Genomic DNA, 57,671 nt, shown 5'->3' with positions numbered 1-57,671 from the left:
CGGCGCTGCACGCCGGCGTCGCCGCGATCGCCGCCGCCTGGGGCACCCCGGAGCAGGACGACGTCCTGGGCGCGATCTGGCCGACCCTGCCGAAGATCTCCGTCGACTACGCGGTGATGGAGGGCGCGGCCACGGCGGGTCGGGTCGCGACGGTGCCGGGCGACTTCGGCTGGAACGACGTTGGTGACTTCCACACCCTGGGCGACGTGCTGCCAACCGACGACGCCGGCAACGTGGTGCTCGGCACGGAGGCCAAGCCGGGCGTGCTGCTGCGGGACACCAGCAACCTCGTGGTAGTGCCGCAGTCGGGTCGGTTGGTGGCCGTCCTCGGCCTGCACGACCTGATCGTGGTGGACACCCCGGACGCGGTGCTGGTCTGCCCGCGCGACCGGGCGCAGGACGTCAAGACCCTGGTCGACGAGCTCAAGGAGCGAGGCGAAGAGGGCTACGTCTGAGGGCGGCCAGGGCGGGTGCGACCAGTTGGACGGTCCCGCCGGCCAGCGGCTCAGGCAGCTGATCCGGTGGGAACCAGCCCAGCTCCTCGGCCTCGTCGCTGACCTGCTCCACCGCCGAGGGCGGGGCGATCACCGCGAACCGGACGTCGTGGTGCGCCGAGCCGCCCTGACACTGCACCTGGTGCACGTCCACGTCGATCGGCACCGGGTCGATGCGCAGGCCGGCGATCCCGGACTCCTCGGTGGCCTCGCGGAGCGCGGCGCCGACCACTGTCTGGTCGGTCGGCTCGCAGTGCCCGCCGAGCTGCACCCAACGCCCGAACTTGACGTGCAGGCAGAGCAGCACCCGGGAGCCGGTGGAGTCCAGCACCAACGCGCTGGCGGTGACGTGCCCCGGGCGGTGCTGCCGGCTCATCGCGACCGGGCCGGCGGCGAGCAGCGCGAGGGTCCGGTCCCGCGCGCTGGCAGCCTCCGGGCTGGTGGGCTGCCAGCCCTCCAGCAACGCGGTGGCGTCGGCGTGCAGCGCCTTGTACGTCTCGGGGTCGGTCGTCGGGGCAGTCGGGCCGGTAATCACGGTGTCGGGCACCCCGCCACTGTACGAGCGTGTGCTCCGTACGCTGGCTCGGTGACCCTGCGACTCGTCGAATTCGTGGTGGCCGGTAACGAGGCCAGCGATCTGCTGCCGGTGCATTCGGCGGCGCTGCTGCGGGCGTACGGTGCCCGGCGAGGCTTCTGGACGGTGCTGGACGAGGGGCCGGTGGAGCGTTGCCTCGCGCTGCTGCTGGAGCGCGACGACGGGGAGTGGACGGCCCTGCACGTGCTGGCGGATGCCGGTGTGGAGAACGGGCGGACCGAGGACGGTGAGGCGCTCGCCCACCACGACGGCTGGGTGTACGTCTTCGGCTCCCACTTCGGCTCGAAGGCTGGCCCGCTGCGACCTCGGCGCGCCTTCGTGGCCCGGTTCCGCGAGGACGACGCGGCGGCCGGACCGGTGCCGGTGCACGTGGTGCGCAACTCGTTTCGCCTGCACCGGGCGGTGAACGATGCTCTCGCCGCGTCGCCGTTGACCCTCCTGCCGCCCGGGGAGCGGGTGCGGGAGCGGTTCATCGTGGAGACGCTGGCCCGGGGGACCGTCCGGGAGAAGAGCTGGGTGAGCCGGTTGGCCCCGGACGACCTGCCGTTGAACGTGGAGGCGGCGGCGTTCACCCCGGCCGGGACGGTGCTGCTCGGGCTGCGTTTTCCGGTCACCGACGCCGGTGAGCCGATCCTGGTCGAGGTGGCCGGTGTGCCGGGCATGTTCGCCGCCGAGCGGGCGTGGCCGCGGGCGTTGGGCGCGTACGTGTTGACCGCTGTCACTCCGCCGGGGCAGCTGACCGGCTTCCGCGCGATCACCCCGACGGCGGACGGCGGGTACGCGGCCGTGATCGGCTCGATCGACGCGCTGGGCAAGGGGTCGGTCCTGCTCGACGACCATCCCGGTGGGGGTGAGGTCACCTCCCGGCACGTCCGCTTCCGGCTCACCGGTGGCGAGGCGGGCGACGGGCGGCGGCTCGTCGGGGAGCAGGTGGCGGACCTGGCCCCGTTCCACCACGTCGAGGGGGTGGCGGAGCTGGACGGACGGTCGTTCTACGTCACGGATGAGGACCGTCGGGTCGCGCTCTGGGTCGGCTGAGCCGGCGGGGGAGCGGGATGACCGGACGGCACCTCCGCGGAGCAAGGGCCGCAGACCCTCGTGGTGCCGTCCGATCACCGGGGCCTCCCCGGTCCCGGTGCCCCGGCAGCACGAGCGTCAAGGACGCGCGGCGCCGTGTTCGGGCATGGGAAGCATGCCGAACCGGCCCCGGAGGCGTCGAGGTTTTTCAGTCCAGGCTTAAAGATGGAGATTACTGCCGGCCAGGTAGAGTCGAACGGTCATCCGGCATCCCCCTGCCGGCGACACAGGAGCGCTCCATGCTGAAGATCCACTTTTCTGGGGAGGACATCCTCCGGACCCGGGTGGCGCCGGCGGCGGACCCGGTCTGGGAGCTGATCCTCAGCCTGCACGTGCTGCGCGGCCGCACCCGCGATCCGCTGACGGCCAACTGGCGGCGCAGCGTCGCCCGGGATCTGCGCCAGGACTCCGCCTCCGAGCAGCTCCGCCTGCTCTTCGCGTTGAACCCGCCGCGTGGCTACTTCCCCGACTTCCTCACCCCGTACGCCAGCGTGGAGGGCTTCGAGGCCGGTCTGGACGCGCTCCGCCGTACCCCCACCGAGTTGCTGCACCGGGACCTGAGCGTGCTGGCCGCCGAGAATCAGCTGCCCTCCTCGGCGGCCGCGCTCGCTCGGGGTGAGGTGTCGGCGCTGCACCACCTGGCCGAGTCGATGGAGCAGTACCGGTCGCTGGCGATCAGCCCGTACTGGAGCCGGATCCAGGCCGCGGTTGCGGCGGACCGCACGCGGCGGGCGCGGGCGCTGCTCGACGGCGGCGTCGAGGGCCTGCTCACCAGCCTCCGGCCGGCGATGCGCTGGGAGAGCGGGGTGCTGGAGGTCCGCAGCTACCCGCACAGCCGGGAGCTGCACCTGGACGGCCGTGGGCTGCTGCTGGTGCCGTCGTTCTTCTGCGCGGCCACCCCTGTCGCACTGCTCGACCCGGCGCTGCCACCGGTGCTGGTCTACCCGGTGGACCGGCTGGGCGCGCTGGTCTCCGCCGACGCCAGCGCCGCGTCCGGTGCCGCACCCGAATCACTCGCCGCGCTGCTGGGCCGCACCAGGGCAGCGGTGTTGCAGGCCACCGACGAGGGCTGCACCACCGGCGAGGTCGCCCGCCAGCTCAACATCTCACCGGCGGCGGCGAGCCAGCACGCCACGGTGCTGCGCAACGCTGGTCTGCTGGTCAGCCACCGCGAACGCAACAGCGTGCTGCACACGCTGACCCCGCTGGGCCGGGCCATGCTGGACGCGTGACCCGGCCGTTCGCACAGGCCGAGGGCGGCGCTACAGGGCGAGAGCGGCGCTCGCCGGGCTGCCGGGCGGTGGCGGCAACAGGGTCGACCCGACGCCCTGGGCGGCCAGGGCGACACGCAGCCGGTGCAGGTCGGCGCCGAAGCGGACCAGACCCATGGGCTCGACGGGCGTCGGGGCCGAGCCGAGCAGCAGGTCGGCGCCGTCCGGCCACCCGGGCATCTCGGCGACCAGACCGGCGCGTACCTCGGCCTCGTCGACCACTGTGAAGACCGTGCCGGGGGCGACCACCCCGGCGACCGCGTCGATCGCCCGTCGCACCGCGGTCAGGTCTGCCGGTGTCGGGCCGGGACCGTCGGTCAGGGTGGCGGCGTCGGAGAGCCCGGCGGCGTGGGCCTCCCCGGTACCGAGCGAGAACAGGTCCTGTGCCGCGTCGCGGATCAGCGCCCGCGCGCCACCGGCGTCGTCCGCGTTGGTGGCCGGCAGGTAGCCCCGCACCACCGCGACGGGCACCTGATCGCACTTGCCCTTGATCAGTTCGCCGGCACCCGCCAACTCGTCCACCACGGCCATCTGGGTCAACTGCAACTCGTTGCCGTACGGGTCGACCTCGCCCCGGTGGTCGCGGATGGCCGGCATCCCGGCCACCCCGAGCGCCACGTCGGTGAGCCCGTTGCGCCAGGGCCGGCCCATCGTGTCGCTGATGATCACGGCCAGGTCCAGGTCGTATCGCTCCCGCAGCGCGTCCCGCAGAGCCCGCGCCGAGGCGTCCGGGTCGACCGGCAGCAGCACCAGTTGGGTCTTGTCCACGTTCGACGCGTCGATCCCGGCCGAGGCCATGACGAAGCCGTGGTGGGTCTGCACGATCCGGGTCGCCCCCCGGCTGGCGACCACCCGGGCGGTCTCACCGGCCAGGACCTCGTCCCGGGCGGCCAGCCGTTCCGGTCCGTCCGCCGGCACGTCGACGAGCCGCCCCTCCGCCTTGGAAACGATTTTGCTGGTCACCACCAGTACGTCGCCGTTGCGCAGCCACGGCGCGGCGGTCGCGATCATCGCGGCCAGGTCGTCACCTTCGGTCACGTGGCCGATGCCGAGCACCGGCAGAATCTCGAGCCTCACGTCAACTCCACCGCGGCGCGGACCATGGCCGCCGTCGCCGCCTCGTCGGTCATCCGCAGCGGCACCGCGCGGACCGTCACCTCGGGCACCGCAGTGCCCGCGTCCTCCTCGGCCACCAGCCAACCGTCGAGCAGGCCACCGCTCGCCCGGCCGGCGTAGAGCCGACCCACCCCCGCCGCGCTGCACTCCACACCGAGCACGGCCAGGCAACGGTCGGCCATCCCCCGCACCGGCGCGCCGCCGATGATCGGGGAGACACCCACCACCGGCGCCGGGCCGTCCGCCACCGCCGCACGCAGACCCGGTACGGCCAGCACCGGCGCGACGCTCACCACCGGGTTGCTCGGCGCGATCAGCACCAGGTCGGCCGAGGCGATCGCGTCCAGCACCCCGGGGGCCGGCTTCGCCGTCTCCGCGCCGACGAACACGAAACGGTGCGTGAGGATGTCGGCGCGGTACCGCACCCACCACTCCTGGAAGTGGATCGCCCGCTGACCCTGGTCGTCCTCCACCACGGCATGGGTCTCCAGGCGGTCGTCCGTCGCCGGCAACAGGCGTACGCCCGGCTCCCAGCGGCTGGCCAGCGCCTCGGTGACCGCGCTCAACGGGTAACCGCCGTTGAGCATGGTGCTGCGGACCAGGTGGGTGGCGATGTCCTTGTCGCCGAGGCCGAACCAGGTCGGCTCCGCCCCGTACGCGGCCAACTCCTGTTTGACCGTCCAGCTCTCGCCGACCCGACCCCAGCCCCGTTCCGGGTCGGCGCCCCCGCCGAGGGTGTACATGACGCTGTCCAGGTCGGGGCAGATCTTCAACCCGTGTAACCACAGGTCGTCGCCGACGTTGACAACGGCGGTCACCTCCGCGCCGACGTGACGGGCGTACGCCCGGACCCCGAGCAGGAACCGGGCGCCGCCGATGCCGCCGGCCAGAACCACGATGCGCATGTCAACCATCCTCGCGCACGTGACGCCTCCGATCCGTCGGTGGTCCCAGAGCAGTGATTCAAGATTGATTTCCTGACTGCGAGTGGCTACAAATGGGCGTAATGAGTAGCCTTTATCGGATCGGGGAGTTCGCCACCCGGGTGGGTGGCCGACTACGCCGTTACGAGGAGCAGCTCACGTCGGTGGACCTGACCGAGGGTCCGACGTGAAGACGACCCGGATCGCCTACTCACACCGGCTCAACGCTGGCAAGTACGCCGCGCTCGTTGAGCAGGCTCGGCTGCTGGGGCGGGTGCCCTCCGAGGTGTGGCAGCGCTACGCCTCGGTCGGCGGTGCTGCGCTCACCGACCGGCAGGTCCGCGACCGCTGGCTGGCCGACGGCACACACGGCCAGTTCGGGGTGCTGGCCAACGCGTGGAAGGAGACCGTCCGCGACGTCCTGCGACGACATGGTGATCCCGACATCACCCTGCACACCCCGCACCGCGTGGTGAGGCAGATCGTGCAGGCGCGGGCCGATCGCCACCGGAGCAGACTGCCGCTCCCGGACTCCAGCCCGGACCGCCGGGCGGAGAGCGAATCATCCGAAGCGCTCAGAAATGAGCGATGACAAGGAAGCAGACTAGGCTCACTTGCGCCCTGTCCGTTGATGCCCCGAGGGGGAGCTCGTGACCAGCCCCGCCGAGCCCGCGTCCGCCGACGCGACGCGGGCCCGCCAGCTGACCAAGCCGCTACGGGAGCTCGCCGCGCTCGCGCTGCTTGGCGCCAACGCCGTGTTCCTCTTCGTGGGCCTGCTCCGGCTCATCGCCCCGAACGACTACAGCTCCTTCACCGACCGCGCGGGCAGCGCCTTCTACGCGTTCGTCGGGGTGGAGGCGGTGGGCCTCCCACTGCTGGCGGTGCTGCTGGCCACGCACATCTCGCCGGTGTTGGCGAAGGCGAAGCTGATCACGCAGGCAGCTGTCATCGAGTACGCGGTCAGCGCCCTGTTCGGCACGCTGACCATGCTGATCTGGACGGTGGGCCGGCTGGCCGAGGCCGAGGTGCTGGACGCCCTGCTCGGTGTGCTCACCCGGTTCGCCTGGATGGTGATCTTCGCGATCGCCGCCTGGGTGGTCTACACCATCTGGCGCGCCCACTACTACGTGCCGCGGCCCAAGCCGCAGCCGGGCGTTTACGGCCAGCCCCAGCCGGGCTGGCCGCAGCAGCAGGGCGGTTGGCCGGCCCCAGGGCAGCCCGGTGGCCAGCCGCAGGGTGGATGGCCCGCTCCCGGCCAGCCCGGCGGCGGCTACCCGCAGGCCGGTCAGCCTGGTGGTTACCCGCAGGCGGGCCAGTACGGCCAGCAGTCGCCGCCGTTCCAGCCCCCGCAGTCGGCCCCGCCGTTCCCGCAGTCCGCGCCGCCGCACCCGCAGTCGGCCCCGCCGTTTTCGCAGTCCGCGCCGCCGTTCCAGGCACCGCAGTCCGCGCCGCCGGCGAACCCCGCTCCCCAGTCGGCGCCGCCGTCCCCGGCCGCGGCACCGCCCACCGCGCCGCCGTTCGGGCAGCCGCCGTCGGCCGACCCCACTCAGGCCATCCCGCGCCAGTCCGCCGACCCGACCGAGGTCATCTCCCACCCCGCCGACACGGACACCGACCGCACCCAACACATCAAGCCCAACGACCACCCCGACCAGCCCCGCTGAGTCCGCCTGCGTCGGCTACGCCGATAGGGGCGCGGGTGGGAGCCCGCAGGGTAGATCTTGGACACTTTTCGTTCCGCGCTGACGGAAACTGTCCAAGATTGCCAGCTGCGGGGGTGTGAACGGCCGGGGTCGCGGCGCGGGACCACACGACTTCATGACCGACGAGACCGGGTGGTGGACGGACGGACGTTGCGTCCGACGCCAGGGGGTTGAACCCCTCTCCTCGTGGGAGGCGCTGAGTGCCGTTTCCCACGGTGCGGGCTGGGACTGGTTGGGTGGCGTCGGGCTGCGCATAGGGTGAGTGGATGGTTGATCGCACCCACTCCGGCCCGAGCGATGCGAGCGTGCGGCGGGCCCTGGGCCGGGCCGCGAACGGGCGGGCGCTGGATGTCGACGAGGCGACAGCGCTGCTGTCCGCTCGTGGCGACGCGCTCGACGAGCTGCTCCGGCTCGCCGGGGGAACCCGCGACGCCGGGCTGCGGGACGCCGGGCGGCCGGGTGTGGTCACGTACTCCAAGAAGGTCTTCATTCCGCTGACCCGGCTCTGCCGGGACCGCTGCCACTACTGCACCTTCGCGACAGTGCCGCACCGGCTGCCGGCGCCGTTCCTGGACCGCGACGAGGTCCTCGCAATCGCCCGGGCCGGTGCCGCCCAGGGCTGCAAGGAGGCGCTGTTCACCCTGGGTGACCGGCCGGAGGAACGCTGGCCGGCGGCCCGGACCTGGCTGGACGAACGCGGTTACGACTCGACACTGGACTACCTGCGCGCCTGTGCGGTGGCGGTGCTGGAGGAGACCGGCCTGCTGCCGCACCTCAACCCCGGGGTGCTGTCCTGGTCGGAGCTGCAACGGCTCAAGCCGGTCGCGCCGAGCATGGGCATGATGCTGGAGACGACAGCTACCCGGCTCTGGTCCGAGCCGGGTGGCCCGCACTTCGGCTCACCGGACAAGGAGCCGGCGGTCCGGTTGCGGGTGCTCGAGGACGCGGGGCGGGTCGGAGTGCCGTTCACCACCGGCATCCTGATCGGCATCGGGGAGACCCCGGCGGAGCGGGTGGACGCGCTCTTCGCGATCCGCCGTGCGCACCGGGAGTACGGGCACCTCCAGGAGGTGATCGTGCAGAACTTCCGCGCCAAGCCGGACACGGCGATGCGCGGCATGCCCGACGCGGAGCTGCACGACCTGGCCGCCACGGTGGCGGTGGCCCGACTGCTGCTCGGCCCGAAGGCCCGCATCCAGGCCCCGCCGAACCTCATCGCCGGCGAGTACGACCTGCTGCTGCGCGCCGGCATCGACGACTGGGGTGGCGTCTCCCCGCTCACCCCCGACCACGTCAACCCGGAGCGTCCCTGGCCGCAGATCGAGGAGTTGGCCCGGCACACCGAGCTGGCCGGGTTCACGCTGCGGGAGCGGCTGACCATCTACCCGGAGTACGTGCGGGCGGGCGATCCGTGGCTCGACCCGCGGCTGCTGCCGCACGTGACCGCCCTCGCCGACCCGGCGACCGGCATGGCTGTCGAGTCGGCGATGCCGCAGGGCCGACCGTGGCAGGAGCCGGAGGAGACGTTCGGCGGGCGCACCGACCTGCACGCCACCATCGACACCACCGGCCGCACCGACGACCGGCGCGGCGACTTCGACAGCGTCTACGGCGACTGGTCCGAGGTCGCCGGCAAGGTCACTCCCGAGGCCGCGGCGCGGCGAGCGGGCGTACCCCCGTCGTCGACCGGCAGTGGCGCGGACCGTGACGTGGCGGCCGGCCTGCGCCTCGCCGCCGACGACCCGGCGGCGCTGCTCGACCCCGGGCACACCGACGCCGCCCTGGCGCTGTTCGGCGCGGACGGGCAGGCGCTCGACGAGTTGTGCCGCCTCGCCGACGACGTGCGCCGGGCGGCTGTCGGTGACGACGTAACCTACGTGGTCAACCGCAACATCAACTTCAGCAACGTCTGCTACGTGGGCTGCCGGTTCTGTGCGTTCGCGCAGCGTGAGCGGGACGCCGACGCGTACCGGCTCTCCGTCGAGCAGGTAGCGGACCGGGCCGAGCAGGCGTGGGCGGCCGGTGCCAGCGAGGTGTGCCTCCAGGGCGGCATCGACCCGAAAATGCCGGTCACCGGGTACGCCGACATCGTGCGCGCGATCAAGGCCCGGGTGCCCGAGATGCACGTACACGCGTTCTCTCCCATGGAGATCGTCACCGCCGCCGCGAAGGCCGGGGTGCCGGTCCGCGAGTGGCTGCTCCAGCTGCGCGAGGCCGGGCTGGACACCATCCCGGGCACCGCCGCCGAGATCCTCGACGACGACGTGCGCTGGGTGCTGACCAAGGGCAAGCTCCCGGCCGCCGCCTGGGTCGAGGTGGTCAGCACCGCCCACGAGCTGGGCATCCGGTCCAGCTCCACGATGATGTACGGCCACGTCGACCACCCCGGGCAGTGGCTGGCGCACTTCCGGGTGCTGGCCGGGGTGCAGGACCGCACCGGCGGGTTCACCGAGTTCGTGGCGCTGCCGTTCGTGCACACGAATGCTCCGATCTATCTGGCGGGTATCGCCCGACCCGGCCCGACCTGGCGGGAGAACCGGGTGGTGCACGCCATGTCCCGGCTGCTGCTGCACGGCCGGATCGACAACATCCAGTGCTCCTGGGTGAAGCTCGGCGACGAGGGCACTGTCGCGATGCTCCAGGGGGGCTGCAACGACCTCGGCGGCACGCTGATGGAGGAGACGATCTCCCGGATGGCCGGCTCCGACAACGGTTCGGCGCGTACCGAGGAGCAGTTGCGGGCCATCGCGAAGGCCGCCGGTCGTCCGGCGCGCAAGCGGTCGACTGCGTACGGTCACGCCCGGCCCTGACGTCGAACCTTTCCCCGCCACCGGCCGTACCACGCGATGCCGGTGGCGGTCGCGGCGAGGACCGCCGCCGGTGTCCCTCAGGGGCCCGGCGGCGTCGCGAGACGGCACCGGACCCGTCCGTCTCCGCGGGCGCGCTCGCGCCACCGCCGGAAAGGTTGCCCATGACCAGTGATCAGCGGAAGCGGCAGTGGCCGCGACTGACCCGCCGGCAGACGTTGACCGCCGCGGCCAGCGCCACCCTCGGCGCCGCCGCGCTCACAGTGCCGGGCCTGTCGGCCGCGCAGAACGCCCCCGGCGCGGCCGGACGAGCCGACGAACCGATCGTCGTGCACCTGCGTGACGCCGAGTCCGGAACGATGGACGTCTTCGTCGGTGAGACGCGCATCGAGGTACGCGACCGCGGCCTGGCGGACCGGCTGCGGCGCGCCGCCCGGCGCTGACCCGACCATCCGCCCCGCCATCCTGTCCCCGCCCAGTGAGGTTGGTCCGTCATGTCTTCCCACCGCGAGGCCCCGGAGATAGCCAAGGATCCGGTCGCCGACAGCTCCGACCTGTACGCGTTCGTCAGCCCCGACAAACGCGACACGGTCACGTTGATCGCCAACTACGTGCCGTTGCAGCTCCCCTCCGGGGGCCCGAACTTCTTCGAGTTCGGCGACGACGTGCGGTACGAGATCCATATCGACAACGACGGCGACGGTCGTCCGGATGTCACCTACCGGTTCGAATTCACCACCGAGATCACCAACCCGAACAGTTTTCTCTACAACACGGGTCCGATCGACTCACTTGACAGCAAGAACTGGAACCGGCGGCAGTTCTACAGCCTGACCCGGGTGGCCGACGGCCGCGAACACCGGCTGGCGCACAAGCTGCAGTGCCCGCCGTGCAACGTCGGCCCGCTGTCCACCCCGAAGTACGCAGACCTGGTGCGGCAGGCCACCTACTCGCTCTCCACGGGGGAGCGGGTCTTCGCCGGGCAGCGCGCCGACGGGTTCTTCGTCGACCTCGGGGCGATCTTCGACCTCGGCACGCTGCGACCGTTCCAGCAACTGCACGTCGCCGGGAAGAAGATCTTCGAGGCCGAGGGCGAGCCGGTGAACGCCACCGACCGGATGAACGTGCACAGCATCGCGGTGCAGGTGCCGCTGGAGCGGGTGCGTCGGCGCGCCAACCGGTACGGTGCCGCGGATCGGGCGTCGGTGATCGGGGTGTGGACGTCCGCGTCGCGTCGGCAGGTGCGGGTGCTCGGCGAGCGGGGTGGGGCGGACACCAGCACCGGCCCGTTCACCCAGGTCTCGCGTTTGGGCAATCCTCTGTTCAACGAGGTCATCGTGCCGATGTCCAAGAAGGACCTGTGGAACTCGCTGCCGCCGTCGGAGGACAAGCGGTTCGCCCAGTTCGTCGAGCAGCCGGAGCTGGCCGCGTTGCTGCCGGCGCTCTACCCGGACGTCTTCCCCAACCTGGACAAGCTCACCAAGGCGAAGAAGGCCCGAGCCGACCTGGTGGCGATCCTGCTCACCGGCGTGCCGGCCGGGCTGATCGACGGCTTCACCAACACCACCGGCGACGTGCAGGCCGACATGCTGCGACTGAACACGGCGATCCCACCGACCAGGCGACCGGACCGGTTCGGGGTGCTCGGCGGCGACCTGGCCGGGTTCCCGAACGGGCGGCGGGTCGGCGACGACGTGGTCAGCATCGCGTTGCGGGCCATCGCCGGGGTCACCGTCCCGCTGGTGGACAAGACGTTCCAACCGGACGCGGCGGCCGCCGCGGTCACCCCGGGGCTGAGCGCCGCCGACGTGACCGCGCCGTTCCTCGGAAACTTCCCCTACCTGGGTACGCCGTACGACGGGTTCAACAACCCGCCGGCGGGGTCCTGATCGGGGCGGGGGCGAGCGGATGCACGAGCACGCGTACGGGCCGTCGGAGACCGGGAGCGTCGTCCTCGATCTGGGCGGCGACACCGGTGCCCTGATCGTCTACACGGGTCGGGATCTGCACGGTCGGGAGATCGAGATCAGTCGCGACGACGAACGGCGGGTCCACTCGGCGGTGCGTGAGCGTCGGGTGCGGGACGGCTCGTTCCACAGTGCGGTCTATCCCGATCTGCCGAGCGGAATTTATACCGTCTGGTGGGACGACCGTACGCCCGCCGGCACGATTTCTGTCCATGGTGGAGAGATAGCCGAGTTTGCCTGGCCCAGCAGCGGTTTTGGGGCCGCTGGCTGACCTCGCCGCATCGGTTTCACCACCGCGCCCCGTCCACACTGTGGACGGGGCGCGAGTGCTGTCCGCAGCTCGACGGGCGGTCTGCGCCGCACCGCGTTAACCTGTCCCCCACCAAGATCAGCTTAGGGGTGGAGGTCTCTGGTGTCGTCCGGTCGACGACTCGTCGGAGAAGCGCCACGGCAGAAAAGTCGGGCAACTCGCCGGAGAGGGCGTTACTCGGCCGGGGTCTGAATCGATAGGGCAGGTTGCGAGGCTGGACGGCCCGAGTGGCCGACCGGGGGTGTCGGGAGGGCGACTCCATTATCAAGTTTGGCTTGACGGCGCACGCATTACACGCGTGTAATTTGAATGGGGTTGTTCGCACGGAACGCAACAAAACGGGACCGGACGGACAAGCACGCCTTTCGCGTGGGGGGTTGCAGCGGCGATGACGCCGGTGCGCGACAAGGAGGCATTTGATGGACGGCCAGCTTGAGGTGGCCGACCTGCTCGGAAACGCGCCGGAGTGGCAGGAGCGGGCGTTGTGCTCGCAAACCGACCCCGAGGCGTTCTTTCCCGAGAAGGGCGGCTCGACCCGCGAGGCGAAGCGGATCTGCTCGCGTTGCGAGGTCAAGACCGAGTGCCTCGAATACGCACTGGGTCACGACGAGCGGTTCGGCATCTGGGGTGGGCTCTCCGAGCGGGAGCGGCGCAAGTTGAAGCGGCGGGCCGCCTGAGCGGTGCGCGGGGGCACCTGCGTGGTGTGAGGTCGAGGCGCGGGGCGTCTCAGCAGTGGAAGAGTCGAGGCGCGGGCCGCTTCAGCGGTGTGAGGGTCGGGGCGGGGGCCGCCGGGGGGCGGCCTGAGGTCAGGGCGGCGGGGGCCGCCCGACTCTCCGTTCTCCGCGCGGTCGGCTCCGGGGTTCGGCTCAGGCGAGCTCGTCCGGGTCGACCCCGAGGAGGTTCGCCACCTGTTCGATGATCACGTCATGGACGAGATCGGCGAGGTCCTCACGGTCCATCGCCCGGAACTCCAGAGGCCGCCGGTACAGCACGATCCGCGGCGGCACCTCCTGCCGGCCCGGGCGGCCGGGCAGCAGCCGGGCCAACGGGACCTCGCCGTCCTCCAGCACGTCCGAGTCGTAGACGTTCAGGTCCGGCGGGACGTCCTCGACCGCGAACTCGACCCCGGCCAGTTCCTTGGCGAACCGACGCTCCAGCGTCTCGACGGTGTCCAGGACCAGGTCGTCGAAGACCTCGGCCTTGGTCCGCGCCAGCGGCACGGTGGCCGGCACCAGCCGCCCGCGCAGGCCGCGCCCGTGCCGGTCACGATGCGCACGCCGGCCGGAGCCGGGGCGGCGGTGTTCCGGGCTCGTCATGAGGCAAAGGGTAGCGCCCGCGTCGGGCTGGCCAACGGCAGCGCCGCTACCGTGGCGCGGCGCGCCCAGGACGGTCGACTGTGATCACCATGACGGGCGTGTCGCAACGCGAAGCGATGCGCCGGACCCGGTAATGGAGATACCCTGCCGCACGTGAGGTCACCACGGCGCTGCTCCCGTAACGGCTGCCCCCGGCAAGCGGTCGCCACATTGACCTATGTCTACAACGAGTCGACAGCGGTGGTGGGGCCGCTGGCGGCGTTCGCCGAGCCGCACACGTACGACCTCTGCGAGCCGCACGCCCGCAGCCTGACCGCGCCGCGGGGCTGGGACGTCGTCCGGCACGAGGGCGAGTTCGAGCCGCCGCCGCCCACCACGGACGACCTGGTCGCGCTGGCCGAAGCGGTCCGCGAAGCCGCCCGCCCGGCCCCCCGGCCCCCGGAGCCGGACCAGAACCGTCCCGAGAACCCCCACCAGACCGGCCGCCGAGGCCACCTCCGAGTAATCCCCCCCAACCACTAACTCGGAAGTAGACCTACTCCCTCCCGATTAGGGCCGCTTCGCGCAGCGGAGCAGCAGGGACTAACCCCGCGCCCCGCCCGGCAGCGCCCCCCACCCCTCCCCGACCCACCCCCCTTTCCGGCGTTGATCAAGAGGTTTCGGTCGTCATCCGGCGCATTCTTGACGCAAACCTCTTGATCAACACCAGTGGGTGGGTGGGTGGGTGGGGTTAGAGCTTGGTCCAGGCTTCGGTTAGGACTGCGCGGAGGGTTTGCTCGATCTCGTCGAAGTGTTGCTGCTCGGCGATCAGGGGTGGGGCCAGCTGGATGACGGGGTCGCCCCGGTCGTCGGCCCGGCAGTAGAGGCCCGCCTGGAACAGGGCGGTGGAGAGGAAGCCCCGCAGCAGACGCTCCGACTCGGCCTCGGTGAAGGTCTCCCGGGTGGTCTTGTCCTTTACCAGTTCGATCCCGTAGAAGTAGCCGTCGCCGCGGACGTCGCCGACGATCGGCAGGTCGTACAGCTTCTCCAGGGTGGCCCGGAAGGCGTCCTCGTTGGCGCGTACGTGCCCGACCAGGTCCTCGCGGGCGAACACCTCCAGGTTGGCCAGGGCCACCGCGCAGGAGACCGGGTGCCCGCCGAAGGTCACTCCGTGGGCGAACATGCCGGTCTCGGTGAGGAACGGTTCCATCAGCCGGTCGCTGGCGATCATCGCGCCGAGCGGGGCGTAGCCGGAGGTGATGCCCTTGGCGGTGGTGATGATGTCCGGCTGGTAGCCGTAGCGCACCGCGCCGAAGTACTCGCCCAACCGCCCCCACGAGCAGATCACCTCGTCCGAAACGAGCAGCACGTCGTACGCGTCGCAGATCTCCCGTACCCGCTCGAAGTAGCCGGGCGGGGGTGGGAAGCACCCGCCGGAGTTCTGCACCGGCTCCAGGAAGACGGCGGCGACCGTGTCCGGTCCCTCCCGCTCGATGGCCCGCCCGATCTCGTCGGCGGCCCAACGGCCGAACGCCTCGGCGTCGTCGCCGTGCTCGGGCGCCCGGTAGAAGTTCGTGTTCGGCACCTTGATCGCGCCTGGTACCAGTGGCTCGAAGTCGCTCTTGATGCCCGGCAGGCCGGTGATCGACAGGGCGCCCATGGAGGTGCCGTGGTAGGCGATGTACCGGCTGATCACCTTGTACTTGTTGGGCTTCCCGGTGCGCTTGAAGTAGGCGCGGGCCAGCTTCCACGCCGCCTCGACTGCCTCGGAGCCGCCGGTGGTGAAGAAGATCCGGTTGAGGTCACCCGGGGTGAGCGCGGCGATCCTCTCGGCCAGCTCGATGGCCTTCGGGTGCGCGTACGACCAGAGCGGGAAGTAGGCCAGCTCGCCGGCCTGCTTGGCGGCGGCCTCGGCCAGTTCGGTGCGGCCGTGGCCGGCGTTCACCACGAAGAGGCCGGCGAGCCCGTCCAGGTAGCGGCGACCCTGCGCGTCCCACACGTACGCACCCTCGCCGCGCACGATGGTCGGCACCTCACCGGCGGAGTAGCTCGCCATCCGGGTGAAGTGCATCCAGAGGTGGTCGGTGGCGTTGGCCATGTCAGCCCCATCGGTCGTCGGGCCGGGTCAGGGGTGAGGCCGGCCGCTCTGCCAACGGTTATCGCACAGCCTCAACCCCGGAAGCAAGTGTTATCGGCGGTATCACGGTCAGTTGGCGACGGATTTAGCGCAGAGGCGTCACAGATGCAACGGAATCCGTACCGCTGCTGGCCGGTTGATCGGCGGTCGGCAGGAGTCGGAGGTGTGCTGGTGGCTGCCTTTGGAGCTGAATCGTTTGCGACATCAGCTCCAAAGGGCCCGCCTGGTGGTAGCGCCTCCCTCGGCCTCCGGCTCGATCCACTCCGGCTCGCTGAAATCGCGGTGACCGCCCGGGGTTTAGACCGCGACATTGGTGAAGCCGAGTGGATCAAGCGCGGGGGTCGGGGTGGTGACGCGGGCCGGGGAGGTGCGGGTCGGGGTCGGGTGACACTGAGCCGGGGTGCGGGCCGGCTCGGGAAGCGCGGGCCTTGGGACGCTGGCGGGACAGTTCGGGGGCGGTCGGGGGGCGTCCTGGATGCGCGCCAACACGTCCCACCGCAACACGCCGGTAGGTCGCAGACACGGACACGCAGCGTGGCTATCGTCCGCCGCAACGTGCATCGAGCGGCGTCGCAGCCCGCCTGCTGGGGCGGTGAGAGCTACGGCACGGAGGAGCGGCGGGAGGGTCCGGTGGCGAACGAGGCGTTGCGGGTGGCGATGGCCGAGGCGGGGGAGACGGTCGAGTCGTTGGCCGAGAAGGTGCGCGTCGACCCGAAGACGGCGGCGCGGTGGCTCGCTTCGGGGCGCATCCCGCATCCGCGTACCCGGGTGGCGGTGGCTCAGGTCCTGCGCCGAGACGCGGCTGACCTTAGCCTGGGACGTAGGTGGGAGAGCGTCACCGGCGAGGCGTTCCCCCAACGCCGGTCGATCGAGCTGATCAGGGAAGTGGCCACGACATGGACATGACCGACGCCCGCTGGCGCACCGCGACCCGCAGCAGCAACAACGGTGGTGACTGCGTCGAGGTGGCCGACAACCTGCCCGGCCGGGTGCTGGTGCGCGACAGCAAGGACCGCGACGGCGGCACCCTGACCTTCGCGCCGACCGCCTGGGCGTCGTTCGTCGGCGCGGTGGGCACGGCCGGCGCGGTCCGGGCGGCAAGCCGCTGATCCACTCGGGATCTCGGAAGTCGGGGCATCAGGGCGGCCCGGACACCCCGACTTCCGGAAAGCCGAGTGGATCAAGAGGCGGCAAGCGCAAGCAAAGCCGAGTGGATCAAGAGCGGCGTCAGGCCGTACCCCAGGTGTAGGTCTGCTTGCGGAGCTTGAGATAGACGAACGCCTCGGTGGAGAGCACCCCGGGCACCGCGCGCAGCCGTTGCAGGATCTCCAGCAGGTGGTCGTCGTTGCGGCAGACCACCTCGGTGAGCAGGTCGAACGACCCGGCGGTGATCACCACGTAGTCGACCTCGTCCAACTCGGCCAGCCGGTCCGCGACCGCTTCCAGGTCGCCGTCGGTACGCAGGCCGATCATCGCCTGCCGGTTGAAGCCGAGCTGGAGCGGATCGGTCACCGCCACGATCTGCATCACGCCGGAGTCGAGCAGCCGCTGCACGCGCTGCCGGACCGCGGCCTCGGACAGTCCCACCGCCTTGCCGATCGTCGCGTACGGGCGGCGGCCGTCCTCTTGGAGCTGCTCGATGATCTGCTTGGCCACGTCATCCAGCAGAGCGTGATTGGCACCGTCACGGACAGCGACGCGTCGACCGCCATTGCTGTTCTCGTGCTGCCGGTTTGTCATTGCCCGCTCCCCATGTCCCGAATCATGATGTCGCGCGTGTATCACCGCGTAGTCTGGCGTATTTCGTCGTGCATCGCTATTCCCGCAACGGAATCCCTTGTAAGGGAGGTCACCTCATGTCAGGATCAGTCGTCCATGGCACTTGACCCTCCCGACATTCCCGCCGGCGTGCCTCCCCGTCCCGCCCGCCGACGATGACCCCCTAGGAGTCGTCATGCGTACTCCCCTCCGGCCCCTCTCCCGGCGTGGACTGCTCACCGGCACTCTCGGTTCGGCCGCCCTGCTCACCATGGGTGGCAGCCTCGCGGGCTGCGGCACCAAGGGCGCGCAGCAGACCGAAGCTGGCTGCGTCAGCGAGGACCTCTCCGGCACCGAGAAGAAACTCGCCTTCGCCAACTGGCCGCAGTACATGGACGTCGACGACACTGACGAGTCCAAGCGGCCGAGCCTCGACGAGTTCATCACGAAGACCGGCATTCAGGTGACCTACACCGAGGACATCAACGACAACAACGAGTTCTTCGGCAAGGTGCAGAACCAGCTCGCCGCCTGCCAGAGCACCGACCGGGACATCATCGTGCTGACCGACTGGATGGCGGCCCGGATGATCCGGCTCGGCTGGATCCAGAAGCTGGACCCGGCGAAGATCCCGAACGTGCAGGCCAACCTGCTTCCGTCGCTGCTCAACCGCCCCTTCGACACTGAAAACCGGATTTCCATTCCGTGGCAGTCCGGCCTCGCTGGCCTTGCCTACAACGGCAACGTCACCAGGGAACTGCGGACTGTCGACGAACTGCTCACCCGCCCCGACCTCAAGGGCAAGGTGACCGCGCTCAGCGAGATGCGCGACACCATGGGTCTGCTGCTCGGGTCGAACGGGCACGACCCGGCGAACTTCACCGCCGCCCAGTTCGACGACGCCCTCAACAAGCTCAAGAAGGCCGTCGACTCCGGGCAGATCCGCAAGTTCACCGGCAACGACTACGCCCCCGACCTGGCCAAGGGCGACATCGCCGCGTGCATCGGCTGGTCCGGCGACGTCATCCAACTGTCCGGCGAGGACGAGAAGGTGCGCTTCGTCGCGCCGGACTCCGGCGTGATGCTCTACAGCGACAACATGATGGTCCCCAACAAGGCCACCCACAAGGCCAACGCCGAAGCGTTGATCAACTACTACTACGAGCCGGCGGTCGCGGCGAAGCTCGCCGCGTACGTGAACTACATCTGCCCGGTCAAGGGCGCTCAGGCCGAGATGGAGAAGATCGACCCCGAGCTGGCCGCCAACCCGCTGATCTTCCCGGACGAGGCGCTGCTGTCGAAGTCCAAGGTGTTCATGGCCCTGGACGAGAAGCAGGAGAAGGAGTACGAGGGCAAGTTCCAACAGGTAATCGGGGCGTGACGAGGATGGCGCGCGAGACACCCGCGGGCGACCTGCGCCTGGCCGACCTCACCAAACGGTTCGGCGTCTTCACCGCTGTCGACGACCTGAGCCTGACCATCGAGCAGGGCTCGTTCTTCGCGCTGCTCGGCGCGTCCGGCTGCGGCAAGACCACCACGTTGCGGATGATCGCCGGCCTGGAGGAGCCGACCAGCGGCCAGGTGCTGCTCGGTGACCGGGACATCGCCCGGCTGCGGCCGTACAAGCGACCGGTCAACACCGTCTTCCAGAGCTACGCGCTCTTCCCGCACCTCACCATCTTCGAGAACGTCGCCTTCGGGCTGCGCCGACGCGGCATCCGCTCCGTCGACGACGAGGTCACCCGGATGCTCTCGCTCGTGCAGCTCGACGGCTACGGCAACCGCCGCCCCGCCCAGCTCTCCGGCGGTCAGCAGCAGCGGATCGCGCTGGCCCGCGCCCTGATCAACCGGCCGCAGGTGCTGTTGCTCGACGAGCCGCTGGGCGCCCTCGATTTGAAGCTGCGCCGGCAGATGCAGATCGAGCTGAAGCGCATCCAGACCGAGGTCGGCATCACCTTCGTCCACGTCACCCACGACCAGGAGGAGGCCATGACCATGGCCGACACCGTCGCGGTGATGAACGCCGGCCGGATCGAGCAGTTGGGTGCCCCGGCCGACATCTACGAGTTTCCCGCCACCGCCTTCGTGGCGAACTTCCTCGGCCAGTCCAATCTGCTCGCCGGCGAGGCCACCGGCGTCAGTGGCGGCGACGTCGCGGTGACGGCGCACGGCACGCGCCTCTCGGTGCCCGCCGGCCGCTCACGGGCCGACCACGGCCCGGTCCACCTGGGGGTACGCCCCGAGAAGCTGATACTGGTCGGCTCCGCCGACCAGGTGCCCGCCGGGCATCAGCACGTCACCGGGGTGGTCACCGACGCCTCCTACGTGGGAGTCAGCACGCAGTACCTGCTGCGCACCGGCTGGGGCACCGAGTTGTCGGTCTTCGCCGCCAACAGCGGGACGTCGACGCCGGTGGCGGTCGGCAGCGAGGCCGTGGCGTACTGGGATCCGCGGCACGCGTTCCTGCTGCCCCGCAACGCCGCCGACACCGACCGGACGTCGCCCGTGCTGGACGAGCCGGTGGGTGCGTCGTCGTGACCCTGCTGGGCCCCACCAGGGCGGGGCAGCCGCCGCCCGCGCCACCGGCAGCCCGATCCGGGCGGCGCCGACTCCTGCCGTACCTCCTGTTGTTGCCCGGTGCGGCCTGGCTGCTCATCTTCTTCGGTGTGCCGCTGGTGCAGTTGGCGGCGGCCAGCCTGTACGACCCCAGCGGATCGCTCTCCACCGGGTACGCGATGACCTGGGCGGTCGGCAACTACCCGGACGTGCTGCAGGCGTACTGGCCGCAGTTCCTGCGCTCGTTCGGCTACGCCGGGCTGGCCCTGGTGCTGGCGCTGCTGCTGGGCTACCCACTGGCGTACGCGATCGCGCAGAAGGCCGGCCGATGGAAGAACCTGCTGCTGGTGTGCGTCGTCGCGCCGATGTTCACCAGCTTCCTGGTCCGCACGCTGGCCTGGAAGACGATCCTGTCGGACAATGGCGCGCTCGTCGGTCTGCTGCGCGACGTGCACCTGCTCGGCCCGGACGGTCGGCTGCTGGCCACCCCGTTCGCGGTGGTGCTCGGCCTGACGTACAACTTCCTGCCGTTCCTGGTGCTGCCGCTGTACGCGAGCCTGGAGCGGCTGGACCCCCGGTTGCTGGAGGCGGCCACGGACCTGTACGCGAGCCCGGCGCAGGCGTTCCGTCGGGTGACGCTGCCGCTGTCCATGCCCGGTCTGGTCGCCGGCACGCTGCTCTTCTTCATCCCGGCCAGCGGCGACTACATCAACGCCGAACTGCTCGGCACCCCGAACGAATACATGATCGGCAACGTCATCGACTCGGCGTTCCTGGTCCGACTGGACTACCCGCAGGGCGCCGCGCTGTCGTTCCTGCTGATGGCGGCGATCCTCGCGGTGGTCTTCGGCTACCTCCGTCGAGCCGGCACGGAGGAGGTCCTGTGAGCGCGAGGAGTGCAGCGCAGCGGAGCCCCGCAGTCGCGAACGAAAGGCGGCTCTGATGAGACTTTCGCGCTGGTTGGCAGACCGCTGGGTGATGATCGTGGCGTTGCTGGTGCTCGGCTACCTGGCGCTCCCGATCCTGGTGGTGGCCGCGCTGTCGTTCAACCGGCCGTCGAGCCGGCTGTCGTACGACTTCAACGAGTTCACGATGGACAACTGGCGGCAGCCGTGCGCCACCTCGGACATGTGTGACGCGGTGGCCCGCAGCGTGCAGATCGGCTTTATCGCCACAGTGGTCGCCACAGTGCTCGGCACCCTGATGGCGTTCGCGCTGGTCCGGCACCGCTTCCGGGGCCGGTCCGGGATCAACGTGCTGATCTTCCTGCCGATGGCCACCCCGGAGCTGGTGATGGGCACGTCGTTGCTGGCCCTGTTCGTGTCCGCCGGGGTGCCGCAGGGTTTCTGGACCATCGTGATCGCGCACGTGATGTTCTGCGTGTCGTTCGTGGTGGTCACAGTGAAGGCGCGGCTCGCCGGGATGGACCGGCGGCTGGAGGAGGCCGCCATGGACCTCTACGCCAACGAGTGGCAGACCTTCCGCCGGATCACCCTGCCGCTGGTGCTGCCCGGCATCGTGGCCGCCGCGTTGCTGGCCTTCTCGCTGAGCTTCGACGACTTCATCATCACGAACTTCAACGCCGGCACCACAGTCACGTTCCCGATGTACGTCTGGGGCGCTGCCCAGCGTGGCATCCCACCGCAGGTCAACGTCATCGGCACGGCGATGTTCGCAGTCGCGCTGCTGCTCGTGGGGCTCAGCTCGCTGCGCGGTCGACGGGCCCGCCGCGCCAACCTGCTGGCCGGGCCGTCAAATCAACTGCGTCGGTCGCCATGACCTTCCCGGATGCGGGTCTTCCGACCGGCGTGCCGTCATGACGCTCCCGCATACCGGCCGGGCGTTGGCCGACGCGGCACCGGTGCCGTACTGGCTCGATCGCCCGGACCGCCCGGACCCGCTACCGCCACTGAGCGGCCGGCACTCCGCCGACCTGCTGGTGATCGGCGGCGGTTACAGCGGACTCTGGGCCGCGTTGTTGGCGAAACAGGCGGACCCGGACCGGGACGTGCTGCTCGTCGACGCCGGGACCTGCGGTTGGGCCGCGTCCGGACGCAACGGCGGGTTCTGCGCCGCATCGCTGACCCACGGCCTCGCCAACGGCGTCGACCGGTTCCCCGACGAGGTCGGCGAGTTGGAACGCCTCGGCCGGGAGAACCTGGACGCCATCGCCGCCACCGTCGCGACGTTCGACATCGACTGCGACTTCGAGCGCACCGGTGAGCTGGCCGTCGCCGTCGCGCCGTACCAACTCGACGGGCTGGCCGCCGACGCGGACCTGGCCCGCCGGTACGGCCACCGGGTGCGGTTGCTCGACCGGGACGAGGTGCGCGCCGAGGTGCACTCACCGACGTACCTGGGTGGGATGTTCGACGCCGGCCGGGTGGCCATGGTGGACCCGGCGAAGCTGGCCTGGGGGCTGCGCCGCGCCTGCCTCGACCTCGGCGTACGCGTGCACGAGCACACCCGGGTCACCGGACTGCGCGCCGACAACGCGGCGGTGCACGCCAGCACCCTGGGCACCGATCCCGCCGCTTACCCGGCCGACAGTGGCCGGGCCGACACCCGGGCCGCCGGCCAACCCGGCTCGATACGGGCGCGCCGGGTCGTGCTGGCCACCAACGCCTTCCCGCCGCTGCTGCGTCGGCTGCGGGCGTACCTGGTGCCGGTCTACGACCACGTGCTGATGACCGAGCCGCTCACCCCGGCCCAGCGCGACGCCATCGGTTGGCGCAACCGGCAGGGGCTCGCCGACACCGCCAACCAGTTCCACTACTACCGGATCACCACCGACGGGCGGATCCTCTTCGGCGGCTACGACGCCGTCTACCACTACGGCAACCGGGTCACACCCAAGTTGGAACAACGACCGGCCACCTTCACCACCCTCGCCCGCCACTTCTTCACCACGTTCCCGCAGCTCGCTGACGTGCGGTTCAGCCACCGCTGGGGTGGGGTCATCGACACCTGCACCCGGTTCTGCCCGTTCTTCGGCACCGCCTACGGCGGTCGGCTGGCGTACGCGGCCGGCTACACCGGCCTCGGCGTCGGAGCCACCCGCTTCGGCGCCCGGGTGCTGCTAGACCTGCTCGACGGCGGGGACACCCCGCTGACCCGGCTCGACCTGGTTCGCCGCAAGCCACTGCCGTTCCCGCCGGAACCCGTCCGCGCGGTCGGCATCAATCTCACCCGCTGGTCACTGGCCCGCGCCGACGCGCGTGAGGGTCGGCGCGACCTCTGGCTCCGTACTCTCGATCGTTTCGGTTTGGGGTTTGATTCCTGATGCGTGTCCTCCTCGTCGGCGCCGGTGGCGTCGGCTCCGCCGTCGTAGCCATCGCCGCCCGACGGACCTTCTTCGAGACCATGGTGGTCGCCGACCACGACCCCGTTCGCGCACAGCGGGCGGTCGCCGGGCACGGTGACCGGTTCGTCGCCGCCCAGGTGGACGCCGCCTCGGCCGACGCGGTCACCGCGCTGTGCCGGGAGCACCGGATCACGCACGTGCTGAACGCCGTCGACCCGCGGTTCGTCATGCCGATCTTCGACGGTGCGTTCGCGGCCGGCGCTGACTACCTGGACATGGCGATGTCCCTGTCGCACGTCGAGACCGGGGTGAAGCTCGGCGACGAACAGTTCGCGCTGGCCGACACCTGGTCGGCGGCCGGTCGGCTGGCGTTGTGCGGCATCGGCGTCGAGCCCGGCCTCTCCGACGTCTTCGCCCGGTACGCCGCCGACGAACTGTTCAGTGAGATCGACGAGATCGGGGTCCGGGACGGGGCGAACCTCACCGTCGACGGGTACGACTTCGCGCCCTCGTTCTCCATCTGGACCACGATCGAGGAGTGCCTCAACCCGCCGGTCGTCTGGGAGAGGGACCGGGGCTGGTTCACCACCGAACCGTTCTCCGAGCCGGAGGTCTTCCACTTCCCGGAGGGGATTGGGCCGGTCGAGTGCGTCAACGTCGAACACGAGGAGGTGCTGCTCATCCCGCGCTGGGTCAAGGCCCGGCGGGTCACCTTCAAGTACGGCCTCGGCGACGAGTTCATCGAGGTGCTCAAGACGCTGCACAAGCTCGGCCTGGACGCGGTCTCCCCGGTGCGGGTACGCGGCGTCGAGGTCTCCCCGCGTGACGTGGTTGCCGCGAGCCTGCCCGACCCGGCCACGCTCGGTGCCCGGATGCGCGGCAAGACCTGCGCCGGCACCTGGGTACGCGGCCTCGGCCCGGACGGGCAACCCCGCGAGGTCTACCTGTACCACGTGGTCGACAACGAGTGGTCGATGCGGGAGTACGGGCACCAGGCGGTGGTCTGGCAGACCGCCGTGAACCCGGTCGTCGCGTTGGAGTTGCTCGCCAGCGGCGCGTGGGCCGGTGTCGGGGTGCTCGGGCCGGAGGCGCTGCCCCCGATGCCGTTCCTCGACCTGCTGAACGGTTACGGGTCACCATGGGCGATGGAGGAGCGGTGAGCCTGCCCCGCTGACGGCATCGCGACAGTTCCGTCGCCGCCTCTCGACACCCGATCGGTCTCCGACGTGGACTGCGGGAACTGCGCCCCTTATCCCCGCGATCTTGCACTTTCTGTGGTCACTTATGACTCCTAACGGACATCTCGTCAACAGAAAGTGCAAGATCGTGGGGGTGGGGTGGGGGGTGGGGTGGGGATCGTGGGGGTGTCGCTAGCACTCTTGGGGGCGCTGTGGGGGTTGTCCACAGGGGAGTTGGTTTTCCACAGGTAGTTGTTGCGGGGCATTGTCGGGGGTTCCCGGTCGGTCAGCCTCCCTCCATGGCGACTCAGTTGTGGCGTACCGACGCCCTGATGCGGCGGCTCACCGTTGGACGGATACGGACTCGGCTCGACCGCGAGGAAATACTGCGTGTGCGCAGAGGGGTCTACGCCGACAAGCCCTGCGACGACGACGACGAACTGCGTGCCCTGATGCTCCGGCTGCCCGATGGAGCGGTGTTGGCGAGGCAGAGTGCCGCCCGCCGATACGGCTTCGGGGTGCTGCGCGACGATCTGATCCACATCCAGTTGCCCGCCGAGGTGCCGAAGCCCCGCCTGCCCGGGGTGGTCGTTCACCGCACGGTTCTTCCCGTTCGGCCGGTCTTCGTCGGAGGCCTGCCCTGCGTACCGGCGGCGCGGTGCGCAGTCGACCTTGCTCGCGCCGCTCGTCGGTTCGACGCACTCCCGGTGCTCGACGCCGCGCTGCGGTCGGGCTTGGTCACCCGGGATGACCTGCTTGCCGAGGTTGCGGCCCACAACGCATTGCGGGGTGTCCGCCAGGCCCGGCAACTCATACCGCTGGCAGACGGTAGGGCGGAGTGCCGACAGGAAAGCCAGTTGCGACTGATCCTGATCGACGGAGGCCTGCCCCCGCCGGAGCCGCAACTATGGGTGACCGACCGCCATGGCATCCCTCTGTACCGGCTCGATCTGGGCTACCGAGAACGCCGAATCGGCATCGAGTACGACGGACTGTCGCACCTGAACCGCGATCGAATCAGGCACGACCGTGAGCGGATCAACTGGCTGGCCGCCGCGGGATGGCGGATGCGCTACTTCACCGACCGCGACCTCTACCGCCGCCCCGAACACATCAAAGCCACCATCCGCGCCGCCCTCTCCTAACCACCCCCGTGCCGTGCCGTGCCGTGCCCGTGCCCGTGCCCTCGCCGATCTTGCACTTTCTGCCCCGACAAAAGACGCCTTAAGCATATTTCGGCAACACAAAGTGCAAGATCGGCGGGGCGGGGTGGGGTGGGGCGGGGTGGGGCGGGGCGGGGTGGGGGCGGGTCCGGGGCAGGGCGGGCAGCGAGGGGCGAGGGCTTGGGATTCTCGTGACGTGGGTCACTCTTGAGTCTCGCCTGCCGGAGCCTTCGGGGACGGACGACCCAGATGACGCGACACGGGCACGAAGTCGACCGGGACTGGCTTGCGGTGGTTTGCCCGCTGGACACCCGCGTGGAGGATGGCTGCGGCGGGTGCTTACAGAACCCTTAACCCGGGCCTGCGACGGTATGCCGGGCAAGCCGAACTGGGGGAGCGGGAAAACGTGCGGGTGCTGGTGGCGGACGACGAGCGGTTGTTGGCGGACACGGTGGCCGAAGGGCTGCGCCGCCTCTCGATGGCTGTCGACGTCTGCTACGACGGTGACGGTGCGCTGGAGCGGGTCGGGGTGAACCGCTACGACGTCGCGGTGCTGGACCGGGACATGCCCGGACACACCGGCGACGAGGTGTGCCGCAGCATCGCCGACTCGCAGGTCGGCACCCGGGTGCTGCTGCTCACCGCGGCGGCCGGCATCCGGGACCGGGTGGAGGGCCTCGGCCTCGGCGCGGACGACTACCTGACCAAGCCGTTCGCCTTCGCCGAGCTGGTGGCCCGGGTGCAGGCCCTCGGGCGGCGGTCCACGCCGGCGCTGCCACCGGTGCTCGCCCAGGGCGGTCTGGCGCTGGACGTGGGCCGACACCTGGCCACCCGGGACGGCCGCCCCCTCGCGTTGAGCCCCAAGGAGTTCGCGGTGCTGCACGTGCTGCTGCGCGCGGACGGCCAGGTGGTCAGCGCCGAGGAGTTGCTGGAGCAGGCCTGGGACGAGTTCGCCGACCCGTTCACCAACGCCGTACGGGTCACCGTGATGACCCTGCGCAAGAAGCTCGGCGATCCGGCGATCATCCACACCGTTCCGAAGGCCGGCTACCGCATCGGCGGCACGGCGTGAGCTGGACGCCCCGACGTCGGGTGCTGCTGGTGGGCCTGCTGGCGCTGCTGGCCGGGCCGGTGCTGCCGGCGATGGGCAAGTGGCTGGCGGGGGTGGCCTGGACGTGGGGGCAGCAGTTCTGTGACGTGCCGATGCCCGGGTTGTCGACGGTGTGCCGGGACGTGCGACCGGGGGCGTACATGCTGCCCCTGGGGGCCGTGCTGTTGGTGACACTGGCCGCGCTGGTGGGGCTGTGGTTCGCCGCCGTGTGGTGCCTGCGCCCGGTCGCTGACCTGGCCGGGCCGATCGGTCACCTTGGCCCGCAGAACCTCGGTCACCGGATCCGGCCTCGGGGCCGTGACGAGCTGGCCCGGCTGTCCCGGGCGATCGACGAGATGATGGAACGCGTCTCCGCCGGGTACGAGGGGCAGCGGCGGTTCGCCGCGAACGCCTCGCACGAGCTGCGGACGCCCCTCGCGGTGCAGCGGACGCTCATCGAGGTCGGCATGGCCAGGACGCTCACCGGCGAGCAGTTGGAGCTGTTGACCAGTCAGCTGCTGGAGACCAACGAGCGCAACGAACGACTGATCGAGGGACTGCTCGCGCTCAGCGAGAGTGACCAGGGCCTCCGTTCGCGGATACCGCAGCGGTTGGACACGATCGTCGAGGCGGTGCTGGCCGGATACCTGGGCCGGGCCCGGGAGGCCGGGGTGACCGTGGAGACCCATCTCGTACCCCGGGTCGTCGTCGGCGAGCGGGTGCTGCTGGAACGCCTGGTCACCAACCTGGTGGAGAACGGGATCAAGTACAACCGGCCGGGCGGCTCGCTGACCGTCGTGGTGAGCGGCGTGCCCGCGCTGTCCGTGGTCAACACCGGCCAGCCCGTGCCGGCCGAGGCGGTGGCCGGTCTGTTCGAGCCGTTCCGCCGGCTCGCCCGGGACCGGACCTCGCAGGGCGGCGGGGCCGGCCTGGGCCTGGCCATCGCCCGCTCGATCACCCAGGCCCACGACGGCATCATCGCGGCCCGGCCCGCCGAGTACGGCGGCCTACGGGTCGACGTCCAGCTACCCACCTTGAACTGACACTTCCACCCACCTTCACCGGGGTCCACGTACCGCTGGACCCCGCCTGTGGTGTGCCCGAAAAGGAGAGACGATGACAGGCACCGTTGGCCAGGTCCGGGCCGATGTCGAGGAGGCCAGCCGCTGGCTTGCCGGCCGCGTGGTCCGTACCCCCGTGCTGCGCTCCCCGGTGATCGACGAGCTTGCCGGGGCGCGGGTCCTGCTCAAGGCGGAGAACCTCCAGAACGGCGGCTCGTACAAGATGCGGGGCGCGCTGCGCGCGGTTGGCCGCCTCGCGATGGCCGGCCACACCGGGGTGATCGCGCAGAGCACCGGCAACCACGCGGTGGCGGTGGCGTTGGCGGCCCGGCAGCACGGGCTCGCGGCGACAGTGGTGCTGCCGGTCGACGCGGCATCGACGAAGGTCGACCGGGCGCGCGCGGCGGGAGCGCGGGTGGTGTTCGCCGGCACCGGCGTCGAGGAGCGGGTGGCGGTGGCCAACGGGCTCAGCGACGAGAGCGGTCACCCCGTCGTCGACGCGTACGACCACCCGGACGTGATCGCCGGGCAGGGCACCGCGAGCCTGGAGCTGATCGAGGACGCCGAGCGCGCGGGGACGCCGTTGGACGTGTTGGTCGTACCGGTGGGTGGTGGTGGCGGGGTGGCCGGCGCGTGCCTGGCCGCCGCCGGCTCCGGCATCGAGGTGTACGGCGTGGAGCCGGTGGGCTGCGACTCGCTCGCCCGCAGCCTGGCGGCAGGTGTTCGCGTGCCGGTCGCGCCGGCGCCCACCATCGCGGACGGGCTGCGGCCGTCCTGCGTGGGGGAGTTGCCGTTCGCCATCGTGCGGAACACGCTGCGCGGCGTCGTCCGGGTCGACGACGACGAGATCGCGGCGGCGTTCCGGCTGATCCTGACCGAGCTCAAGGTGCTCGCCGAGCCCTCCGGCGCGGCGGGCCTGGCCGGCGCCCTCCGGCTCCCGCCGGACAGGGACCGGCAGCGGACGGTCGGTGTGGTGCTGACCGGCGGAAACGTGGAGGAGTCGTTGGTGGCCCGGTTGATGGCCCCGCGATCCGCCGACCTGGCTGAGGAAGGGACGGCGGTGTGAGCGCGCCAGTCCGGATCGGAATCCTGTTCGGTGGACCGTCGGCGGAGCATGAGGTCTCCTGCGCCTCCGCACTCGGGGTGGCCCGGGCGCTCGCCGGTGGCGGCTACCGCACTGTCGCCATCGGCGTCACCCGCACCGGCGGGTTCCGGCTGATGCCCGACGCGCTGCTGGCCGAGCTGCGCGACCGACCGGCCGGCGAGCGGGCCATCGACGACCAGTTGGTGGTGACCGGGCCGGCCGTCGAGTTGCGGGCCGGTCCGCGTCCGGGTGTCGTGCAGGTGTCCGCCGGTAACGCCCCCGGCGCGGTGCACGCCGAGCTGGACGTGGTCTTCCCGGTGCTGCACGGCCCGTACGGCGAGGACGGTGTGGTGCAGGGGCTGCTGGAGTCACTGAACGTGCCGTACGTCGGATGCGGCATCCTCGCCTCGGCGGTCGGCATGAACAAGGTGGCGATGAAGCGGGCTCTGCGCGCCGAGGGCATCCCCGTCACCCCGTACGTGTCGTTCGACGCGCAGACCTACCGGGCGGTCGACGATCCGGAGAAGTTGGTGACCGGGCTGAGCCGGCCACTCTTCGTCAAGCCGGCCAGCATGGGTTCGTCGATCGGCATCTCCCGCGTCGGCGAGGGCGATGACCTGGCCCCCGCCGTGGAGGAGGCGCTCCGCCACGACCAACTCGTCATGGTCGAGCAGGGGGCCGCCGGCCGGGAGTTGGAGTGCGCGGTGCTCGGTGGCTGGCGTCCCGAGGCGTCGGCGGTGGGCGAGGTGCAGGTCAGCGGCGGCTGGTTCGACTACCAGCAGAAGTACTTCGGCGACGCCGACCCGATGATCGTCCCCGCCGTGCTGCCGGACGAGGTGACCGCGCGGGTCCGCGAGCTGTCGCTGCGCGCGTTCGCCGCGATCGGCGGTTGGGGTCTGGCCCGGGTCGACTTCTTCTACGACGCCGGTGAGCTGTACGTCAACGAGCTGAACACGATGCCCGGCTTCACCGCGCACTCGATGTACCCGAAGGTGTGGGCAGCCGTCGGGGTCAGCTACCGGGAGGTGGTGGACCGCCTCGTCGAGTTGGCCCGGCTCCGGCACGCGGAACGGTCCGCGAGCGCGGCGGGGAGCGTCCGATGATCCTGCTCTCCGACCCCCGGGTGGCGGCCGTGTCCAGCGCCGACGACGGCGAGGAGTTCGTGGACCTGCGTGAGCTGCCGGAGCTGCGGCTCGACGGTCGGGCGGCCGACCCGGCCGGGGCGTACGCCCGGTTGCGGGCCGGTGTCGTGGACCGTCTGCTGGCAGCGCAGCGTGCCCTGCCCGGTGGGCTGCGGCTGCTGGTGGTCGAGGGCTACCGGCCGTACCAGGCGCAACTGGCCATCTTCACCGGCTACCGTGACGAGCTGCGCCGACGGCACCCGGACTGGTCACCGCAGCGGCTGCACCGGGAGACCACGAAGTTCGTCTCGCCGGTCGAGGTGGCCCCACACAGCACCGGTGGCGCGGTGGACCTGACGCTCTGCACCGACGACGGTGTGGAGCTGGACCTGGGAACGGCCATCGACGCCACCCCGGAGGACAGCGCCGACGCCTGCTTCACCGACGCGCCGGCGATCGGCGGCACCGCCCGTCGGCACCGGCAGATCCTGGTGGACGCCCTCGGCGGCGCTGGGATGGTGAACTACCCGACCGAGTGGTGGCACTGGTCGTACGGCGACCGTTACTGGGCGCTGATCACCGGGGCCCCGCGCACCCGGTACGGGCCGGTGGACCTGGCCGCCGCACGATCGATACCCGTGCCGGCTGAACGGTAGGACGCTCCGGTCCGTACCGGTGGGTGAAGGACACCACCGAGGACGGGAGTGACGGCGATGAGGGTGCAGCGCAGGCACGTGCTGGCAGCGAGTGTGGCGGTGCTCGCCGCGGTGGGCGTGTCGGTGGGGACCAGCTTCGGGTTCGCCGACACGGCCCCGGCACGGTCGTCGGTCTGCTCCGGCTCGGTCACCTTCTCCGCGGAGGGCGGGGCGCCGGCGGCGACCAGCGACCGGTTCCCGGTGGGGACCCGGCTGCGGGTGACGAACCTGGACAACAACCGGGCGGCCACTGTGACGGTTACCGGTCCGTCGGGCAGTTGCGTGCTGCTCAACGCGGCGGCCATGGATCTGGTCCGCGAGCCGGGGAAGAACGTGATCCGCCGCAACGTGGTGGAACGCGTCGACGGCGCGGCCCCTCCCGCCGGCGCTCCGGCCCCCGGCACCGTCCGCCCCGGCGCCGCGTCTCCCGGCGCGCCCGGCCCGGCGCCCCGGTCGGCGTGCTCGGGGGCGATCACCTTCTTCGAGGAGGCGGCCGGACCGGCGGCGACCAGCGGGCAGTTCCCGGTCGGCACCCGGCTGCGGGTGACCAACCTGGACAACAACCGGGCGACCACTGTGACGGTGACCGGCCCGTCGGGCAGTTGCGTGCTGCTCAACTCCGCCGCCATGGAGCAGATCCGCGAGCCGGGCAAGAACCTGGTGCGCCGCAACACTGTCGAGGTGCTTCGCTGACCTCGGCGGAGGGGCCCGTGCACCGGGCCCCTCCGCCGCTCGGCCTGCTCCGCCGCTCAGCCGAAGGCGGCTTCGAGGAGGTCGGCACCCCGACCGAGGTGCCCGTCGGAGATCACCAGCGGGGGCAGGAAGCGCAGCACGTTGCCGTACGTGCCGCAGGTCAGGGTGAGCAGGCCGGCGGCGTGACAGGCCGCCGAGATGGCTGCCGTGGCGGCCGGGTCGGGGGTGAGGGTGCCCGGCAGCACCAGCTCCACGGCGAGCATCGCGCCCCGGCCGCGTACCTCGGCGACCCGGGGATCCCGCTCGGCGATGGCCCGTAGCCGGGGGACCAGCACCGACTCGATCCGTCGGGCCGCACCGGCCAGGTCCAGCTCGTGCATGGTCTCGATGGTGGCCAGCGCGGCGGCGCAGGCGATCGGGTTGCCGCCGTAGGTGCCGCCGAGCCCACCGACGTGCACCGCGTCCATCAGCTCGGCCCGACCGGTCACCGCGGCCAACGGCAGGCCACCGGCGATGCCCTTGGCCACTGTCACCAGGTCGGGTTCGACGCCCTCGTGCTGACAGGCGAACCAGTCGCCGGTACGGCAGAAACCGGTCTGGATCTCGTCGGCGACGAAGACCACCCCGGCCGCCGTCGCCCAGGCCCGCAGCGCGGGCAGGAAACCCGGCGCGGGTACGACGAAGCCACCCTCGCCCTGAATCGGCTCGATGAGCAGCGCGGCGACGTTCTCCGCGCCGACCTGCTTCTCGATCATCTCGACGGCCCGGGCCGCCGCCTCCGCGCCGGAGAGCCCACCATCGCGCAGCGGGTACGACATCGGCACCCGGTAGATCTCCCCGGCGAACGGCCCGAACCGGTGCTTGTACGGCATGTTCTTCGCGGTCAACGCCATGGTCAGGTTGGTCCGGCCGTGGTACGCGTGGTCGAACACCACGACCGCCGGCCGCCCGGTGGCGTGCCGGGCGACCTTGACGGCGTTCTCCACCGCCTCCGCGCCGGAGTTGAACAACGCCGAGCGTTTCGCGAACCCGCCGGGCGTCAACGCGTTGAGCTGCTCGCACACCGCCACGTACGACTCGTAGGGCGCGACCATGAAGCAGGTGTGGGTGAACCGCTCCACCTGCGCCCGGACCGCCTCGACCACCCTCGGGGCCGAATTGCCCACGCTGGTCACGGCGATGCCGGCGGCGAAGTCGATCCACTCCCGGCCGTCCACGTCGGTGATCGTCGCGCCGGACGCCCGGTCCACGTAGGACGGGATCACACTGCCGACACCCCGGGCCACGGCATCGCCGCGCCGCTTGTGCAGCTCCTCGGACGTCGGCGCGGCGCCGCTTTTCGTTTGCGACTGCGAGGCTCGCAAACCCGGCTCACTCCTCGCGCTCACGGTTCAGCCCTCGATGTTGTGCATGACGTGCTTGATCCGGGTGTAGTCCTCCAGGCTGTAGACCGAGAGGTCCTTGCCGTGCCCGGAGTGCTTGAAGCCACCGTGCGGCATCTCGGAGACGAACGGGATGTGCGTGTTGACCCAGACGCAGCCGAAGTCCAGTCGACGGGTCATCCGCATGGCCCGGCCGTGGTCGCGCGTCCAGACCGACGCGGACAGGCCGTAGTCGACGCCGTTGGCCCAGCGCACCGCCTCGTCCTCGTCGGAGAAGCGCTGCACGGTGATGACCGGCCCGAACACCTCGTCCTGGATGATTTCGTCGGCCTGACGCAGCCCGGAGACCACGGTCGGCGCGTAGAAGTAGCCGCGTTCGCCCTGCCGGGACCCGCCGGTCTGGATCGCCGCGTGGTCCGGCAGGCGGTCCACGAAACCGCTGACCCGGGTCAGCTGGTTGGCGTTGTTCAGCGGACCGTAGAGCACGTCGGCGTCGTCCGGGGCGCCGGTCTTGGTGTTGCGGGCCTGTTCGGCGAGCGCCGCCACGAAGTCGTCGTGAACGCCGGGGCCGGCGAGCACCCGGGTGGCCGCCGTGCAGTCCTGCCCGGCGTTGAAGTAGCCGCCCAGCGCGATGGCCTCGGCGGCCGCCGCCACGTCTGCGTCGTCGAAGATCACCACCGGGGCCTTGCCGCCCAGCTCCAGGTGGGTCCGCTTCAGGTCGGGGGCCGCCGCGGCGGCGACCTCCATGCCCGCCCGGGTCGAGCCGGTGATCGACACGAGCTGCGGGGTCGGGTGCGACACGAGGGTACGACCGGTGTCCCGGTCGCCGCAGACCACGTTGAACACTCCCGGCGGGAAGAACTCGGCGGCGATCTCGGCGAGCAGCAGCGTCGACACCGGGGTGGTGTCCGACGGCTTGAGCACCACAGTGTTGCCGGCGGCGAGCGCGGGGGCGATCTTCCAGACCGCCATCATCAGCGGGTAGTTCCAGGGGGTGACCTGCGCGCAGACGCCGATCGGCTCACGCCGCACGTAGGAGGTGTGCCCGGCCAGGTACTCCCCGGCGGACCGCCCTTCCAACATCCGGGCGGCACCGGCGAAGAACCGGAACTGGTCCACCGCCGGGGGAAGCTCCTCCTCGGCGGTGAGCTGGCGGGGCTTGCCGGTGTTGCGGACCTCGGCGTCGACCAGCTCGGCGGCGCGCGCCTCCACGGCGTCGGCGAGCTTGAGCAGTGCCCGCTGCCGCTCGGCGGGGGTGACCTCCCGCCAGCTCTCGAACGCGGTGGCGGCGGCGCTCATCGCCGCGTCCACGTCGGCGGCGCCGGAGACCGGGGCCTGGGCGAACACCTCACCCGTGCAGGGGTCGACCAGGTCGGCGTAACCGCCATCGGACGGGTCGACGTAGGAGCCGTTGACGAAGTTGCGCAGCTGCTGCTGGTCACTCATGAGGGATCACTCCGAGGGGGCCGGGGGCGCGGTTCTGCGGCGGTTATCGCAATCTCTCTGCCATCTTCGCTACTGAATTCGCGGCAGACAAGGGTTATCGCGACTGTTTCCGTCGACTGGTCGCTCGGCTACGCTGCTCGGCGTGGAGCCCGCACCCTTCTTCGTCGCCTCCCGCCCCGCCACCGGCGAGGGTGAGCTGACCGTCCACCACCCGTACGACGGCCGCCCGGTGGGGCGTACCACAGTTGCCACGCCCGACCAGGTCGACGCCGCCGTCGCGGCGGCGGCCGGGGTGGCCGCGCAGGCCGCGGCCCTGCCCGCGCACGCCCGCGCGGGGGCCCTCGACCACGTGTCCCGGCGGCTCGCCGAACGCGCGGACGAGATCGCCGCGCTGATCACCGCGGAGAACGGCAAGCCGCTCAAGTGGGCCCGCGCCGAGGTCGGGCGTGCGGTGTCGACCTTCCGCTGGGCCGCCGAGGAGGCCCGCCGCTTCTCCGGCGAGTTGCAACGACTCGACACCGACCCGGCCGCCGGCGGGCGGATCGCCCTGGTCCGCAGGGTGCCGCGCGGGCCGGTGCTGGGCATCACGCCATTCAACTTTCCGCTCAACCTCGTCGCCCACAAGGTGGCCCCGGCCATCGCCGTCGGCGCGCCGATCATCGTCAAGCCCGCGCCAGCGACGCCCCTGACCGCGCTGCTGCTCGGCGAACTGCTGGCCGAGACCGACCTCCCGGCCGGGATGTTCTCGGTGCTGCCGCTGCCCAACGACCGCGCCGCCGAACTGGTCACCGAACCCCGGCTACCGGTGGTGTCGTTCACCGGCTCCGGGCCGGTCGGAGCGGCCATCCGCCGCGCCGCGCCGGAGAAGCACGTGACGCTGGAGTTGGGCGGCAACGCCGCCGCGGTGCTCTGTGCGGACTGGACCGCCGACGAGGACCTGGACTTCGCCGCGCAGCGCATCGCGACCTTCGCCAACTACCAGGCCGGCCAGTCGTGCATCGCCGTCCAGCGGGTGTACGTGCACCACGCCCTGCACGCCGACTTCCTGCCCCGGCTGGTGGCGGCGGTGCGGGCGCTGCGGACCGGCGATCCCGCGTCCGAGCTGACCGACGTCGGGCCGATGGTGTCCGAGGACGCTGCCCGCCGGGTCGAGACGTGGGTGGCCGAGGCCGTCGCCGCCGGCGGCACCGTCGAGGTGGGCGGTCTCCGCGACGGCGCGACCTACCCCCCGACCGTGCTCACCGGCGTGCCGGCGAACGCCAAGGTCGTGGCCGAGGAGGTGTTCGGACCGGTGCTGGTGGTCACCCCGGTCGCCGACGACCAGGCCGCGTTCACAGCGGTCAACGACTCGGCGTACGGCCTGCAGGCCGGCGTCTTCACTCGACGCCTGGACGTGGCCTTCGCCGCCGCCCGCGCGCTGGAGGTGGGCGGGGTGATCGTCGGCGACGTGCCGTCGTACCGCGCCGACCAGATGCCCTACGGCGGGGTGAAGGGCAGCGGCGTCGGCCGGGAGGGGCTGCGCAGCGCGATGGACGACTACACCGAGCCCCGGGTCATGGTGCTGACCGGCCTCGTACTCTAGACCGGCAACGCTGCCGGGCTAGTCGGCCTGCCAGGTGCCGTCGTCGCGAACCCGGGCGGGGGCGCGGCCGAGCAGCAGGGTGGTCAGCGCGGCGTCGATGGTGTCGCCGAGGAACCACTCGCCGGCCTGGTCGAGCGCGAACACCCGACCGCGTTCGTCCACCGCCAGGATGCTGTCCTGCTGCTCGGTGCCGATCGGAAAGAGGCGTACGCCGAGCACCGCGCCGAAGTCCGCGAGGGTGTCGGCGGTGTGCGCGATGGTGTGCGGGCGGATGTCGAAACGGGAGATCCACACCTGCTCGCCCCGGCCGCGCCGCGCACCGACCAGGCTGGGGAACGCGGTGAGCGCCTCCACGGCGGCGGGAAAGACCTCGTGCCGATGGTTGCGCCCCGGCACCGACGTGACGTCCCGTACGGCGGCGGCGGCCATGATCTGATCACCTATGTGTGGCCGCCAACCGGCCGCGACCAGCGCGTTCGCGACCTCCGCCGGGAACCGCCCAGGATCGGGGTCGGGTGCCTCCGGCGCGTTCCAGGTCTCGGTGTAGGCGCGAGCCGACTCCGGCAGGACGTTCGCCCGCACCAGAAAGGCGATGCACGAGTCGCAGGGCCGTTCGGCGGGCCCACCAGCGGGATCGCCCGGCTCGCGGATCCGGAAGATCTCGAAGCGGGCGCCCTCCAGCAGCGCCGCTGCCTCGGGCCGCCCCATCGGCGCGATGCCCTCGGCGGCGCGGCGGTGGTCGTACTCGTGCAGGACGTCGGAGATCACGATCAGCTCGGCGTGCGCCTCCCCGCCGCGAACCAGCTCGCCGGGCGGCAGCTGGTCGAGATAGTCGCGGACCAGCGGGTGATGGTTGAGTGGCACGTCGGCCTTCGTGCCCTGGGCCGTCCAGATCCGCCCGTCGATGGTCAGGTGCGCGGCGGTGTTCGGGGTGGCGCCCCGATGGATTTCCCGGACCAGCAGGCTTGACGGGTCGAGAGTGCGGGGAGCTGTCGGCCCCGCGGGCTGGCTACGCCGGTACAGCTCCGCCACCACAGTGCTCGGCACCCGGGGCCAGGTGGTGACCGTGCCGGTCTGCTTGTCGATGACTGTCGTCGGCAGGTCACCAGGCACCGTGCGCACCTCGGCGGGCACGACGGACGTGATGACCCACCCCAGGTCGAACTCGTCGACCATTGCGGTGCACTCGTGGCCGAGACGCTGCGAGTCACGGCGGGCCCAGGTGGCCGCGAGCTGCTCGGCCTGTTGACGGTCGATCACGCATTGAAACTACCGGACTACACGAATCGATGGCGGCCGGTATTGTTTCGCTCTACCGACGGTGACGGGAGGGCGGCGGTGGACGAACAGGCGGACCGGGGCGTCAATCGCGAGCTACGGGCCCGATTCGACGACGTTTATGGGCAATACCAGCAGCTCAGATCCGGTTTGGACACCCTCCAGACGCGACTCGCCGCGCTGCGGGTGACCCGCCGGTCGGCCGACGGGCAGGTGACGGCGACAGTGGGTGCGCAGGGCCAGTTGATCGAGGTCGAGCTGACGGCGGCCATCTACCGGGACCGCGACGCTGACGCGCTCGGCCGAAAGGTCACCGAAACGATCCGGGTCGCCGCGACCGCCGCCGCCGATGCCACCCGCGACCTCGTCGCCGAGAGCATGCCGGCCGGCTCCGCGGCGACGGACTTCCTCAAGACCGGTGACTACGCCACGCTGCTCGGTCGGGCCGACGCCGTACTCGGCAAAGGTGATGCGAAGCCATGACCGACGGGCAGCTCTGGCTTGATCCGTCCCGGGCCCGCCGGGGCGGCGCCGACCTGACGCTCGCCGGCGAGGCGGTGACGGCCCGTCGTGCGGCGGAGGGGGGCGCGATCGAGGCCGCCAGCGGTGCCCGGCCCTGGGGTCGCGACGACATCGGCGCCGCGTTCGAGCGCAACTACCGCGGGTTCGAGCAGACCGTGCTGCGGGCCTGGGCCGGCGTCGGGCACCGGCTCACCGAGCTGGGCAGCGACGTGGTCGAGGCGGTCGACGCGAGCGTGCAGACCGACGGGGCCAGCGCCGCCCGGGTCGGTCGGGCCGCCGACCGGCGCTGACGGCCGGCGATCTGAGATGAGCGTGCTGCCGAGTCCCGTCCCGCACCCGCTGGACTACGCGCCGTGGGACGTGCCCGGCTGGATCTACGAGGCCCTCGACTGGGTGGTCGGCGTGCAGTGGCCGGAGGGCAACGAGCGGGCCGTCTGGGACGTCGCCGACCAGTGGTACGCGGTCGCCTCCGTGCTCGCCGGGCCGCACGCCGACGCCGCCGCGGCCGCCGTTGAAGTGCACAACGGGTACGGCGGCGTCGGGGCTGTCGACGCGGCGTTCGAGGCGGCCTGGCGGGGGATCGCCGAGGGCGCCGACGCCCCGCTGCCCGTGCTGCTCGCGGTCACGGCCGACCTGGGCCGACTGGTCGAGGAGTGCGGTTGCGACATCGAGGGCGCCAAGCTGGAAGTCTGGATCGAGCTGGGCATCCTGGTCATCGAGCTGCTCACCGTGGCGGTGGCGGCGGTGTTGACCGCCGGTGCGGCGACCCCGGCCGCCGGCGCGGCGATCACCGCGACGCGACTGCTGGTCCAACAGATCTTCAAGCGTCTGATGGGCCAACTGGCCAGCAAGTCCCTCAAGCACGGGCTCAAGGAGGCCGGCGAGCGGGCCGCCAAGGAGGCCGCCCGAGGTGGAGCACGCGGGCTCGCCAAGCGGGCCGCCCTGGGAGGGCTGGAGGAGGCCACCGAGGAGGCCGGGGTCACCCTGGCCACCCAGGCGTACCAGAACTCCACCGGCCGGGCACACGGCCTGGACCTGACTGATCTCGGTGCCTCGGCGGTGGGCGGGCTGGCCGGCGGGGCGGTGGCACCGCTGGCCGGCCTGGGCCGGCACGCGACCGGGCGAGCGGCGAAAGTCGGTGAGCACCTGGGGCGGGAGATGACCGGCGAGGTGCTCGCCGACAGCGCGGCGAGCCTGGCCACCGGTCAGGGTCTGACCTCGATGGAGGACGTGGCGCGCGCCGCCGCGTCCGGGGCCACCGGTTCGGCGACCGGGCAGACCGACCACGCGCTACGCGCCCGGCTCGACGCGCAGGCCAATGCCCTCGCCGGAGCATCGTTCGCGGGCCCCTCCCTTCCGGCCGTGCTGCCTGTCGCGGGGGATGCGGCCTCTGCGGGGGCGTCTCCCTCCCCCGGGGTCTCGTCTGCTGCGGCCTCGGCCGCTGCTTCCGCGGGGGCTGCCGGTGGTGTGGCCTCGGGTGGTCCGGTTACGGCTGTCGGCATTCCGGTGCAGACGACGGAGGGCGTTGCCACCACGGCGCCGAACCAGTTGGCTGCGCCGACGCCACCGGTCGTCGACCAGTCACGGGAAGCCGGGCTGGCGTCTCCGGTCACGCCCGACGTGCACACGTCGTCACCGATGCCGGTTGGCGCTCTGTCCGACGTGGACGTGGTGGACCGTTCGGTACGCGCGTCCGAGGCGACACCGTCGATGGACGGACCCTTCGCGGAGAGGACGGGCACACCGCACCCGGCCGACAGTGTGCTTTCGGCGGCGACCACCAACCCGGCCACGTCGGCGGTAGGTGTCGGTCCGGTCGCGTCGGCGTTGGGTGCCGATCCGGCCACCTCGGCGGTGGCTGATCCGAGTCGGTCTGTGGTGGGTGCTGATCCGAGGCTTTCGTCGGCGTCCGCGCCGGTGGCCGGCCCCCTCGAATCGAGCAGCGGGCCGGCTGCCACCGGTGTGCCGCCGGTCCAGCCCGGCAACTCGCCGCACCCCACCACCGCCGGACCGACCGCCTGGTCTCCGACGACCGGCCACTCCGCGCCGACGATCACCCCCGGCCCGGCGGCACCGGTCACCTTCGGCGTCCCGACCACCACCAACGGGCCGCTGCCGGTCGCCCCCACCCCACCTGCGGTGAGTCGGTTCGCCGTGCCGTCGCGTGTCCCGACCCGGGAGACGCCCGCACCGGTGCGAGCGCCCGACCATCCCGCCCGGGGAAGGGCGTCGATACCCGTCGACGTGGCCGCGTTCGGCGCACCGTCGGTGCGCGAGCCCGAAACCAACGACGCGTACGCGGCGCAGTGGGCGGCAGCGGCGGAAGCCGCCGAGCGGCGGCGCTACCAGGACCACTACGAATCGCTGCGGATCGGGTTCGAGAACAACCGCCGGCAGGCCGAGGCCGCCCGACTGCGCACCCGTGCCGCGGAGCACGATCGCCGAGCCGTCGAGTACGCCACCTACGCCCGACAACTGCACCAGGCCGGCAACCGGCAGTGGGCCGACGGCTGGCAGCGCGCCGCGAACGAGGAAGCTCGCGCGTACTCCGAATGGCGTGACGTGGCAGAAGCGGTGCTGGCTGGCACCACGGCCCCGCCGGTCGTGGACATCAGCGCCACCTTTGAGCACGCCAACCGGGACGTGGGTGCGCTCGCGCTCGGCGCGGTGGAGACTGCCGGCCCGTCCAGGCTCACCGGCGACGACGATCCGCCGCCGATCGACGACTCCCGGCCGTACGGGCAACCCGGAGGACTCCGGCCACCGCTCGCCCTGCACCAGGTCGACGTCGAACGACAGATGCCCCGCGATCCGGACGGCACCGTCACCCGCACCGCCGACCCCCGACACGGCGGCTGGTTCGGGCTGCTCAACGACGGCGGTCCCGCGGCCGACGCGACCCGGGGCATCAACTGCCTGGACTGCACGCTGTCCCTGTTTGAGACGTGGGTGCACGGGCGACCCCGCGTGTCGGCGCCACGAACCTTCGACGGCTACCTCGACGGTGACATCCGGCGCCCCATCCGCGGCGAGGCAGGCGGCCCAGGTCGGGTGGAGGACGTGACCGGCGGGCGCTTCCAGCAACTCCTCGCCCCGGCGTCCGGTCAACGTACGGACTCCGCGCAGGCGCGGCAGGCCGCCGACCGGGGCTACCGCAACCTGCACGACCAACTGCTGCTGGGCGGCCACGGCAGCTACTCGTTCCTGGTCACCGAATGGGCGCACGGTGGTTCGCACGCCTGGGTGGCGCTCAACCAGAACGGCACGGTGCTCTACGTGGACCCGCAGAACGGCGTGGTCCGGGACCAACCGCTCTACCCCAACGTGGTCGGCATCGACGCGCTGGTGCTGAGCGGAGACGGTCGACCGATGCCGCTCGGCGGACTACCCCGGGGCCGGTTCAGCGAACGGCCCGACCTGCCGGATCACCCGCCGACGCACGACGACGGCGGCCACGGCGACCCGTACATCAACCGGATGTACCTGCTCCTCGACGGCCCGGGCTCGGCCCCCGATGCCGACGCCAACGTTCCAGCGAGCGCCGATCCCGACCAGCCCACACCGGTTGGCGGTCCTTCCCACGCCGTAAGGTCGGCCAACAGCGTGGACGACGTCTTCGCCGCAGGGGTGACTCCCGTTGAGTTCGCGACGGCGGTCGACCCGCCCACCCTCCGTCGGCTGGTGCCGGACCTGGACGAAGCGTCGGCACGGGATCTCGTGCGACTGTTCGCCGACGACCGGGTCCGGGACATGCTCGACAGCGCCCGGCGGGAGCCGCCCCCGAACGAGCCGGACCTGGCCGAGCGGCTGATGCGGCAGCTGGTGCAGCATCCGGACCTGGCGCGCATGATCCAGTCCACGCCTGAACTCGCGAAGTCGCTGACGGCCCGTCCGCTGACCCTGTATCACCTGGCCAGCCATCAACAGGCCATCGACGTCCTCGCCGAGGTGCTGGAGGACGTTGCCCAACAGGAGGCAGCGGGGCCCGGCGTGTTGGGACAGACAATCGGGACCGGTAACGATGTGGATCAACCGCAACCAACGCCACTCACGGACGACCAGCGGCGGATCAGCGCGAGTATTCGGATTCCGGATGATCTACCTGCCCAACCGGGATTCGAGAAGCGTCGTCAGTCTGACCCCTCCTATCGGCAGCATTACCTCGACGATCTCTACGCAGCAGCAGTTGTTGCCCAGGCGGAGCTGAATCAGTTGGCGACGTCCCTGGCCCTTGTCGATGATCGTCGGGTCGGTGAGCCCGGCTGGCGTGAGCAGCCCAAGGATCGCCGTCGAGCCGAGGACAAGGTGACCAAACACCAGGGCGATGCCTCCAAGCTGCTCGACCTGGCCGCCGCGAAGGTCGAGTTCCGCAATCTCGATGACCTCTACGCGGCACTCGGGCGGATACGCGACCACCCTGACGTCGTCATCGTGAATTTCCAGGACCGGTTCGTGTCTCCCGAGGACAGCGGCTACCGGGACGTGCAACTCGTACTGCGGACCCGGAACGGGCACCTTGCGGAGTTTCGTCTGCACCTGGCTGCGCTCGACGAAATCGCGGTCTGGGAGCATGCGCTGTATGAGGTGCGCCGCGATGTGGACGCCTTGGCCCGGATCGAGGGTCGAGCCTTGACGAGGCGCGAGGGAGCGATCGCAGACGGCATCCTTCGTCGCGAACAACAGCTGTTTTGGCAGGCGCTGCAGTCGACTTACGAGGGGAACGCTTGATGGCCCAAATGCCAGGTCTGGTGCTCCCGTCCTACTACCTGTACTACCAGTCGCCGGTAAAAATCGTGGAAACGCCCGACGGCGGCGCCAGGGTTTGGCGTGTTGCGATCGACACTGGCGCTTGGCAGGAGAAGAACGACCTGTTTAACGAGATCGTCTTCGACATCGGGGGCGACGTATTTCGGCGCACTCCTGAGGACTTCGTGCAGGAGGTGGAGCGCTTCCGGGCTCACTATCTCGAGGGCGGAGGCCCGATCTTCGCTCTCTACGAGACGGTGCAGACGGTCAGGGACGTGGCGAAGGCCGAAGATCGTCACCTGACGCCAAAGGAGCAGGCGCTCATTCGTGGGATTCGGCAGCGGACATTCGTCATGTTCGAGGAGCAGCTTCGCGCGGCCGGTGATCCTGGCGCGGACCCCGATATAGCGAGAGCACAGTAGGTGTGCTTCGCGGATGGACAGACAGGGGGACGGGTCGGTGGCGGGGCCGAATAAGATCGACCCATGGCGAAATCCGGTACGCGGAGCGTCAGGTCCACCGTCTGGGCCTGGCCGGTCGGCATCCTGATCGGTCTGGCGATCGGCATCCCCGTGTTCGGTCCGAAGGGTGGTGTCGCCTTCGGTGTCGCCCTCGGCATTGCCTTCGCGCTCGGCCTGGGTGCGATAAGGGGTCGGGCCGACGGTGACCCTGCTCGGGGTGGCCCGGACGGCAGGGCCCCCGGGGATGGTGCCGACGTCTCAGGCCGAGGGTGATCCACTCGGGTTCATTGAAGTCGGGGCATCCAGGGCCGTGGGATAGCCCGACTTCCGTGAAGCCGAGTGGATCATCGCGCACGCCGGGCACGCCGGGCACGCCGCGCACGCCGCGCACGCCGCGCACGCCGCGCACGCCGCGCACGCCGGGCACGGGGACAACCGGGCCGGGCAGTGTTGCCGAGGCGGTGGCCGTACAGGAGGAGTTGCGGCCGCTGGTGGACCTGGTCGGGCCGGGGCCGAGCGCGCCCGCGACGGTGGCCGGCCTGGACGTCGCGTACGCCGAAGGTGGTGACCTGCTGGCGGCGGCCGTGACGGTCCTGGACGCCCGGACCCTGGCGGTGGTGGACTCCGCTGTCGGTGTGGGGCGACCCGCGTTCGGCTATGTGCCGGGGTTGTTCGCCTTCCGTGAGCTGCCCGCGTTGCTCGCTGCGCTCGACCAGTTGACCACCATCCCGGACCTGCTGGTCTGCGACGGGCACGGGCTGGCCCATCCGCGCCGGTTCGGGCTGGCCTGTCACCTGGGGGTGGTCACCGGGTTACCCGCGATCGGGGTGGCGAAGACGCCACTGGTCGGGGTGTGGGATCCGCCGTCCGCCGAGCGGGGTTCCTGGTCGTCGTTGCACGACGGTGATGAGGTCGTCGGTCGGGTGCTGCGGACCCGCGACGGGGTGAAGCCGGTCTTCGTCAGCGTCGGCCATCGGGTGAGCCTGGAGAACGCGACAGCGCAGGTGCTCGCGTTGACTCCGCGCTACCGGCTGCCGGAGACCACCCGCACTGCCGACCGGCTGTGCCGTGACGCCCTCGCCCAGGCGGAGCAGGCCCGCTGAATGGCTGGTCAGTCCGCCATCAGGAGGTCGGCGGGAGGAGCCGTAAACCGTAACGCCGCACACATGCGGGGCGCTCTATGACCGGTGGGACAGGTGGGCCGGTAGTAGCCTGACCCGCGGACCCCACCCGGGGAGAACGGCGAGGTGATCATGACAGTGCGTCGACGCGTGGCACGGCTCGCGGCGGTCTGCGGTCTTGCGGGCGGCCTGGTGATGCTCGGTGCGTCACCGGCGCTGGCCGATCAGGACTCGGTCCGGGTGGGCGCGGCCAGTAGCTTCGCCGCCGGTGGTTCCGCGCAGGGGGTGAACGTCGCGGTGCGCAAGCGCACCGACGGGTGCGTCCTGCTGCGTACCGCGCTGGGCTTCAGCCTGCAGGGTCTCCAGCCGAACCAGGTGACGGTCGAGGTCAACGCGGGCGGGCGCTGGTTCCCGGTGGCCGTCACCGGCGGTGCCGGCACCGTGTCGACCGCGCAGACGTCGCCCTTGAAGCCGACGCTGTGCAAGGGCAAGGGCATCACGGTGCGGTACCGGGTGGCGTTCGCGGCGGGTTCGCCGGGCGGCCGTCTCGTGGTCACCGGCGCGGGCATCAGCGCCGCTGGCCAGACGCTGGGTCGCGCCACCGACGCGGCGCGGCTGACCGGAGGGCGGGTCACTCCGTCGCCGACTCCGTCGCGGTCGAAGAAGCCGACGCCGACTCCGAGCCCGACCGAGGTCGCGACTGTCGACGAGGCGGTGAACCCGGCGGTGCCGGGTGGCGTTTCCGCGGCGCCGAACACCACCGCGACCGCCGCCGAGTCGTCTGGAGGATCACCGGTGATGTACTTCGGCATTGTGCTGGTGGCGGTCGGACTGCTGCTCATCGTGCTGCTGTTCCGTCGCTCGCGGCAGGATCGGAAGCCGTCCGACGACGCGCCCGGCACCCTGCCGGGCAATCCCGGCGGCACCACCTACCGCGCCGGGGGTGGGTTGCCGGCCGCGCCCGGTCGCCCCGGTCAGGTGTACGGCCAGCAGCCGTCGGCCGCCGCCTGGGGTGGTGCGGTGCCGTCACCGCGTCCCGCCACGGGCGGGGTTTACGGTGCCCGGCCGGACACCCCGGCGCCGGAGGCCACCCAGCCGATGCCGGGCCGGCCCGACGGTCGCCCGGAGCCCGGTGACCCGCCCACCGACGGCGGCGGCCACACCGTGTTCATTCCTCGGCTCCCCGGCTGAGCGGAGTACGGCCCGGCCCTCCGTTAGGCTCAGGATCGGTGTCTAACCCGCGGCCAAGGAGTGGAACACGTGTCTGATCTGTCCCAGATTGTGAAGGCGTACGACGTCCGCGGGACGGTGCCGGACCAGTGGGACGAACGGGTCGCCGAGGCACTGGGCGCCGCCTTCACCCAACTGCTCAACTCCACCGACGAGCCGGGCGACGCCGTCGTCGTCGGGTACGACATGCGGGCCACCTCGCCCGGCCTGGCCGCCGCGTTCGCCGCCGGCGTACGCGCCGAGGGCCGCTCGGTGATCGAGATCGGCCTCGCCTCCACCGACCTGCTCTACTACGCGTCCGGTTCGCTCGACCTGCCCGGCGCGATGTTCACCGCCAGCCACAACCCGGCGCAGTACAACGGCATCAAGATGTGCCGCTCCGGTGCCCGCCCGATCGGTCAGGAGAGCGGCCTGGCCGAGATCCGGGAGCGGGCCCAGGCCCTCCTGGACTCGGGCGACGCTCGTCCCGCCGGTGCGCCGACCCGGCCCGCCGAGCGGCGCGACATGCTCCCCGACTACGCCGGCTACCTGCGCAAGCTGGTCGACCTCTCGGGCATCCGCCCGTTGAAGGTGGTCGTCGACGCCGGCAACGGCATGGGTGGCTTCACCGTTCCGACAGTGTTGGGCGACGCGGCCCTGTCGCCGTTGCCGCTGGAGATCGTGCCGCTCTACTTCGAGTTGGACGGCAGCTTCCCCAACCACGAGGCCAACCCACTTGACCCGGCGAACCTGGTCGACCTTCAGCGTGCGGTGGTCGAGCACGGGGCCGACATCGGGTTGGCCTTCGACGGTGACGCCGACCGGTGCTTCGTGGTGGACGAGCGCGGCGAGCCGGTCTCACCCTCGGCGATCACCGCCCTGGTCGCCGCACGCGAGCTGGCCAAGCACCCGGGGGCCACGGTGATCCACGGCCTGATCACCTCCAGCGCCGTCGCGGAGATCATCCGGGAGCACGGTGGGCAGCCGGTCGTCGCCCGGGTCGGGCACTCCTTCATCAAGGCGGAGATGGCCCGCACCAACGCCGTCTTCGGCGGCGAGCACTCCGCCCACTACTACTTCCGGGACTTCTGGTTCGCCGACACCGGGATGCTCGCGGCGATGCACACGTTGGCCGCGCTGGGCGAGCAGTCGCTGCCGCTGTCTGTGTTGGCTGGTGAGTACGAGCGCTACATCGCCTCCGGCGAGATCAACTCGACGGTGGTCGACCAGGCGGCAGCGGTGGCCGAGGTGCGCGCCGCGTACCCCGACGCGGTGGCCGACGAGATGGACGGGCTCACCCTGCGTTTCCCCGACGGCGCCTGGTTCAACCTGCGCGCCTCCAACACCGAGCCGCTGCTGCGACTCAACGTCGAGGCGCCCACCCGGGATCGGATGGTCTCGCTCCGGGACGACGTGCTCGACCGCGTTCGCCGATAAGATCGCCTGCGCCGGTCGGCACCGCCGTCGGTCAAGCCGTACACGTGGAAGGAGCCGCGCCATGGCCCTGGATCCGCAGTTGCTCGAGATCCTTGCCTGTCCGGACACGCACCACGCCCCGCTCACCTATGACGCCGAGGCGCAGACGTTGACCTGTACGGAGTGCGGCCGGATCTTCGAGGTCCGCGACGACGTGCCGGTGCTGCTGCTCGACGAGGCGCGCGGCGGCCCCGGGCAGTCCTCATGATCGACGGTACGGCCGGGGTCAGCGGGCGCCGTGACGCCGACGAGGCCCTGCTCGACAACCCGCAGGCGTTGGCCGAGGCCGACCCGGGCGGCATGCTCCGGCACACGGCGTCGGCCGGTGCGCAGGTTCGCGAGAGCGCCGCGCTGGCAGCCGAGGCGAACCTCGCGGTGCTCGCCGACGACGGGCGGCCCCGAGCCGTCGTGATCGCCGGCATCGGCACCGCCGGGCGTACCGGGGACGTGCTGGCCACTGTCGCCGGGCCACGCTGCCCGGTCCCGATCATCGGGCACCGCTCCGCCGGCGTACCCGGTTGGGTGGGCGCGGCCGACGTGGTGATCGCGGTGAGCGCATCCGGACGCAGCCCGGAGGCGCTCGGCGCGGCCGAGGCGGCCCACCGCCGTGGTGCCCGACTCGTCGCCGTGGGTGCCCCGGACTCGCAGTTGCAGTCGATCGCCGAGCAGGCCCGGGCGCCGTTCATCCCGGTGCCCCGGCGTGCCCCGGCCCGGGCCAGCCTCTGGGCGCTTACCGTGCCGGTCCTGCTCGCCGCCCGTTCCCTCGGGCTCGTGAAGGTCAACGAGGCGGACCTGGCGGAGACCGCGGCCCGGCTCGACGCGGACGCCGACCGCTGCCGGTCCGCCGCCGAGTCCTTCGTCAACCCGGCGAAGTCACTGGCGCTGGGCCTGGCCGGCTCGATCCCGATCGTCTGGGGTTCGTCCCCGCTGGCCACGGTGGCGGCCCGCCGGTTCGGCGACACCCTGTCGGCCAACGCCCGCTACCCGGTGGTCACCGGAGCGTTGGGTGAGGCCGGGCGGGGTCGGGTCGGGCTGCTCGACGGCGTCTTCGGCGGCCTGGCCGAGGGGGAGCGGGACATCTTCGCCGACCCGGCCGAGGACGACGGCGAGGGCACCCGGCTGCGGCTGGTGCTGCTGCGCGACGGCGGGCTCAACGCCGAGGACGACACCGACGAGCCGCTCGCCGTCGAGGAGCGCCGTGCTGACGCGGTGCAGACCCTCGCGGAGCGCCGTGGCGTGCGGTGCGACGTGGTGACCGCCGAGGGCGGCTCCGCCCTGGAACGGCTGGCGTCGCTGATCGCCGTTCCGGATTTCGCCTCGATCTACCTTGCTCTGGCACACGGGTTGGACCCGATGGCCGTTCCGGCCATCACCGAGATGAAGGAGCTGTCGAACCAGTGAACGAACGTAGGGGGCGGCGCGTCATGCGTGGACCGGGCGGCTTCGTGCGGCGAAGCGGAGCGGTGGCATGAGCGCCAACGGTGGGACGAAGGCGATTGTCGCCGCCCTGCTGGCCAACATCGGCATCGCCGTCACCAAGTTCATCGCGTTCCTGCTCTCCGGCTCGTCGTCGATGCTGGCCGAGGCGGTCCACTCGGTCGCCGACTCCGGTAACCAGGGCCTCCTGCTGCTCGGTGGCAAGCGGGCGAAGCGCGCGGCCACCCCGGAACACCCCTTCGGGTACGGCCGGGAGCGCTACATTTACGCGTTCATCGTGTCCATCGTGTTGTTCAGCATCGGTGGCCTGTTCGCGCTCTACGAGGCGTACCACAAGTGGCATCACAAGGGCGGCATCGAGTCCTGGCAGTGGCTGCCGGTCGTCGTGCTGGTGGCGGCGATCATCATGGAGTCGTTCTCCTTCCGGACCGCCATCAAGGAGTCCAACCACGTCCGGGGCAACCAGTCCTGGGTGCGTTTCATCCGCCGGGCCAAGGCGCCGGAGCTGCCGGTGGTCCTCCTGGAGGACTTCGGCGCGCTGGTCGGTCTGGTGTTCGCCCTGTTCGGCGTCACCATGACGCTGATCACCGGCAACGGCGAGTGGGACGCCGCCGGCACCGCGATGATCGGCATCCTGCTGGTCGTCATCGCCGTCGTGCTGGCCATCGAGACGAAGAGCCTGCTGCTCGGTGAGGGCGCCGAGCCGTCCGAGCTGGCCGCCATCGAACGGGCCGTCACCGACGGCCCCGAGGTGGAGCGGATCATCCACATGAAGACGCTCTACCTGGGCCCGGAAGAGCTGATGGTGGCTGCCAAGATCGCCGTTCCGGAGTGGGAGAGCGCCCACGACCTGGCACGTGGCATCAACGCCGTCGAGGCACGGATCCGTGCCGCGGTGCCGATCGCGCGGGTGATCTATCTGGAGCCGGACGTCTACAGCGCCGCTGCCGCCGAGGCCGGAACCGGTACCGCGGCCGACACCGCCGTGCCGCAGCCGCAGGACACGTCGGGCGAGCCGGCCGGGCGGCCCGGGGGCTGACGGGTGGAGCCACTGTACGGGCCGATCCGGGACTACGCCTGGGGCTCGCGCTCGGCCATCGCCCTCCTTCAGGGGCGATCGGCGCCGAGCGCGGGTCCGGAGGCGGAGCTGTGGTTGGGGGCCCACCCGGGCGCCCCGGCCCACGTGGATCGCGCCGGTCTGCGGGTGAGCCTCTGCGACCTGGTGCGGGACGAGCCAGGACAGTGGCTCGGCCAGCGGGTGTCCGAGCGGTTCGGCAGCCGACTGCCGTTCCTGCTCAAGGTGCTCGCGGCCGACGCTCCGCTGAGCCTGCAGGCCCACCCGGACGCCGAGCAGGCGCAGGCCGGCTACGCGGCGGAGGCGGGACGCCCCGAGGGGCAGCGCAACTACTCCGATCCGCACCACAAGCCGGAGTTGCTGGTCGCGCTCACCCCGTTCGAGGCGCTGTGTGGTTTCCGGGATCCGGCGGAATCGGCCGAGGCGCTCGCCGCGTTTGGCGTACCGGCGTTGGCGCCGGTGGTCGCCGCGTTGCGGGCCGGGCCGGCGGGGTTGCGGACGGCGGTGCGAACGCTGCTCGGCTGGCCGGTCGCCAGGCGTTACGACCTGCTGGCCGCGGTGGTGGCAGCGCCGGCCGACGGCCCGGACGCGGAGCTGACCCGCCGGCTGGCCAAGGCGTACCCGGGGGATCCGGGTGCGCTGGTCGCGCTGCTGTTGCACCACCTGCGGCTGGAGGCCGGGGAGGCGATCTGGATGCCCGCCGGCAACCTGCACGCCTACCTGAGCGGCTGCGGCGTGGAGATCATGGCGGCCAGCGACAACGTGCTACGCGGCGGCCTGACCCCGAAGCGGGTGGACGTCGACGAGTTGTTGCGGGTGCTGCGCTTCGAGGTGCTCGACGATCCGGTGCGGGCCGCGCAGCCGGTCGGCCCGGGCGTGGACTGGTGGCCGGTGCCGGTGGACGATTTCGCGCTGCACCGGGTGCGGGTCGACGCGGCGGTGCCCTCGGTGACGCTGCCGCTGCCCGGCCCCCGGGTGGTGCTCTGCGCCGGCGGTTCGATCACCGTGGACGACGGTGCTGGCGCGTTGACGCTGGTCTCGGGCGAGGCGGCGATCGGTACGGCGTTGGGAGCGCCGCTGCGGATCGACGGCGCCGGTGTGGCGTACGTGGCGACGTCCGGGCTGCGCTGACCTCGATTCGGGCGTAAGACACAAGTCCGGCTTTCCTGAAATAGCTTGACGTCACCCTGCCTTAGTGTGACTCTATGAGTACGCAGCGTTATCGCGACGACGGTCCGAGAACGTGCGGGGGAACCAAACCGGGGGGATGCACGGGGCGGGCGGGACGTGGGCGGGAAGGTCCGTCCATCACCGACCGCCCCGTGCGCTGTCCGCCGACCGTGCCTGATGCCCGTCGCCGACGCGCGTAAGGTGGAGGGTCGGCGCAGACATCGTTCGACAGGAGCTTTCATGACCAGCACCCTCCCGGCGTCCGCCAGCGGCACGCCGTCCGAGGCCCGGCCGAGCACGCTCGCCGACGGCGACTTCAAGGTGGCGGATCTGTCGCTCGCCGAGTTCGGGCGTAAAGAGATCCAGCTCGCCGAGCACGAGATGCCCGGCCTGATGGCGATCCGGCGCGAGTTCGCCGAGGCGCAGCCGCTCGCCGGCGCGCGGATCACCGGCTCCCTGCACATGACCATCCAGACCGCCGTCCTGATCGAGACGTTGGTCGCGCTCGGCGCGCAGGTGCGCTGGGCGTCCTGCAACATCTTCTCCACCCAGGACCACGCCGCCGCGGCGATCGTCGTCGGCCCGAACGGCACCCCCGAGGCTCCGGCCGGGGTTCCGGTGTACGCCTGGAAGGGCGAGACCCTGCCGGAGTACTGGTGGTGCACCGAGCAGGTGCTCGCCTGGCCCGACGGGCAGGGTCCCAACATGATCCTCGACGACGGCGGCGACGCCACCCTGCTCGTGCACAAGGGTGCCGAGTTCGAGCGGGCCGGGGCGGTCCCGCCGGTCGAGTCCGCCGACTCCGAGGAGTACGCGGTCATCCTCGAGCTGCTGCACCGCTCACTCGGCGAGGACGCTCAGCGCTGGACCCGGATCTCCGCCGGCATCAAGGGCGTGACCGAGGAGACCACCACCGGTGTGCACCGCCTCTACGAGATGCACCGGGCGGGCACCCTGCTCTTCCCGGCCATCAACGTCAACGACTCGGTGACCAAGAGCAAGTTCGACAACAAGTACGGTTGCCGGCACTCGCTCATCGACGGCATCAACCGCGCCACCGACGTCCTGATCGGCGGCAAGATGGCCGTCGTCATGGGCTACGGCGACGTGGGCAAGGGCTGCGCCGAGTCGCTGCGCGGCCAGGGCGCCCGGGTCGTGGTGACCGAGGTGGACCCGATCTGCGCGTTGCAGGCCGCGATGGACGGTTACCAGGTCGCCACCCTCGACGACGTGGTCGAGCAGGCCGACATCTTCATCACCGCCACCGGCTGCTTCGACGTCATCACCAACGAGCACATGGCCCGGATGAAGCACCAGGCCATCGTCGGCAACATCGGCCACTTCGACAACGAGATCGACATGGCCGGGCTGGCCAAGCGGTCCGACGTCGAGCGGATCAACATCAAGCCGCAGGTCGACCTGTGGCGCTTCGCCGACGGGCACGCCATCATCGTGCTCTCCGAGGGCCGCCTGCTGAACCTGGGCAACGCGACCGGGCACCCGAGCTTCGTCATGTCGAACTCGTTCGCCAACCAGACGATCGCCCAGATCGAGCTCTTCACCAAGACCGAGGAGTACCCGATCGGCGTCTACGTGCTGCCCAAGCACCTGGACGAGAAGGTGGCCCGGCTGCACCTCGGCGCGCTCGGCGCCAAGCTGAGCACGCTGACCAAGGAGCAGGCCGCCTACCTTGGCGTCTCCACCGAGGGTCCGTTCAAGCCGGACCACTACCGCTACTGATCGACATCTCCGGACCGGGTCGGCTGTTCGCAGCCGGCCCGGTTCGCCGTCTCCGCCCCCGCCGTGCCCCGCCGTGCCCCCATCACTTCCGCGATCTTGCAGTTTCGGTTGGGGATTTGCGGCTTTTGGCGCGATATGCCGCCGCAGGAAGTGCAAGATCGTGGGGGTGGGGGGCGGGGCGGGGTCAGCTGCGGCGGGTGGGGCGGAACCAGGTCCAGACGCACCAGGCCAGCCAGCCGAGCGACACGAGGGTGGCCAGCGCCCGTAGGCGTAGCGCGCTGAGCAGCAGGACCACGGCCAGCACCGTCAACCACGGCAGGAATCCCCTCACGACGGGGATCTTTCCACAGCCGAGCGTCGTCGGGCCTGGTGAGCTTGTCGTGAACGACTTGACGAGGGCCCTGAGCAGGGAGGAAGGTATGCCTGCCCTAAGTCAGCCAAGGCGTGCCTAACCTACTCGGAGCCCGGATGTTCGCCACCTACCTGATCGGCCTGCGGGAAGGGCTGGAAGCCACCCTGGTGGTCAGCATCCTGGTCGCCTTCCTCGTGAAGTCGCAGCGCCGGGACCGACTGCCGCAGGTCTGGGCCGGCGTCGGCCTGGCCGTGGCGCTCTCGGTGCTCTTCGGCTGGCTGATCGAGTACACGTCGACCTCGCTGCTGTCCCGGTCCGAGGATCGTGAGTTGTTCGAGGCGATCACCTCGGTCGCCGCCGTGGTCTTCGTGACCTGGATGATCTTCTGGATGCGCCGGGCCGCCCGGACCATCGCCGGCGAACTGCGCGGCAAGCTCACCGAGGCGCTGGCCGTCGGGTCCCTCGCCGTCGCCGGCATGGCCTTCCTCGCGGTGATCCGCGAGGGTCTGGAGACCGCGCTGATCTTCTACTCGGCCGCCCAGGGCGCGGCCGGTGACAGTGGCCCGCTGCTCGCGTTGATCGGCGGCATCGCCACCGCCGTGGTCCTCGGCGTGCTGCTCTACGCCAGCGCCCTGCGGATCAACCTCAGCAAGTTCTTCACCTGGACCGGCGCGCTGCTGATCCTGGTCGCCGCCGGCATCCTCAAGTACGGCGTGCACGACTTCCAGGAGGCCGGCGTCCTGCCCGGCCTGAACGACCTGGCCTTCGACATCACCGGCGCGCTCGACCCGAGCGCCTGGTACGCGGCCCTGCTCGCCGGCATGTTCAACGTGACTCCCGCGCCCACCGTGCTGGAGACGATCGCCTGGGTCGCGTACGCCGTACCGGTGCTCCTGCTCTTCCTGCGACCGGCCCGGCGCAAGCCGGCACCCGCCGCGACCACCACCACCGTCACCGAGCGCGGGGCCGACACCGGCGCCGAGGCCGAGGCGGCGTCCACGCCGCAGCGTGCCTGACCCACGAGGAGAGACAGCCCAGATGCGTACCACCCAGTTCTTCGCGCTGGCCGCCGCCGGCGTGCTGGCGACGGCCGGTCTGGCCGCCTGCTCCGACTCCGACAAGGGTGACTCGGCCGCGTCCGGCGGGCCGATCGTGGTCAAGGCCAGCGACACCGCCTGTGAGGTCGGCTCGACCGACCTCGGTGCCGGCACCGCCACCTTCAAAATCACCAATTCGGGTGCGAAGGTGACCGAGTTCTACGTGTACGCCGACGGCGACCGCGTGATGGGCGAGGTGGAGAACATCGCCCCCGGGTTGAGCCGCGAGTTGCACGTGGAGTTGCCGGCCGGTACGTACCAGACGGCCTGCAAGCCAGGGATGAGTGGCAAGGGCATCCGGGGTGCGCTCAAGGTCAGCGGGTCGGCGCAGCCGCTCACCGCGGACGCCGCGCTGGGTGACGCCACCGACAACTACCAGCGCTACGTCAAGAGCCAGACCGCCGCGCTGCTGGACAAGACCGAGGAGTTCGTCGGCGCGGTCAAGGCCGGCGATGTCGCGAAGTCCAAGGCGCTCTACCCGGTCGCCCGCACCTACTGGGAGCGGATCGAGCCGGTTGCCGAGATCTTCGGCGACCTCGACCCCAAGATCGACGGCCGCGAGGAGGTCATCGAGGAGGGGATGGAGTTCACCGGCTTCCACCGGATCGAGAAGGACCTCTGGCAGTCCGGTGACATCAGCAAGGACGGCCCGATCGCCGACCGGCTGCTGGTCGACGTCAAGGAGATCGTGGCCAAGGCGAACGCCGAGAAGCTCTCCCCGCTCCAGCTCGCCAACGGTGCCAAGGAGCTGCTCGACGAGGTGGCCAGCGGCAAGATCACCGGCGAGGAGGACCGCTACTCGCACACCGACCTGTGGGACTTCGCCGCCAACCTCGAAGGTTCCAAGGCCGCCGTGTCCGCCCTGCGGCCCGCGTTGCAGCAGCGCTCGCCGGAGCTGGTCACGCAGTTGGACACCGAGTTCGCCAACGTCGAGGGGCTGCTCGGCAAGCACCGCGACGGCGACGGGTGGAAGCTGCACACCGCGCTGAGCAAGGCCGAGCTCAAGGAGCTCTCCGACGGGATCAACGCACTCGCCGAGCCGATCAGCAAGGTCGCCGCGGCCGTCGCGAAGTGACCACCTGGCAGAAAGAGTCGAGTCGATGAGCGGGAGCAGGTTCACCCGGCGCCGGGCCATCACCCTGGCCGGCGCCGGGGTGGCCGGGGTCGCCGGAGTGGCGGCCGGCGCGGGAGCGCTGCTGAACGGCTCCCATGGCCCGGCCGCGGCGAACGACCACCCGGCCGGGGCCGTGCCGTTCCACGGTGAGCACCAGGCCGGCATCGTCACCCCGGCGCAGGACCGGCTGCACTTCGTGGCCTTCGACGTGATCACCAAGGACCGGGCCCGACTCGTCGAACTGCTGGAGGAGTGGACGGCCGCCGCCGCCCGGATGACCGCGGGGCGCGACGCCGGGGTGCTGGGTGCGGTCGGCGGTGTGCCGGAGGCCCCACCGGACGACACCGGTGAAGCACTCGGCCTGCCTCCCTCGCAGCTCACCCTCACCATCGGCTTCGGGCCGACGCTGTTCCGCGACGCCGACGGGCGGGACCGCTTCGGCCTCGCCGACCGTCGGCCCGCCGCCCTCGCCGAGCTGCCGAAGTTCCCCGGCGACGCGTTGCAGCCGCAGCTCTCCGGGGGCGACCTCTGCGTCCAGGCCTGCGCCAACGACCCACAGGTGGCGGTGCACGCGATCCGCAACCTGGCCCGGCTCGGCATGGGTGTGGTGAGCGTCCGCTGGTCGCAGTTGGGCTTCGGCCGCACCTCGTCGACCTCGCGGGAGCAGGCCACCGCGCGCAACCTCTTCGGGTTCAAGGACGGCACGGCCAACCTCAAGGCCGAGGACACCGATCTGCTGCGCGACCAGTTGTGGGTGCAGCCGGGCGACGGACCGGACTGGATGGCCGGAGGCTCGTACCTGGTCACCCGCAAGATCCGGATGCTCGTGGAGACCTGGGACCGGACCTCCCTCGCTGAGCAGGAGGAGATCGTCGGCCGGGCCAAGGGCAGCGGTGCGCCGCTGGGCCGCAGCGACGAGTTCGACGAGCCCGACTTCGCCGCCCGCGGCGCGGACGGGAAGCCGGTGATCGCCGAGCACGCCCATGTCACGCTGGCCCACCCGAGTCGGAACGGCGGCGCTCAGCTGCTGCGCCGGGGTTACAACTTCGTCGACGGCTCGGACGGCCTCGGCCGACTCGACGCGGGCCTCTTCTTCATCGCCTACCAGCGCGATCCACGCCGTCAGTTCGTGCCGATCCAGACGCAGTTGGCGCGGCACGACGTGATGAACGAGTACCTGCGACACGTCTCCAGCGGGGTGTTCGCCTGCCCTCCCGGGGTACGCGACGGCGGGGATCACTGGGGGCGTGGGCTGTTCGGCTGACCGTCGTCCGGATGGCGACAACCGGATCGGCCCAGCGTGCGGTGGCGCCAGGCGGCGTCAAAGGGGGATCATGGTGGCAGCCTGGCGACGACCCGTTCGCGCGCCAGGCACCGCAGCCGTGGCGCCGCCGCCGCGGACCGCGATCACCGGTTCGACGGCGGCGCGAAGCGTTACCGGCGGACGCCGGTCCCACCGAACTGAATGAGGATGCAATATTAATCCCATGAGAGCCCGCGTACTGGTGGTCGACGATGACCCCGCGCTCGCCGAGATGCTCGGCATCGTGCTGCGCAGTGAGGGTTTCCTGCCCTCGTTTGTGGCGGACGGCGAGCGGGCTTTGGCCGCCTTTCGCGACAGCCGTCCCGATATCGTGCTGCTTGACCTGATGCTTCCCGGTATGAGCGGTATCGACGTGGCCCGGTCGATCCGCGCGGAGTCCGGCGTGCCCATCGTCATGTTGACCGCAAAGAGCGACACCGTGGACGTCGTGCTCGGCTTGGAGTCCGGCGCCGACGACTACGTGGTCAAGCCGTTCAAGCCCAAGGAGCTGGTGGCCCGGATGCGGGCCCGGCTGCGCCGAGGCGAGGACGTGGCCCCGGAGATGCTCACCATCGGGCCGCCGGACAACCAGATCACCATCGACGTGCCCGCGCACACCGTGAGCCGCAACGACGAGGAGGTGAAGCTGACGCCGCTGGAGTTCGACCTGCTGGTCGCGCTCGCCCGCAAGCCACGTCAGGTCTTCACCCGTGAAGTGCTGCTCGAACAGGTCTGGGGCTACCGGCACGCGGCCGACACCCGTCTGGTCAACGTGCACGTCCAGCGGTTGCGGGCCAAGATCGAGCCGGACCCGGAGCGACCGGAAATCATCCTCACCGTGCGGGGCGTGGGCTACAAGGCAGGGACCGGATAGCCTGGTCGCACTGTGTCGACCTCGCCGCCCCCACCCACCCCGAGTACGGCTGCCCGCCGGCCCAGCGCCGGCGGGGAGCTCTGGCGTGCGCTGAGCGGTCGGGTCGCTCGTGCGGTGGGTCGGGCACACCAAACCTGGCGCCGTTCGCTCCAGGTCCGGGTCGTGACCATCACGCTGGTCGCGTCCAGCCTGCTGGTCGGCGGGTTCGCGTTCCTGATCGCTGACAAGATCACCACCATCCTGCTCGACAGCGCTCGCAGCGACGTCCGGCAGCGGGTGACCAGCGGTGCCAGCTACGCGGCCAAGCAGGTCTCCTTCTACGGGCAGCCGCAGGAGGCGCAGCTCCAGGAGACCATCGACGGCACTGTCAACTACCTGGCCGGCGGCGACCCCCAGCAGACCAGCGGGGTGGTGGTGGCGATCACCGCCGACGACTATCCCAACGACATCCAGACGCGCACCTCCCCGTCCGCGAACGTGCAGTCGCTGATCAGCCCCGAGCTGCGGGCCGCGATCGCCGACGGCAAGGTGGCCAGTCAGATCCGCACCGGGCGACTCACCGGCGAGAGCACCAAATATCTGGTCTACGGCTCGCCGGTGCCCACCCGATTCGGCCAGATCGAGCTCTACTATCTGGTCCCGCTGGGCCGGCAGGACGTCACCGCCGCCGACGCCCGCGCCACCGTGGTGGCCACCGGGGTCGCGCTGGTGATCCTGCTCGGGTTGCTCGCGGCGCTGGTCACCCGGCTGGTGGTCAACCCGGTCCGGGTCGCCGCACGAACCGCCCAGCGGCTCTCCGCGGGCCTGCTCGACCAGCGGATGGTGGTCAACGGCGAGGACGACCTGGCCCTGCTCGCCGCGTCGTTCAACCAGATGGCCACCAACCTG

General features: G+C 71.2%; 53 protein-coding genes and 1 pseudogene (2 of these 54 only partly in view). 44 read left to right on the top strand and 10 right to left on the bottom strand.

All coding sequences use genetic code 11. The features are described from left to right. Positions 1-455, top strand: the 3' end of a protein-coding gene (locus tag ACIA47_RS05765) for a mannose-1-phosphate guanylyltransferase (protein WP_396705818.1). The gene continues 637 nt to the left of window position 1, outside the view; the window shows 455 of its 1,092 coding nt (coding positions 638-1,092); its start codon lies beyond the left edge, outside the window; it ends in the stop codon at positions 453-455. Here ACIA47_RS05765 and ACIA47_RS05760 read toward each other — a convergent pair. Further along, positions 424-1,041: an NUDIX hydrolase gene (locus tag ACIA47_RS05760; RefSeq protein ID WP_396705816.1), complete on the bottom strand. Its 618-nt coding sequence runs from the start codon at positions 1,039-1,041 to the stop codon at positions 424-426. The two genes, ACIA47_RS05765 and ACIA47_RS05760, sit on opposite strands and share 32 nt — an antisense overlap. A 39-nt stretch (positions 1,042-1,080) precedes the next feature. Between ACIA47_RS05760 and ACIA47_RS05755 the strand changes: the two genes are divergently transcribed. Both ACIA47_RS05755 and ACIA47_RS05750 read left to right on the top strand, forming a co-directional pair. Then, positions 1,081-2,127 (top strand): hypothetical protein, encoded by a 1,047-nt coding sequence (locus tag ACIA47_RS05755; protein ID WP_396705814.1) that lies wholly within the window; start codon positions 1,081-1,083, stop codon positions 2,125-2,127. A 278-nt stretch (positions 2,128-2,405) separates the two neighbouring features. Next, a complete protein-coding gene (locus ACIA47_RS05750) occupies positions 2,406-3,398 on the top strand; it encodes an ArsR/SmtB family transcription factor (protein WP_396705812.1) in 993 nt (330 codons plus the stop codon). A gap of 30 nt (positions 3,399-3,428) precedes the next feature. Here ACIA47_RS05750 and ACIA47_RS05745 read toward each other — a convergent pair whose 3' ends face one another. Beyond that, positions 3,429-4,514, bottom strand: a complete 1,086-nt coding sequence (locus ACIA47_RS05745; protein ID WP_396705810.1) for a coenzyme F420-0:L-glutamate ligase — start codon at positions 4,512-4,514, stop codon at positions 3,429-3,431. Next, a complete protein-coding gene (cofD, locus tag ACIA47_RS05740; protein WP_396705808.1) occupies positions 4,511-5,458 on the bottom strand; it encodes a 2-phospho-L-lactate transferase in 948 nt (315 codons plus the stop codon). Before cofD ends, ACIA47_RS05745 begins: the two co-directional genes overlap by 4 nt. A 205-nt stretch (positions 5,459-5,663) precedes the next feature. On the opposite strand from cofD, the gene ACIA47_RS05735 reads away from it, so the two are divergent. From ACIA47_RS05735 to ACIA47_RS05705, 7 genes are all read left to right on the top strand, one after another. After that, positions 5,664-6,068 (top strand): hypothetical protein, encoded by a 405-nt coding sequence (locus ACIA47_RS05735; RefSeq protein WP_396705806.1) that lies wholly within the window; start codon positions 5,664-5,666, stop codon positions 6,066-6,068. Positions 6,069-6,126: 58 nt separating this feature from the next. Further along, entirely contained in the window at positions 6,127-7,140 is a 1,014-nt protein-coding gene (locus ACIA47_RS05730; protein ID WP_396705804.1) for a hypothetical protein, read from the top strand. Between the two features lie 305 nt (positions 7,141-7,445). After that, positions 7,446-9,989: a bifunctional FO biosynthesis protein CofGH gene (locus ACIA47_RS05725; protein WP_396705802.1), complete on the top strand. Its 2,544-nt coding sequence runs from the start codon at positions 7,446-7,448 to the stop codon at positions 9,987-9,989. Between the two features lie 161 nt (positions 9,990-10,150). Continuing rightward, entirely contained in the window at positions 10,151-10,429 is a 279-nt protein-coding gene (locus ACIA47_RS05720; RefSeq protein WP_396705800.1) for a hypothetical protein, read from the top strand. Positions 10,430-10,480: 51 nt separating this feature from the next. After that, on the top strand, positions 10,481-11,875 hold the full coding sequence (locus tag ACIA47_RS05715; RefSeq protein WP_396705798.1) for a DUF4331 domain-containing protein: 1,395 nt from the start codon (positions 10,481-10,483) through the stop codon (positions 11,873-11,875). 19 nt (positions 11,876-11,894) lie between these two features. Next, complete coding sequence (locus ACIA47_RS05710; RefSeq protein WP_203126469.1) at positions 11,895-12,224, top strand: phospholipase; 330 nt, start codon at positions 11,895-11,897, stop codon at positions 12,222-12,224. A gap of 458 nt (positions 12,225-12,682) precedes the next feature. Then, on the top strand, positions 12,683-12,940 hold the full coding sequence (locus ACIA47_RS05705) for a WhiB family transcriptional regulator (RefSeq protein ID WP_007455784.1): 258 nt from the start codon (positions 12,683-12,685) through the stop codon (positions 12,938-12,940). A 189-nt stretch (positions 12,941-13,129) separates the two neighbouring features. Here the strand turns inward: ACIA47_RS05705 and ACIA47_RS05700 are convergent, their stop codons facing one another. Continuing rightward, positions 13,130-13,579, bottom strand: coding sequence for a metallopeptidase family protein (locus tag ACIA47_RS05700; RefSeq protein ID WP_074316962.1), 450 nt, complete (start codon positions 13,577-13,579; stop codon positions 13,130-13,132). 153 nt (positions 13,580-13,732) lie between these two features. Here ACIA47_RS05700 and ACIA47_RS05695 point away from each other — a divergent pair, with 153 nt between their 5' ends. Then, positions 13,733-14,101, top strand: coding sequence for a DUF3499 domain-containing protein (locus ACIA47_RS05695; RefSeq protein ID WP_091394110.1), 369 nt, complete (start codon positions 13,733-13,735; stop codon positions 14,099-14,101). A 208-nt stretch (positions 14,102-14,309) separates the two neighbouring features. Here the strand turns inward: ACIA47_RS05695 and ACIA47_RS05690 are convergent, their stop codons facing one another. Continuing rightward, positions 14,310-15,656 (bottom strand): aspartate aminotransferase family protein, encoded by a 1,347-nt coding sequence (locus ACIA47_RS05690; RefSeq protein ID WP_396705796.1) that lies wholly within the window; start codon positions 15,654-15,656, stop codon positions 14,310-14,312. Between the two features lie 696 nt (positions 15,657-16,352). Between ACIA47_RS05690 and ACIA47_RS05685 the strand changes: the two are divergent. After that, positions 16,353-16,505, top strand: a pseudogene (locus ACIA47_RS05685) (XRE family transcriptional regulator); the annotation flags it as partial. A gap of 86 nt (positions 16,506-16,591) precedes the next feature. Then, complete coding sequence (locus ACIA47_RS05680; RefSeq protein ID WP_396705794.1) at positions 16,592-16,804, top strand: DUF397 domain-containing protein; 213 nt, start codon at positions 16,592-16,594, stop codon at positions 16,802-16,804. Between the two features lie 118 nt (positions 16,805-16,922). Here ACIA47_RS05680 and ACIA47_RS05675 read toward each other — a convergent pair whose 3' ends face one another. Beyond that, positions 16,923-17,435, bottom strand: a complete 513-nt coding sequence (locus tag ACIA47_RS05675) for an Lrp/AsnC family transcriptional regulator (RefSeq protein WP_091394101.1) — start codon at positions 17,433-17,435, stop codon at positions 16,923-16,925. A gap of 214 nt (positions 17,436-17,649) precedes the next feature. Between ACIA47_RS05675 and ACIA47_RS05670 the strand changes: the two genes are divergently transcribed. The 13 genes from ACIA47_RS05670 (at position 17,650) to ACIA47_RS05610 (ending at position 31,398) form a co-directional block, all read left to right on the top strand. Then, positions 17,650-18,834, top strand: a complete 1,185-nt coding sequence (locus ACIA47_RS05670; protein WP_396705792.1) for an extracellular solute-binding protein — start codon at positions 17,650-17,652, stop codon at positions 18,832-18,834. Between the two features lie 5 nt (positions 18,835-18,839). Next, positions 18,840-19,991, top strand: a complete 1,152-nt coding sequence (locus tag ACIA47_RS05665) for an ABC transporter ATP-binding protein (protein WP_396705790.1) — start codon at positions 18,840-18,842, stop codon at positions 19,989-19,991. Beyond that, positions 19,988-20,896, top strand: a complete 909-nt coding sequence (locus tag ACIA47_RS05660) for an ABC transporter permease (protein WP_396705788.1) — start codon at positions 19,988-19,990, stop codon at positions 20,894-20,896. The genes ACIA47_RS05665 and ACIA47_RS05660 overlap by 4 nt, the downstream gene beginning before the upstream one ends. 55 nt (positions 20,897-20,951) lie before the next feature. Then, a complete protein-coding gene (locus ACIA47_RS05655) occupies positions 20,952-21,788 on the top strand; it encodes an ABC transporter permease (RefSeq protein WP_396705786.1) in 837 nt (278 codons plus the stop codon). Positions 21,789-21,825: 37 nt separating this feature from the next. Further along, the gene (locus tag ACIA47_RS05650) at positions 21,826-23,292 is read left to right on the top strand and encodes an NAD(P)/FAD-dependent oxidoreductase (protein ID WP_396705784.1); all 1,467 of its coding nucleotides are present in this window, start codon (positions 21,826-21,828) and stop codon (positions 23,290-23,292) included. Then, entirely contained in the window at positions 23,292-24,473 is a 1,182-nt protein-coding gene (locus tag ACIA47_RS05645; RefSeq protein ID WP_203126684.1) for a saccharopine dehydrogenase C-terminal domain-containing protein, read from the top strand. Before ACIA47_RS05650 ends, ACIA47_RS05645 begins: the two co-directional genes overlap by 1 nt. A gap of 350 nt (positions 24,474-24,823) precedes the next feature. Continuing rightward, on the top strand, positions 24,824-25,636 hold the full coding sequence (locus tag ACIA47_RS05640; RefSeq protein ID WP_396705783.1) for a DUF559 domain-containing protein: 813 nt from the start codon (positions 24,824-24,826) through the stop codon (positions 25,634-25,636). Between the two features lie 424 nt (positions 25,637-26,060). Continuing rightward, positions 26,061-26,726 carry a response regulator transcription factor gene (locus tag ACIA47_RS05635; RefSeq protein WP_396705781.1) on the top strand — a complete coding sequence of 222 codons (666 nt, stop codon included), beginning with the start codon at positions 26,061-26,063 and terminating at the stop codon, positions 26,724-26,726. Then, the gene (locus tag ACIA47_RS05630; RefSeq protein ID WP_396705779.1) at positions 26,723-27,787 is read left to right on the top strand and encodes a sensor histidine kinase; all 1,065 of its coding nucleotides are present in this window, start codon (positions 26,723-26,725) and stop codon (positions 27,785-27,787) included. Before ACIA47_RS05635 ends, ACIA47_RS05630 begins: the two co-directional genes overlap by 4 nt. Before the next feature lie 73 nt (positions 27,788-27,860). Next, positions 27,861-28,871 (top strand): threonine/serine dehydratase, encoded by a 1,011-nt coding sequence (locus tag ACIA47_RS05625; protein ID WP_396705777.1) that lies wholly within the window; start codon positions 27,861-27,863, stop codon positions 28,869-28,871. Continuing rightward, positions 28,868-29,992 carry a D-alanine--D-alanine ligase family protein gene (locus ACIA47_RS05620; RefSeq protein WP_396705775.1) on the top strand — a complete coding sequence of 375 codons (1,125 nt, stop codon included), beginning with the start codon at positions 28,868-28,870 and terminating at the stop codon, positions 29,990-29,992. The genes ACIA47_RS05625 and ACIA47_RS05620 overlap by 4 nt, the downstream gene beginning before the upstream one ends. Then, a complete protein-coding gene (locus ACIA47_RS05615) occupies positions 29,989-30,666 on the top strand; it encodes a M15 family metallopeptidase (RefSeq protein ID WP_396705773.1) in 678 nt (225 codons plus the stop codon). Before ACIA47_RS05620 ends, ACIA47_RS05615 begins: the two co-directional genes overlap by 4 nt. A gap of 57 nt (positions 30,667-30,723) precedes the next feature. Beyond that, on the top strand, positions 30,724-31,398 hold the full coding sequence (locus tag ACIA47_RS05610; RefSeq protein WP_396705771.1) for a hypothetical protein: 675 nt from the start codon (positions 30,724-30,726) through the stop codon (positions 31,396-31,398). A 56-nt stretch (positions 31,399-31,454) separates the two neighbouring features. On the opposite strand, the gene gabT is transcribed toward ACIA47_RS05610, so the two are convergent. Continuing rightward, positions 31,455-32,762, bottom strand: a complete 1,308-nt coding sequence (gabT, locus tag ACIA47_RS05605) for a 4-aminobutyrate--2-oxoglutarate transaminase (protein ID WP_396705769.1) — start codon at positions 32,760-32,762, stop codon at positions 31,455-31,457. Positions 32,763-32,789: 27 nt separating this feature from the next. Beyond that, positions 32,790-34,226, bottom strand: coding sequence for a gamma-aminobutyraldehyde dehydrogenase (locus ACIA47_RS05600; protein WP_238683549.1), 1,437 nt, complete (start codon positions 34,224-34,226; stop codon positions 32,790-32,792). A gap of 142 nt (positions 34,227-34,368) precedes the next feature. Here ACIA47_RS05600 and ACIA47_RS05595 point away from each other — a divergent pair, with 142 nt between their 5' ends. Next, entirely contained in the window at positions 34,369-35,808 is a 1,440-nt protein-coding gene (locus ACIA47_RS05595; protein WP_396705766.1) for an aldehyde dehydrogenase family protein, read from the top strand. An 18-nt stretch (positions 35,809-35,826) separates the two neighbouring features. Here ACIA47_RS05595 and ACIA47_RS05590 read toward each other — a convergent pair whose 3' ends face one another. After that, entirely contained in the window at positions 35,827-37,068 is a 1,242-nt protein-coding gene (locus ACIA47_RS05590; RefSeq protein WP_396705764.1) for an SUKH-3 domain-containing protein, read from the bottom strand. Between the two features lie 78 nt (positions 37,069-37,146). Here ACIA47_RS05590 and ACIA47_RS05585 point away from each other — a divergent pair, with 78 nt between their 5' ends. The 12 genes from ACIA47_RS05585 to ahcY all read left to right on the top strand — a co-directional run bounded on the left by ACIA47_RS05585 (position 37,147) and on the right by ahcY (position 52,043). Next, positions 37,147-37,569 carry a YbaB/EbfC family nucleoid-associated protein gene (locus ACIA47_RS05585; protein ID WP_396705762.1) on the top strand — a complete coding sequence of 141 codons (423 nt, stop codon included), beginning with the start codon at positions 37,147-37,149 and terminating at the stop codon, positions 37,567-37,569. Further along, positions 37,566-37,898, top strand: a complete 333-nt coding sequence (locus tag ACIA47_RS05580) for a hypothetical protein (protein WP_203124809.1) — start codon at positions 37,566-37,568, stop codon at positions 37,896-37,898. The genes ACIA47_RS05585 and ACIA47_RS05580 overlap by 4 nt, the downstream gene beginning before the upstream one ends. A 16-nt stretch (positions 37,899-37,914) precedes the next feature. Further along, on the top strand, positions 37,915-42,336 hold the full coding sequence (locus ACIA47_RS05575) for a toxin glutamine deamidase domain-containing protein (RefSeq protein ID WP_396705760.1): 4,422 nt from the start codon (positions 37,915-37,917) through the stop codon (positions 42,334-42,336). Continuing rightward, positions 42,336-42,776, top strand: coding sequence for a hypothetical protein (locus tag ACIA47_RS05570; RefSeq protein WP_396705758.1), 441 nt, complete (start codon positions 42,336-42,338; stop codon positions 42,774-42,776). The genes ACIA47_RS05575 and ACIA47_RS05570 overlap by 1 nt, the downstream gene beginning before the upstream one ends. Before the next feature lie 500 nt (positions 42,777-43,276). Continuing rightward, a complete protein-coding gene (gene nfi / locus ACIA47_RS05565; protein ID WP_203124818.1) occupies positions 43,277-43,918 on the top strand; it encodes a deoxyribonuclease V in 642 nt (213 codons plus the stop codon). Between the two features lie 150 nt (positions 43,919-44,068). Next, positions 44,069-45,127 (top strand): hypothetical protein, encoded by a 1,059-nt coding sequence (locus ACIA47_RS05560; protein ID WP_396705756.1) that lies wholly within the window; start codon positions 44,069-44,071, stop codon positions 45,125-45,127. A gap of 69 nt (positions 45,128-45,196) precedes the next feature. Then, positions 45,197-46,582 carry a phosphomannomutase/phosphoglucomutase gene (locus tag ACIA47_RS05555; protein ID WP_396705754.1) on the top strand — a complete coding sequence of 462 codons (1,386 nt, stop codon included), beginning with the start codon at positions 45,197-45,199 and terminating at the stop codon, positions 46,580-46,582. Between the two features lie 61 nt (positions 46,583-46,643). Continuing rightward, positions 46,644-46,829, top strand: a complete 186-nt coding sequence (locus tag ACIA47_RS05550) for a Trm112 family protein (protein ID WP_091394023.1) — start codon at positions 46,644-46,646, stop codon at positions 46,827-46,829. Beyond that, entirely contained in the window at positions 46,826-48,022 is a 1,197-nt protein-coding gene (locus tag ACIA47_RS05545; protein ID WP_091394020.1) for an SIS domain-containing protein, read from the top strand. Before ACIA47_RS05550 ends, ACIA47_RS05545 begins: the two co-directional genes overlap by 4 nt. A gap of 67 nt (positions 48,023-48,089) precedes the next feature. Beyond that, positions 48,090-49,097: a cation diffusion facilitator family transporter gene (locus ACIA47_RS05540; RefSeq protein WP_396705751.1), complete on the top strand. Its 1,008-nt coding sequence runs from the start codon at positions 48,090-48,092 to the stop codon at positions 49,095-49,097. Between the two features lie 3 nt (positions 49,098-49,100). Further along, positions 49,101-50,264, top strand: coding sequence for a mannose-6-phosphate isomerase, class I (manA, locus tag ACIA47_RS05535; RefSeq protein ID WP_396705749.1), 1,164 nt, complete (start codon positions 49,101-49,103; stop codon positions 50,262-50,264). Between the two features lie 279 nt (positions 50,265-50,543). Next, positions 50,544-52,043 carry an adenosylhomocysteinase gene (gene ahcY, locus ACIA47_RS05530; RefSeq protein ID WP_396705747.1) on the top strand — a complete coding sequence of 500 codons (1,500 nt, stop codon included), beginning with the start codon at positions 50,544-50,546 and terminating at the stop codon, positions 52,041-52,043. A gap of 184 nt (positions 52,044-52,227) precedes the next feature. On the opposite strand, the gene ACIA47_RS05525 is transcribed toward ahcY, so the two are convergent. Then, positions 52,228-52,374, bottom strand: coding sequence for a hypothetical protein (locus ACIA47_RS05525; RefSeq protein ID WP_396705745.1), 147 nt, complete (start codon positions 52,372-52,374; stop codon positions 52,228-52,230). Between the two features lie 137 nt (positions 52,375-52,511). Here ACIA47_RS05525 and efeU point away from each other — a divergent pair, with 137 nt between their 5' ends. From efeU to mtrB, 5 genes are all read left to right on the top strand, one after another. Then, complete coding sequence (gene efeU / locus ACIA47_RS05520; protein ID WP_396705744.1) at positions 52,512-53,411, top strand: iron uptake transporter permease EfeU; 900 nt, start codon at positions 52,512-52,514, stop codon at positions 53,409-53,411. Between the two features lie 22 nt (positions 53,412-53,433). Then, a complete protein-coding gene (gene efeO / locus ACIA47_RS05515; protein WP_091394006.1) occupies positions 53,434-54,567 on the top strand; it encodes an iron uptake system protein EfeO in 1,134 nt (377 codons plus the stop codon). A 25-nt stretch (positions 54,568-54,592) separates the two neighbouring features. Next, entirely contained in the window at positions 54,593-55,870 is a 1,278-nt protein-coding gene (gene efeB / locus ACIA47_RS05510) for an iron uptake transporter deferrochelatase/peroxidase subunit (protein WP_396705741.1), read from the top strand. A gap of 223 nt (positions 55,871-56,093) precedes the next feature. Further along, on the top strand, positions 56,094-56,783 hold the full coding sequence (mtrA, locus tag ACIA47_RS05505; protein WP_030331519.1) for an MtrAB system response regulator MtrA: 690 nt from the start codon (positions 56,094-56,096) through the stop codon (positions 56,781-56,783). 12 nt (positions 56,784-56,795) lie between these two features. Beyond that, positions 56,796-57,671, top strand: partial view of an MtrAB system histidine kinase MtrB gene (mtrB, locus tag ACIA47_RS05500; RefSeq protein WP_396705739.1) — the 5' end (the start) only. It continues 882 nt past the right edge of the window; 876 of the gene's 1,758 nt are visible here — the first part of the coding sequence; the start codon lies at positions 56,796-56,798; the stop codon falls past the right edge of the window.

The sequence above is a fragment of the Micromonospora sp. NPDC051227 genome (assembly GCF_044455385.1).
Classification (GTDB): Bacteria; Actinomycetota; Actinomycetes; order Mycobacteriales; family Micromonosporaceae; genus Micromonospora.
This window is presented reverse-complemented; position numbering and strand designations above follow the sequence as displayed.

Coding starts and splice junctions, on each gene's coding strand:
- ACIA47_RS05700 (WP_074316962.1), bottom strand. CDS start 13,579: ATGACGAGCCCGGAACACCGCCGCCCCGGCTCCGGCCGGCGTGCGCAT.
- ACIA47_RS05570 (WP_396705758.1), top strand. CDS start 42,336: ATGGCCCAAATGCCAGGTCTGGTGCTCCCGTCCTACTACCTGTACTAC.
- ACIA47_RS05710 (WP_203126469.1), top strand. CDS start 11,895: ATGCACGAGCACGCGTACGGGCCGTCGGAGACCGGGAGCGTCGTCCTC.
- ACIA47_RS05705 (WP_007455784.1), top strand. CDS start 12,683: ATGGACGGCCAGCTTGAGGTGGCCGACCTGCTCGGAAACGCGCCGGAG.
- ACIA47_RS05600 (WP_238683549.1), bottom strand. CDS start 34,226: ATGAGTGACCAGCAGCAGCTGCGCAACTTCGTCAACGGCTCCTACGTC.
- efeU (WP_396705744.1), top strand. CDS start 52,512: ATGTTCGCCACCTACCTGATCGGCCTGCGGGAAGGGCTGGAAGCCACC.
- ACIA47_RS05690 (WP_396705796.1), bottom strand. CDS start 15,656: ATGGCCAACGCCACCGACCACCTCTGGATGCACTTCACCCGGATGGCG.
- ahcY (WP_396705747.1), top strand. CDS start 50,544: ATGACCAGCACCCTCCCGGCGTCCGCCAGCGGCACGCCGTCCGAGGCC.
- mtrA (WP_030331519.1), top strand. CDS start 56,094: ATGAGAGCCCGCGTACTGGTGGTCGACGATGACCCCGCGCTCGCCGAG.
- ACIA47_RS05645 (WP_203126684.1), top strand. CDS start 23,292: ATGCGTGTCCTCCTCGTCGGCGCCGGTGGCGTCGGCTCCGCCGTCGTA.
- ACIA47_RS05655 (WP_396705786.1), top strand. CDS start 20,952: ATGAGACTTTCGCGCTGGTTGGCAGACCGCTGGGTGATGATCGTGGCG.
- ACIA47_RS05720 (WP_396705800.1), top strand. CDS start 10,151: ATGACCAGTGATCAGCGGAAGCGGCAGTGGCCGCGACTGACCCGCCGG.
- ACIA47_RS05550 (WP_091394023.1), top strand. CDS start 46,644: ATGGCCCTGGATCCGCAGTTGCTCGAGATCCTTGCCTGTCCGGACACG.
- ACIA47_RS05725 (WP_396705802.1), top strand. CDS start 7,446: ATGGTTGATCGCACCCACTCCGGCCCGAGCGATGCGAGCGTGCGGCGG.
- efeO (WP_091394006.1), top strand. CDS start 53,434: ATGCGTACCACCCAGTTCTTCGCGCTGGCCGCCGCCGGCGTGCTGGCG.
- ACIA47_RS05560 (WP_396705756.1), top strand. CDS start 44,069: ATGACAGTGCGTCGACGCGTGGCACGGCTCGCGGCGGTCTGCGGTCTT.
- cofD (WP_396705808.1), bottom strand. CDS start 5,458: ATGCGCATCGTGGTTCTGGCCGGCGGCATCGGCGGCGCCCGGTTCCTG.
- ACIA47_RS05580 (WP_203124809.1), top strand. CDS start 37,566: ATGACCGACGGGCAGCTCTGGCTTGATCCGTCCCGGGCCCGCCGGGGC.
- ACIA47_RS05680 (WP_396705794.1), top strand. CDS start 16,592: ATGGACATGACCGACGCCCGCTGGCGCACCGCGACCCGCAGCAGCAAC.
- efeB (WP_396705741.1), top strand. CDS start 54,593: ATGAGCGGGAGCAGGTTCACCCGGCGCCGGGCCATCACCCTGGCCGGC.
- ACIA47_RS05610 (WP_396705771.1), top strand. CDS start 30,724: ATGAGGGTGCAGCGCAGGCACGTGCTGGCAGCGAGTGTGGCGGTGCTC.
- ACIA47_RS05540 (WP_396705751.1), top strand. CDS start 48,090: ATGAGCGCCAACGGTGGGACGAAGGCGATTGTCGCCGCCCTGCTGGCC.
- ACIA47_RS05750 (WP_396705812.1), top strand. CDS start 2,406: ATGCTGAAGATCCACTTTTCTGGGGAGGACATCCTCCGGACCCGGGTG.
- ACIA47_RS05625 (WP_396705777.1), top strand. CDS start 27,861: ATGACAGGCACCGTTGGCCAGGTCCGGGCCGATGTCGAGGAGGCCAGC.
- ACIA47_RS05650 (WP_396705784.1), top strand. CDS start 21,826: ATGACGCTCCCGCATACCGGCCGGGCGTTGGCCGACGCGGCACCGGTG.
- ACIA47_RS05575 (WP_396705760.1), top strand. CDS start 37,915: ATGAGCGTGCTGCCGAGTCCCGTCCCGCACCCGCTGGACTACGCGCCG.
- ACIA47_RS05615 (WP_396705773.1), top strand. CDS start 29,989: ATGATCCTGCTCTCCGACCCCCGGGTGGCGGCCGTGTCCAGCGCCGAC.
- ACIA47_RS05670 (WP_396705792.1), top strand. CDS start 17,650: ATGCGTACTCCCCTCCGGCCCCTCTCCCGGCGTGGACTGCTCACCGGC.
- ACIA47_RS05545 (WP_091394020.1), top strand. CDS start 46,826: ATGATCGACGGTACGGCCGGGGTCAGCGGGCGCCGTGACGCCGACGAG.
- ACIA47_RS05715 (WP_396705798.1), top strand. CDS start 10,481: ATGTCTTCCCACCGCGAGGCCCCGGAGATAGCCAAGGATCCGGTCGCC.
- ACIA47_RS05640 (WP_396705783.1), top strand. CDS start 24,824: ATGCGGCGGCTCACCGTTGGACGGATACGGACTCGGCTCGACCGCGAG.
- ACIA47_RS05675 (WP_091394101.1), bottom strand. CDS start 17,435: ATGACAAACCGGCAGCACGAGAACAGCAATGGCGGTCGACGCGTCGCT.
- ACIA47_RS05665 (WP_396705790.1), top strand. CDS start 18,840: ATGGCGCGCGAGACACCCGCGGGCGACCTGCGCCTGGCCGACCTCACC.